46 protein-coding genes are annotated in these 47,868 nt (G+C 55.4%); 16 read left to right on the forward strand and 30 right to left on the reverse strand.

Annotated features, from left to right (window positions below; translation table 11 throughout):
* Positions 1–32 precede the first annotated feature (32 nt).
* Complete coding sequence (trmJ, locus tag ACTJJA_RS14860) at positions 33–761, reverse strand: tRNA (cytosine(32)/uridine(32)-2'-O)-methyltransferase TrmJ (RefSeq protein ID WP_440668547.1); 729 nt, start codon at positions 759–761, stop codon at positions 33–35.
* A 131-nt stretch (positions 762–892) separates the two neighbouring features.
* Between trmJ and suhB the strand changes: the two genes are divergently transcribed.
* A complete protein-coding gene (suhB, locus tag ACTJJA_RS14865; RefSeq protein WP_010434013.1) occupies positions 893–1,696 on the forward strand; it encodes an inositol-1-monophosphatase in 804 nt (267 codons plus the stop codon).
* A 40-nt stretch (positions 1,697–1,736) separates the two neighbouring features.
* On the opposite strand, the gene ACTJJA_RS14870 is transcribed toward suhB, so the two are convergent.
* Both ACTJJA_RS14870 and ACTJJA_RS14875 read right to left on the reverse strand, forming a co-directional pair.
* Positions 1,737–2,717 carry a nickel/cobalt transporter gene (locus ACTJJA_RS14870; RefSeq protein ID WP_440668548.1) on the reverse strand — a complete coding sequence of 327 codons (981 nt, stop codon included), beginning with the start codon at positions 2,715–2,717 and terminating at the stop codon, positions 1,737–1,739.
* Positions 2,708–3,346 carry a DUF1007 family protein gene (locus tag ACTJJA_RS14875; RefSeq protein WP_108416738.1) on the reverse strand — a complete coding sequence of 213 codons (639 nt, stop codon included), beginning with the start codon at positions 3,344–3,346 and terminating at the stop codon, positions 2,708–2,710. Before ACTJJA_RS14875 ends, ACTJJA_RS14870 begins: the two co-directional genes overlap by 10 nt.
* Positions 3,347–3,471: 125 nt before the next feature.
* On the opposite strand from ACTJJA_RS14875, the gene csiE reads away from it, so the two are divergent.
* Positions 3,472–4,749 (forward strand): stationary phase inducible protein CsiE, encoded by a 1,278-nt coding sequence (gene csiE, locus ACTJJA_RS14880; protein ID WP_174340920.1) that lies wholly within the window; start codon positions 3,472–3,474, stop codon positions 4,747–4,749.
* On the opposite strand, the gene ACTJJA_RS14885 is transcribed toward csiE, so the two are convergent.
* Positions 4,750–5,889 (reverse strand): 3-phenylpropionate MFS transporter, encoded by a 1,140-nt coding sequence (locus ACTJJA_RS14885; RefSeq protein WP_420984578.1) that lies wholly within the window; start codon positions 5,887–5,889, stop codon positions 4,750–4,752.
* Positions 5,890–6,061: 172 nt separating this feature from the next.
* Here ACTJJA_RS14885 and ACTJJA_RS14890 point away from each other — a divergent pair, with 172 nt between their 5' ends.
* Positions 6,062–6,484, forward strand: coding sequence for a DoxX family protein (locus tag ACTJJA_RS14890; protein ID WP_440668549.1), 423 nt, complete (start codon positions 6,062–6,064; stop codon positions 6,482–6,484).
* A 54-nt stretch (positions 6,485–6,538) separates the two neighbouring features.
* Here the strand turns inward: ACTJJA_RS14890 and glyA are convergent, their stop codons facing one another.
* On the reverse strand, positions 6,539–7,792 hold the full coding sequence (gene glyA / locus ACTJJA_RS14895; RefSeq protein ID WP_042714241.1) for a serine hydroxymethyltransferase: 1,254 nt from the start codon (positions 7,790–7,792) through the stop codon (positions 6,539–6,541).
* A 305-nt stretch (positions 7,793–8,097) separates the two neighbouring features.
* Here glyA and hmpA point away from each other — a divergent pair, with 305 nt between their 5' ends.
* Positions 8,098–9,288, forward strand: a complete 1,191-nt coding sequence (gene hmpA / locus ACTJJA_RS14900; protein WP_440668550.1) for an NO-inducible flavohemoprotein — start codon at positions 8,098–8,100, stop codon at positions 9,286–9,288.
* A gap of 81 nt (positions 9,289–9,369) precedes the next feature.
* On the opposite strand, the gene glnB is transcribed toward hmpA, so the two are convergent.
* The 5 genes from glnB to purL all read right to left on the reverse strand — a co-directional run bounded on the left by glnB (position 9,370) and on the right by purL (position 17,712).
* Entirely contained in the window at positions 9,370–9,708 is a 339-nt protein-coding gene (gene glnB, locus ACTJJA_RS14905) for a nitrogen regulatory protein P-II (protein ID WP_003860685.1), read from the reverse strand.
* A gap of 65 nt (positions 9,709–9,773) precedes the next feature.
* Positions 9,774–11,111, reverse strand: coding sequence for a two-component system response regulator GlrR (gene glrR / locus ACTJJA_RS14910; protein WP_100165739.1), 1,338 nt, complete (start codon positions 11,109–11,111; stop codon positions 9,774–9,776).
* Positions 11,108–11,860: a two-component system QseEF-associated lipoprotein QseG gene (gene qseG, locus ACTJJA_RS14915; protein ID WP_108416743.1), complete on the reverse strand. Its 753-nt coding sequence runs from the start codon at positions 11,858–11,860 to the stop codon at positions 11,108–11,110. The genes glrR and qseG overlap by 4 nt, the downstream gene beginning before the upstream one ends.
* A gap of 1 nt (position 11,861) precedes the next feature.
* On the reverse strand, positions 11,862–13,289 hold the full coding sequence (gene qseE, locus ACTJJA_RS14920) for a two component system sensor histidine kinase QseE/GlrK (RefSeq protein ID WP_108416744.1): 1,428 nt from the start codon (positions 13,287–13,289) through the stop codon (positions 11,862–11,864).
* Positions 13,290–13,824: 535 nt separating this feature from the next.
* Positions 13,825–17,712, reverse strand: coding sequence for a phosphoribosylformylglycinamidine synthase (purL, locus tag ACTJJA_RS14925; protein WP_440668551.1), 3,888 nt, complete (start codon positions 17,710–17,712; stop codon positions 13,825–13,827).
* 267 nt (positions 17,713–17,979) lie between these two features.
* Here purL and mltF point away from each other — a divergent pair, with 267 nt between their 5' ends.
* Positions 17,980–19,530, forward strand: coding sequence for a membrane-bound lytic murein transglycosylase MltF (gene mltF / locus ACTJJA_RS14930; RefSeq protein ID WP_440668552.1), 1,551 nt, complete (start codon positions 17,980–17,982; stop codon positions 19,528–19,530).
* Here the strand turns inward: mltF and tadA are convergent.
* Genes tadA through murQ form a run of 4 tightly spaced genes read right to left on the reverse strand, consistent with a single transcriptional unit; the run spans position 19,418 to position 22,890 of the window.
* Complete coding sequence (gene tadA / locus ACTJJA_RS14935; protein WP_440668553.1) at positions 19,418–19,957, reverse strand: tRNA adenosine(34) deaminase TadA; 540 nt, start codon at positions 19,955–19,957, stop codon at positions 19,418–19,420. The two genes, mltF and tadA, sit on opposite strands and share 113 nt — an antisense overlap.
* 24 nt (positions 19,958–19,981) lie before the next feature.
* Positions 19,982–20,617 carry a phosphatidylglycerophosphatase C gene (gene yfhb, locus ACTJJA_RS14940; protein ID WP_440668554.1) on the reverse strand — a complete coding sequence of 212 codons (636 nt, stop codon included), beginning with the start codon at positions 20,615–20,617 and terminating at the stop codon, positions 19,982–19,984.
* A 3-nt stretch (positions 20,618–20,620) separates the two neighbouring features.
* Positions 20,621–21,985: a PTS transporter subunit EIIC gene (locus tag ACTJJA_RS14945; protein WP_126816192.1), complete on the reverse strand. Its 1,365-nt coding sequence runs from the start codon at positions 21,983–21,985 to the stop codon at positions 20,621–20,623.
* A gap of 11 nt (positions 21,986–21,996) precedes the next feature.
* On the reverse strand, positions 21,997–22,890 hold the full coding sequence (gene murQ / locus ACTJJA_RS14950; protein ID WP_440668555.1) for an N-acetylmuramic acid 6-phosphate etherase: 894 nt from the start codon (positions 22,888–22,890) through the stop codon (positions 21,997–21,999).
* Positions 22,891–23,008: 118 nt separating this feature from the next.
* Between murQ and ACTJJA_RS14955 the strand changes: the two genes are divergently transcribed.
* Positions 23,009–23,857 (forward strand): MurR/RpiR family transcriptional regulator, encoded by an 849-nt coding sequence (locus ACTJJA_RS14955; protein ID WP_440668556.1) that lies wholly within the window; start codon positions 23,009–23,011, stop codon positions 23,855–23,857.
* A 46-nt stretch (positions 23,858–23,903) separates the two neighbouring features.
* Complete coding sequence (locus ACTJJA_RS14960) at positions 23,904–24,164, forward strand: YfhL family 4Fe-4S dicluster ferredoxin (protein ID WP_010434061.1); 261 nt, start codon at positions 23,904–23,906, stop codon at positions 24,162–24,164.
* On the opposite strand, the gene acpS is transcribed toward ACTJJA_RS14960, so the two are convergent.
* The 12 genes from acpS to rseD form a co-directional block, all read right to left on the reverse strand.
* Positions 24,161–24,541 (reverse strand): holo-ACP synthase, encoded by a 381-nt coding sequence (acpS, locus tag ACTJJA_RS14965; protein WP_440668557.1) that lies wholly within the window; start codon positions 24,539–24,541, stop codon positions 24,161–24,163. The two genes, ACTJJA_RS14960 and acpS, sit on opposite strands and share 4 nt — an antisense overlap.
* On the reverse strand, positions 24,541–25,272 hold the full coding sequence (pdxJ, locus tag ACTJJA_RS14970; RefSeq protein WP_440668558.1) for a pyridoxine 5'-phosphate synthase: 732 nt from the start codon (positions 25,270–25,272) through the stop codon (positions 24,541–24,543). Before pdxJ ends, acpS begins: the two co-directional genes overlap by 1 nt.
* A gap of 76 nt (positions 25,273–25,348) precedes the next feature.
* Positions 25,349–26,056, reverse strand: a complete 708-nt coding sequence (recO, locus tag ACTJJA_RS14975) for a DNA repair protein RecO (protein ID WP_089598411.1) — start codon at positions 26,054–26,056, stop codon at positions 25,349–25,351.
* An 18-nt stretch (positions 26,057–26,074) separates the two neighbouring features.
* Complete coding sequence (era, locus tag ACTJJA_RS14980) at positions 26,075–26,980, reverse strand: GTPase Era (protein WP_042715851.1); 906 nt, start codon at positions 26,978–26,980, stop codon at positions 26,075–26,077.
* Positions 26,977–27,657, reverse strand: a complete 681-nt coding sequence (gene rnc, locus ACTJJA_RS14985; RefSeq protein WP_010434072.1) for a ribonuclease III — start codon at positions 27,655–27,657, stop codon at positions 26,977–26,979. The genes era and rnc overlap by 4 nt, the downstream gene beginning before the upstream one ends.
* Positions 27,658–27,879: 222 nt before the next feature.
* Positions 27,880–28,854, reverse strand: coding sequence for a signal peptidase I (lepB, locus tag ACTJJA_RS14990; RefSeq protein WP_010434075.1), 975 nt, complete (start codon positions 28,852–28,854; stop codon positions 27,880–27,882).
* A gap of 16 nt (positions 28,855–28,870) precedes the next feature.
* On the reverse strand, positions 28,871–30,670 hold the full coding sequence (lepA, locus tag ACTJJA_RS14995; protein ID WP_089598413.1) for a translation elongation factor 4: 1,800 nt from the start codon (positions 30,668–30,670) through the stop codon (positions 28,871–28,873).
* Between the two features lie 185 nt (positions 30,671–30,855).
* A complete protein-coding gene (gene rseC, locus ACTJJA_RS15000; protein WP_174340927.1) occupies positions 30,856–31,332 on the reverse strand; it encodes a SoxR-reducing system protein RseC in 477 nt (158 codons plus the stop codon).
* Positions 31,329–32,282, reverse strand: a complete 954-nt coding sequence (gene rseB, locus ACTJJA_RS15005; RefSeq protein WP_440668559.1) for a sigma-E factor regulatory protein RseB — start codon at positions 32,280–32,282, stop codon at positions 31,329–31,331. Before rseB ends, rseC begins: the two co-directional genes overlap by 4 nt.
* Positions 32,282–32,932, reverse strand: coding sequence for an anti-sigma-E factor RseA (rseA, locus tag ACTJJA_RS15010; RefSeq protein ID WP_010434079.1), 651 nt, complete (start codon positions 32,930–32,932; stop codon positions 32,282–32,284). The genes rseB and rseA overlap by 1 nt, the downstream gene beginning before the upstream one ends.
* Positions 32,933–32,963: 31 nt before the next feature.
* The gene (rpoE, locus tag ACTJJA_RS15015; RefSeq protein ID WP_006176728.1) at positions 32,964–33,539 is read right to left on the reverse strand and encodes an RNA polymerase sigma factor RpoE; all 576 of its coding nucleotides are present in this window, start codon (positions 33,537–33,539) and stop codon (positions 32,964–32,966) included.
* The gene (gene rseD, locus ACTJJA_RS15020; protein ID WP_226348011.1) at positions 33,536–33,601 is read right to left on the reverse strand and encodes a rpoE leader peptide RseD; all 66 of its coding nucleotides are present in this window, start codon (positions 33,599–33,601) and stop codon (positions 33,536–33,538) included. The genes rpoE and rseD overlap by 4 nt, the downstream gene beginning before the upstream one ends.
* A gap of 363 nt (positions 33,602–33,964) precedes the next feature.
* On the opposite strand from rseD, the gene nadB reads away from it, so the two are divergent.
* Positions 33,965–35,584, forward strand: a complete 1,620-nt coding sequence (nadB, locus tag ACTJJA_RS15025; protein WP_440668560.1) for an L-aspartate oxidase — start codon at positions 33,965–33,967, stop codon at positions 35,582–35,584.
* Here the strand turns inward: nadB and trmN are convergent.
* On the reverse strand, positions 35,569–36,306 hold the full coding sequence (gene trmN, locus ACTJJA_RS15030; RefSeq protein ID WP_440668561.1) for a tRNA(1)(Val) (adenine(37)-N(6))-methyltransferase TrmN: 738 nt from the start codon (positions 36,304–36,306) through the stop codon (positions 35,569–35,571). The two genes, nadB and trmN, sit on opposite strands and share 16 nt — an antisense overlap.
* A 132-nt stretch (positions 36,307–36,438) precedes the next feature.
* Here trmN and srmB point away from each other — a divergent pair, with 132 nt between their 5' ends.
* Positions 36,439–37,767 carry an ATP-dependent RNA helicase SrmB gene (gene srmB / locus ACTJJA_RS15035; protein ID WP_042715662.1) on the forward strand — a complete coding sequence of 443 codons (1,329 nt, stop codon included), beginning with the start codon at positions 36,439–36,441 and terminating at the stop codon, positions 37,765–37,767.
* Between the two features lie 54 nt (positions 37,768–37,821).
* Here srmB and grcA read toward each other — a convergent pair whose 3' ends face one another.
* Positions 37,822–38,205, reverse strand: coding sequence for an autonomous glycyl radical cofactor GrcA (gene grcA, locus ACTJJA_RS15040; RefSeq protein WP_008502190.1), 384 nt, complete (start codon positions 38,203–38,205; stop codon positions 37,822–37,824).
* A gap of 313 nt (positions 38,206–38,518) precedes the next feature.
* Here grcA and ung point away from each other — a divergent pair, with 313 nt between their 5' ends.
* Positions 38,519–39,208, forward strand: a complete 690-nt coding sequence (gene ung, locus ACTJJA_RS15045) for a uracil-DNA glycosylase (RefSeq protein WP_089598417.1) — start codon at positions 38,519–38,521, stop codon at positions 39,206–39,208.
* Between the two features lie 39 nt (positions 39,209–39,247).
* Here ung and ACTJJA_RS15050 read toward each other — a convergent pair whose 3' ends face one another.
* Positions 39,248–40,378 carry a tRNA/rRNA methyltransferase gene (locus ACTJJA_RS15050; RefSeq protein ID WP_089598418.1) on the reverse strand — a complete coding sequence of 377 codons (1,131 nt, stop codon included), beginning with the start codon at positions 40,376–40,378 and terminating at the stop codon, positions 39,248–39,250.
* Positions 40,379–40,582: 204 nt separating this feature from the next.
* Between ACTJJA_RS15050 and trxC the strand changes: the two genes are divergently transcribed.
* From trxC to ACTJJA_RS15080, 6 genes are all read left to right on the forward strand, one after another.
* Entirely contained in the window at positions 40,583–41,002 is a 420-nt protein-coding gene (gene trxC / locus ACTJJA_RS15055; RefSeq protein ID WP_440668562.1) for a thioredoxin TrxC, read from the forward strand.
* Between the two features lie 69 nt (positions 41,003–41,071).
* Positions 41,072–41,770, forward strand: a complete 699-nt coding sequence (locus ACTJJA_RS15060) for a tRNA-uridine aminocarboxypropyltransferase (RefSeq protein WP_440668563.1) — start codon at positions 41,072–41,074, stop codon at positions 41,768–41,770.
* 35 nt (positions 41,771–41,805) lie between these two features.
* Positions 41,806–44,469, forward strand: a complete 2,664-nt coding sequence (locus tag ACTJJA_RS15065; protein ID WP_214605735.1) for a bifunctional acetate--CoA ligase family protein/GNAT family N-acetyltransferase — start codon at positions 41,806–41,808, stop codon at positions 44,467–44,469.
* An 84-nt stretch (positions 44,470–44,553) separates the two neighbouring features.
* The gene (locus tag ACTJJA_RS15070) at positions 44,554–44,601 is read left to right on the forward strand and encodes a hypothetical protein (protein WP_214594211.1); all 48 of its coding nucleotides are present in this window, start codon (positions 44,554–44,556) and stop codon (positions 44,599–44,601) included.
* A complete protein-coding gene (gene pssA, locus ACTJJA_RS15075; RefSeq protein ID WP_440668570.1) occupies positions 44,582–45,934 on the forward strand; it encodes a CDP-diacylglycerol--serine O-phosphatidyltransferase in 1,353 nt (450 codons plus the stop codon). The genes ACTJJA_RS15070 and pssA overlap by 20 nt, the downstream gene beginning before the upstream one ends.
* Positions 45,935–45,979: 45 nt before the next feature.
* Positions 45,980–46,303, forward strand: a complete 324-nt coding sequence (locus ACTJJA_RS15080; RefSeq protein ID WP_010434103.1) for a YfiM family lipoprotein — start codon at positions 45,980–45,982, stop codon at positions 46,301–46,303.
* Here ACTJJA_RS15080 and ACTJJA_RS15085 read toward each other — a convergent pair.
* Entirely contained in the window at positions 46,300–47,595 is a 1,296-nt protein-coding gene (locus tag ACTJJA_RS15085; protein WP_431138942.1) for an MFS transporter, read from the reverse strand. The genes ACTJJA_RS15080 and ACTJJA_RS15085 overlap by 4 nt on opposite strands.
* Positions 47,596–47,868: the final 273 nt, after the last annotated feature.

The raw sequence follows: 47,868 nt of genomic DNA on the forward strand, positions 1-47,868 counted from the left end.
TAAGCGCAGCGCCACCCGGCGAACAGACAACTCTATTCTTTATTCTTCTGCTCAATGGACGCCAGGATCCCGCGCAGGATGTTCAGCTCCTGGCTTTCCGGACGCGCGCGGGTAAACATACGGCGCAGCTTGTTCATCACCTGTCCCGGGTGACCTTCGCGGATAAAGCCGGTTGAGAGCAGCGTCTGCTCAAGGTGACCGTAGAAGCGCTCGAGGTCGTCCACCAGCGGGTAGGCGCTCTCTTCCTGAGGCTCGGTACGCTCTTTCTCCTGCGTCGCCAGCCATGCCATACGTACTTCATAGGCGATAACCTGCACCGCCATCGCCAGGTTCAGCGAGCTGTATTCCGGGTTGGCGGCAATCGCTACGTGGTAGTGGCACTTCTGCAGTTCGTCGTTGGTCAGGCCAACGCGCTCGCGGCCAAATACCAGCGCAACCGGTGCCTGTTCCGCTTCTGCGACACTTTTCAGGCCGCATTCGCGCGGGTCCAGCATCGGCCACGGCAGCGTGCGGGAGCGCGCGCTTGTGCCGACAACGAGGCTACAACCAGCCAGCGCTTCATCAAGGGTATCGACGATCTGGGCGTTGCCGATCACGTCGCTGGCACCGGCCGCCAGGGCGATGGCCTGCGAGTCTGGTTTTACCAGCGGGTTAACCAGCCACAGGTTCGTTAAGCCCATGGTTTTCATAGCGCGGGCAACGGAGCCCATGTTGCCGGTGTGCGATGTTTCGACCAGCACGATTCGAATGTTTTGCAGCATAATTTTAGATGTCTGGATTCTGTGTCTGAAGAATATTCGGGCATATTATCATAAACGGGAGACATAATCCGATCCCGCTGCTATACTCTGCGCCGATTTTCCTGTTCTTTAACATCCAGTGAGAGAGACCGATGCATCCGATGCTGACCATCGCCGTGCGCGCAGCGCGCAAGGCGGGTAATGTAATTGCCAAACACTACGAAACCCCAGACTCCGTAGAAACCAGCCAGAAAGGCAGCAATGATTTCGTGACTAACGTCGATAAAGCCGCAGAAGCGATTATTATCGAAACAATCCGCAAATCTTACCCACAGCACACCATCATCACCGAAGAAAGCGGTGAACATGAAGGTACCGATCAGGATGTTCAATGGGTTATCGATCCACTGGATGGCACCACCAACTTCGTCAAACGCCTGCCACATTTCTCTGTGTCTATCGCAGTACGCATTAAAGGCCGTACTGAAGTCGCCGTTGTTTACGATCCAATGCGTAACGAACTGTTCACCGCTACCCGCGGTCAGGGCGCACAGCTGAACGGCTACCGCCTGCGCTGCAGCAATGCACGCGATCTGGATGGCACCATTCTGGCGACCGGTTTCCCGTTCAAGGCGAAACAGCACGCGACGACCTATATGAATATCCTGGGCAAACTGTTCACCGAATGCGCAGATTTCCGTCGCACCGGTTCTGCAGCGCTGGATCTGGCCTACGTTGCGACCGGCCGCGTTGACGGTTACTTCGAGCTGTCACTGAAGCCGTGGGACTTTGCGGCGGGCGAGCTGATCGCACGTGAAGCAGGCGCGATTGTTTGCGATTTCACCGGCGGCCACAACTACATGACCACCGGCAACATCGTTGCAGGTAACCCACGCGTTGTTAAAGCCATGCTGGCAAACATGCGTGAAGAACTGAGCGATGCGCTGAAGCGCTAATGCCGAAAATCTCCTCTCCCTGTGGGAGAGGGGATCCCAACTAAAATGGCCGCAATCCCCTCCCCACCGGCACCGCACTCATCCACATCGTCACCGCCGCCACCAGCAGAATCACCCCGCCCGCCAGCGCGAGCGTAGTCCACCCTACCTGTCGCCACAGCACCGGCGTTTTATTGCCGCTGAGTTTAACCGCCAGCTGATGGAAGCTGTGTACCAGCAGCGCTAAAGACGAAATGGTGAGAGACGTTCCTGCCGCCATCGCCAGCGCGGACAGCATTCCCCAGCCAAACACGCCGATTACCTTACTGAACAGCAGCACCATGATCGCCCCCGAGCACGGGCGCATACCCATCGAGAGAACAATCATCAGCCGCGCGCGCCAGTCGTCGCCGTTCTGTAATTGTTCCTGCGTGGGCAGATGCTGATGCCCGCATCCGCAGTTTTCATTATGAACGTGGTGCGGCGTAAAGGTCTTGAATTTCGGCTTTTGCAGCAGCACGCGCAGCTTTTTGAGCGCCCGCAAGCAGAGGATCAGCCCCAGCACGCCCACCAGCGCATAGCTCCCTTTTTCAAGCCAGAAACTGCTCATGTGTAGCTGACGGGCAGGCAGCTGTAAGAGTGAAAGGACTATCACGACGAGCGCAATCGCCACGCCGCCCTGCAGCAGCGAGGAGGCCAGCGTCAGGCCAATGCTCGATCTCAACTTCGACGGATGGGTAGCAAGCCAGGTGGTGATGACAATTTTGCCGTGCCCCGGCCCCAGCGCGTGCAGAACACCATAGATAAAGCTAAACGCCAGCAGGGAACCGCCCGCTTTTGTCGGATTCTCCGCCACCGCCTTCAGCAGCCCGCTCATCTGTTGATTGACTTCACGCTGCCAGATGATGCTTTTCATCATCACCTGCGGCCAGGCCTGCCACAGCCAGAGCGAACCGCAAACGGCGAGCAGGAGAAAAAGCGCCAGCGGCCAGAGATGAAGCCAGCGGCGCGGTTTTTGGTGCGAAGAGGAGATCACTGACATTGTAACGTCACCTCCTGCGCAAACTGTTTACCCAGCTCCATGTCCTCCGGCGGCGCATCTTCTTTGTCGAGAGAGACCGCAAAGTTCAGCGTCTCTTCGCTGGGCTTTGGCGTGTGGACGGTAAGCTTACATTTCTTTTGTAGCGATGCCGGAAGCTGCACGTCGCTGTCCTCGGCGTAGCTCATATCGACATAGTAGGTGGGGTCAAAGGTGGAGAAACGATACTTTTGCCCTGCCAGCGGCTGAGGGTGTGCCAGCGGGAGAATAAATGTCAGCACCGCCTGATGCCCGTCTCGCGTCATACCGTATTCCGTGGGCCGGTTAAGAAATTTGACCTTTTGCCCGTTATGCCAGAACTCGGTGAAATAGTGCTGACCGAGCACGTTGGCCATCACTTCTGCCGCCAGCTTTTTCCAGATCTCATCGCCAGGCTTTGCGTTTCCCGCATCATAGAGCAGATCCGCCGAGGTGATTTCATCCATCGTCCAGCGCATTTTCAGGCCGCTGAGCTGCGTGCCGTCCGTCACAAGCTCGGTTTTCAGGCTGATAAAACTGTGAGGATGTGCGCTGACGGCAAAGGTGATAACCGCCAAAAATAACGCCATCGCGCTTTGTTTAACTATTTGCATCAATTCCTCACGTCAAAAATTCTGTGATGTTCCCCAGCAATCCTGAATGAAAGGCCTGCCGGCGCGCTTTTCAGCGCTCATCCTTTAGCTATTCTTATCAAACATTCACACTGGATACCCGACAGATGATGACGACGCTTGAAATTCCATCTGTGCTTTCCAGTTCGCAGCGCCGCTGCCAGGTGCTTTTGATGCTTTACCTGCCCGATGCTGCCGTCACCGCACAGAGCATAATCGCTGCCAATGGCGTGGACGACGCAATGGCACGGCAAGATATAGCCGAGACGCGCGATGAAATCCAGCGCTATCATCGGCTTGATATCGTCACGCACCTCGACGGCAGCTACCGAATTGAAGGTTCGGTCCTGAATCAGCGTTTATGCCTGCTGCACTGGCTGCGCAGGGCACTTCGGCTTTGCCCGCAGTTCGTCTCTCACCAGTTTACTCCCGCGCTTAAAACCGCACTTAAACAGCAGGGCATCGCTCGTCCACTCTATGATGACACCAACCTGCGAGCATTGATCAACTTCTGTTCGCGAAAGCTTCAGCGTCCGTTTGACTGCCGCGACGTACAGTTTTTACAGCTGTTTTTGCAATACTGTCTGATCCAGCATCATCTGGGCAATACGCCGCAGTTTTCCCACGTTCAGCGCAGCTGGACGCAATCGAGAGGGGAATATTTCACCGCGCAGGAAATCGTGCGCCACTGGAAACGGCGCGTTCCGCAGGGAACGCACAGCGATGAACAGCTGTTCCTCGCGCTGTTGTTTATGATGCTGCGCACCCCCGACCCGGTGCTTGACAGACATCAGCAGGATCAACGCCTGCGCCGCACCATAGTGCGGATGATCGCGCGCTTTCGGGCCCAAACCGGGATGAATTTTAGCGATGAACAGGGGCTGACCGATCAGCTTTATATCCATCTTGCTCAGGCGTTAGATCGCTCACTGTTTGAAATCGGCATCGATAACAGCCTGCCGGAAGAGATTCATCGGCTTTATCCGCGGCTGTTACGCACCACCAAAGAGGCGCTGTTTGAGCTGGAAGCAGAGTTCGGGCTGCGTTTCTCCGATGAAGAGATGAGCCTGGTGGCGGTGATTTTTGGTGCCTGGCTGATGCAGGAGACCGATCTGCATGAAAAACAGGTGGTGTTACTGACCGGGGAAGATAAAGCATGTGAAGCGTTGATTGAGCAGCAGCTGCGCGAGCTGACGCTGTTGCCGCTCAATATTCGTTATCTGACCCTGCACGCGTTTCAGAAGGGAGGAGCACCCCGTGAAGCTGCGCTGGTGATCACCCCTTACCCAACCGCCCTGCCGTTGTTCTCGCCGCCGCTGATCCATGCCGTTGAGACATTGAACGCGCAGCAGCAAGAACATATTCGCGCGATGCTGGAATCCTAGTTACGCGCGTGCCGTCACTTTGGGGCGAACGATCATTGCGGGTAGCGCAACGAGCGCCATCACCCAGAATACGCCGTGCCCAAGGTGCTGATACAGGAAGCCTGCAAAGACCGTCATCACGGCTATGCTGCCGCCCATTGCCACCGCAGAGTAGACCGCCTGCAGTCGAATCACATCCCCACCCTCACGCGCAGAGATGTAGCGCATCGCCGCCAGGTGGCACACGGTAAAGGTACCGCAGTGCAGAATTTGCGCCACAATCAGCCACGGTAGTTCGGTCGTCCAGCCCATAATCCCCCAGCGTGCCACGCCGCACACGGCAGAAAGCAGCAGCAAATCGCGCGCGCCGAAGCGACGGAACAGTTTTTTACTGAGCGCAAAGATGATCACTTCCGCCACGACGCCGAGCGACCACAGGTAGCCTACCGCAGAAGCAGAGTAGCCCGCCCCCTGCCAGTAGATGGCGCTGAACCCATAGTACGCCGCATGCGCCCCCTGAAGCAGGCAAACGCACGCCAGAAAACGCCAGCTTTGTGCCACCAGGCTCCGCCAGGCCGGCCAGCCTGCGCTCTCCTGGTGACGGCTTTCGCCCTGCGGCATTACCGACGGACGCAACAGCATCCCCAGCAGCATGGAGGCAATACCCACGCTCAGTAACGCAAGGATGGCGTGATAGTCGTACAGGCTGACCAGCTTACCCACCAGCGCCGAGCCGATCACGAACGCAATCGATCCCCAGAGACGCACGCGGCCATAGTCCATGGTGATCTGCTTTTGCCAGGTGTTCGCCAGGGCATCCGTCAGCGGCACCAGCGGTGAGAAGAACAGGTTGAAGCCAACCATGACCACCATCAGCCAGGCAAACTGCTGACTCACCCAGAAGCAGGCGACAAAGACCAGAGTGAGTAGCGCAAGTATGCGCACGGCCTTGATCAGTAAGGAGGGATCGCTGACGCGCGGCGCAATCAGCAGACTGCCCAGGAAACGCGCCACCAGTCCTGCGCCAAGCAGAACGCCGATGGACTCAGGGGTGAGACCGATTCCCTTGAGCCAGACGCTCCAGAAAGGCAGAAAAATACCGTAGCTAAAGAAGTAGGTGAAGTAGCTGAGCGCCAGCCAGCGCGTGGAATGCAAGACCATGAATCCCTCCCGAAATGGAGGCGATAGTCTGGCGTTTATCCTGCACTTTAGCAAGTCGTTAGCGCGCTATAAATTAACGATAAATTAACATCATGGACAGCTGGTCGGCGTATGGCGAGAGCGGCAAAATTGTATTACGTTTAAAGAACATCGCCTGAAGAGGTCGTTTGCCATGAACAGCTTACGTTATTTCGATTTCGGCTCCTCACGTTCTTTCCTGCTTTTGATTGCCCGTATTGCTATCGTTGTCCTGTTTATTATTTTTGGCTATCCCAAACTCACGGGGTTTAGCGGCACCGTTCAGTATATGACGTCACTCGGCGCCCCCATGCCTATGCTGGCCGCGATTATTGCGGTGGTGATGGAGGTCCCCGCGGCAATTCTGATCGTGCTGGGCTTTTTCACCCGCCCCATCGCGGTGCTCTTTGTCTTTTATACGCTGGTAACGGCGGTGATAGGCCACCATTACTGGGATATGACCGGTGATGCGGTTGTGCCGAACATGATTAACTTCTATAAGAATGTGAGTATTGCCGGTGCGTTTATTTTGCTGGCGATTGTGGGACCGGGGGCCATATCTCTTGACCGACGTTAGCCCATAAAAAAAGGCCGCAAGCGCGGCCTTTTTTATTTCTGCAAAGCAGAGGGATTATGCGTATACCGGGAAGCGTGCGCAGATATCCAGAACTTTACCTTTGACGCGCTCAATAACCGCTTCGTCATTGATGTTGTCCAGAACGTCACACATCCAGCCTGCCAGCTCTTTCACTTCCGCTTCTTTGAAGCCGCGGCGAGTCACTGCCGGAGAACCGATACGGATACCAGAGGTCACGAACGGGCTCTTCGGATCGTTTGGCACGCTGTTTTTGTTCACGGTGATGTTGGCGCGGCCCAGGGCTGCGTCAGCTTCTTTACCGGTCAGGTTCTTATCAACCAGATCCAGCAGGAACAGGTGGTTTTCAGTACCGCCAGACACCACTTTGTAGCCACGGCTCAGGAACACTTCCACCATCGCTTTAGCGTTCTTAGCAACCTGCTGCTGGTAAACTTTGAACTCTGGCTCCATCGCTTCTTTCAGCGCTACCGCTTTTGCGGCGATAACGTGCATCAGCGGGCCGCCCTGCGCGCTTGGGAACACGGCAGAGTTCAGTTTCTTATACAGATCTTCGTCACCGCCTTTCGCCAGGATCAGGCCACCGCGTGGACCCGCCAGGGTTTTGTGGGTGGTGGTGGTCACAACGTGAGCGTGTGGAACTGGGTTCGGGTAAACGCCTGCCGCGATCAGACCCGCAACGTGCGCCATATCAACGAACAGGTAAGCACCGATGCTGTCTGCGATTTCACGCATTTTTGCCCAGTCAACGATACCGGAGTAAGCAGAGAAGCCACCGATGATCATCTTCGGTTTGTGCTCTTTGGCCTGCTTAGCCATGTCTTCGTAGTCAATTTTACCGGACTCATCAATACCGTAAGGGATGATGTTGTACAGTTTGCCGGAGAAGTTAACCGGGGAGCCGTGAGTCAGGTGGCCGCCCTGCGCCAGGTTCATACCCAGAACGGTATCGCCCGGCTGCAGCAGCGCGGTGTAGACCGCGAAGTTAGCCTGAGAGCCTGAGTGCGGCTGCACGTTCGCGTAGTCTGCGCCAAAGAGTTCTTTCGCACGGTCAATCGCCAGCTGCTCAACGATATCAACGTACTCGCAACCGCCGTAGTAGCGCTTGCCCGGATAACCTTCAGCGTATTTGTTGGTCAGCTGAGAACCCTGCGCCTGCATCACGCGCGGGCTGGTGTAGTTTTCGGAGGCGATCAGTTCGATGTGCTCTTCCTGACGTACTTTTTCCTGCTCCATAGCCTGCCACAGTTCGGCATCATAATCGGCAATGTTCATTTCACGCTTTAACATCCGCATCTCCTGACTCAGCTAACAAGTAAATTTTGGCCTGAAAAGGCAGTCCTGTTGGACGACGGGCAACAGTATAACTGAATAGTTCTGCGATAACAGGTCTTGACAAACGATTTTACGCAAACGTTTCCCTCCACGCCACGCAAGGGTTTGAGGAATAAAGCTCTCATCATTTTCAACGGATTTCTTTTCAGGTTTGTGATGCATATTTTTCATCTTGCAAAGAACCATTTACAACGCAGGGTTATTTTTTATAAGATGCATTTAAAATACATCATTAAATGTGACATCAGAAGGACGCGCTCATGCTCGACGCTCAAACCATCGCTACCGTTAAGTCCACAATTCCCCTGCTCGTGGAAACTGGCCCTAAACTCACCGCGCATTTCTACGATCGTATGTTCTCGCACAACCCGGAGCTCAAAGAAATTTTCAACATGAGCAACCAGCGCAATGGCGACCAGCGTGAAGCGTTGTTTAACGCCATCGCAGCCTACGCCAGCAATATCGAAAACCTGGCGGCACTGCTGCCTGCGGTAGAAAAGATTGCGCAGAAACATACCAGCTTCCAGATCCAGCCTGAGCAGTACAACATCGTTGGCGGCCACCTGCTGGCGACGCTGGACGAAATGTTCAGCCCGGGCCAGGAAGTGCTGGACGCGTGGGGTAAAGCCTACGGCGTGCTGGCAAACGTGTTTATCAACCGTGAAGCGCAAATCTACAGCGAAAACGCCAGCAAGAACGGCGGCTGGGAAGGCACGCGCGCGTTCCGCATCGTCGAGAAAACCCCACGCAGTGCATTGATTACCAGCTTTGAATTTGAGCCGGTGGACGGTAAACCTGTGGCCGACTACCAGCCGGGCCAGTATCTGGGCGTGTGGCTGAAGCCTGAAGGTTTCCCGCATCAGGAAATTCGCCAGTATTCCCTCACCCGCAAGCCAAACGGTAAAGGCTATCGCATTGCGGTGAAACGCGAAGATGGCGGTCAGGTCTCAACCTGGCTGCACAACGAAGCCAGCGTAGGCGATGTAGTTCATCTGGCCGCGCCGGCGGGCGATTTCTTTATGGCCGTTGACGGCAATACGCCAGTGACGCTGATCTCTGCGGGTGTCGGTCAAACGCCAATGCTGGCGATGCTCGATACGCTGGCAAAAGCAAACCACGACGCGCAGGTAAACTGGTTCCACGCCGCAGAGAACGGCGACGTGCACGCTTTTGCGGATGAAGTGAAAACGCTCGGGGCGTCCCTGGCGCGCTTCACCGCGCATAACTGGTATCGCCTGCCGACGGAGGCTGACCGCGCAGCCGCACGCTTCGACAGCGAAGGTCTGATGAATTTAAGCCAGCATGAAGGGGCGTTTAGCGCACCGGACATGCAGTTTTACGTCTGTGGGCCGGTGGCGTTTATGCAGTATGCCGCGAAGCAGCTGGTTGAGTTGGGCGTGAACAAAAACAACATTCATTACGAATGTTTCGGGCCGCATAAGGTGCTGTAATGAAAAAGCCCCTCGTTCGAGGGGCTTTTTTTCGCCGGGTGGCGGCTGCGCCTTACCCGGCCAACAAAACCGTTGGCAATGTTAAATCGCAGCGTCGTCTTCTTCGCCGGTACGGATACGGATCACGCGCGCCACGTCAAAGACGAAGATTTTCCCGTCGCCAATTTTGCCCGTCTGCGCGGTACGAATGATGGTATCCACGCAGGTATCCACGATATCGTCGCTGACCACGATTTCAATTTTCACTTTCGGCAGAAAGTCGACCATGTACTCCGCGCCACGGTAAAGCTCGGTGTGGCCCTTCTGACGACCAAAACCTTTCACTTCCGTTACTGTCATCCCGGTGATGCCGACTTCCGCCAGCGCTTCACGTACATCATCCAGTTTGAAAGGTTTAATAATCGCATCAATCTTTTTCATGGTGGGTCCTTAAACTCATGCCTGTAAGCTGCCTCGTAATCGATTGCTCACAGTACCATACGGCATTACTCTTTAAAATCGTTTGCTTCCAGCTCGTGGCGCGACAGCAGCTTGTAGAACTCGGTGCGGTTGCGTCCGGCCATGCGCGCCGCGTGGGTCACGTTACCCTTCGTAATCTGCAGCAATTTGCGCAGGTAGTTCAGTTCGAACTGGTTACGCGCTTCGGCAAAGGTCGGCAACGCCGTGTTTTCTCCTTCCAGCGCCTGCTCCACCAGCGCGTCGCTGATAACGGGCGACGACGTCAGCGCCACGCACTGCTCAATCACGTTGACCAACTGGCGCACGTTGCCAGGCCACCCGGCGGTCATTAGCCTTTTCATTGCATCAGTGGAAAACGCGCGCACGAAGGGTTTATGGCGATCCGCGGACTGGCGCAGCAGATGGTTTGCCAGCAGTGGGATATCTTCCGCACGCTCGGCCAGCGCAGGAATTTTCAGGTTCACCACGTTCAGGCGGTAGTAGAGATCTTCACGAAACTCATTGCGCGCCATCACTTTTGGCAGATCCCGGTGGGTGGCGGAAATAATACGCACGTTGATGTCGATATCGCGGTTGCTGCCGAGCGGACGCACTTTTCTCTCCTGCAACACGCGCAGCAGTTTCACCTGCAACGGCGCGGGCATATCGCCAATCTCATCGAGGAACAGCGTGCCGCCTTCCGCCGCCTGGAAAAGCCCTTCACGGCTGCTCACCGCGCCGGTGAAGGCGCCGCGCGCGTGACCAAAGAGTTCGGATTCGAGCAGTTGCTCCGGAAGCGCACCGCAGTTAATGGCGATAAAGGCATTTTTAGCGCGCGGGCTGGCGTTGTGGATCGCCTGCGCCAGGATCTCTTTCCCGGTACCGCTCTGGCCGTTGATCAAAACGCTGACGTCAGATTGCGCCACCATTCGTGCCTGCTCAAGCAGACGCAGCATGACGGGGCTTCGCGTCACGATGGACTCACGCCAGGCATCATCACCAGAAGGCGCGGCATGCTCCAGCGCGCTGTCGATGGCTTTATAGAGCGCGTCTTTGTCCACCGGTTTGGTGAGGAAGCTGAACACCCCTTGCTGGGTTGCCGCGACCGCATCCGGGATCGAGCCGTGGGCAGTCAAGATGATAACCGGCATGCCGGGCTGCTGCTTTTGAATCTCTGCAAAAAGCTGCAGGCCATCCATTTCGTCCATCCGCAGATCGCTGATCACCAGATCAATCTTCTCGCGGCTGAGCACTTTCAGCCCCTCCTGCCCGCTTTCCGCCGTCACAACGCTGTAGCCTTCACTGACCAGGCGCATTCCCAGCAGCTTTAACAGCCCAGGATCGTCATCGACCAGTAAGAGATGGGCAGGTTTACGGCTTGTCATGGCTTCACATCCTCTTCTTTCTGCGCGTCACCGTCCGGCGACGCGGCAGAATTTCCTTTCGACGAATCTGGCAAATAGCTGCCTGCGGGTTTTCGCGTCGACAGTTGCCTTTCAATATCGGTCAGATTTTCAAGCTTGCGCGTGGTGGTCTCAAGCTGGGTGCGCAGATAATTCTGCTGCTGGCGAAGCGTATCAAGCTCGCCGTCCGTTGACTGCTGTAATTTGCTGTAGCGAGAACGCTCTTCAGACAGCTGAAGCTGTAATGCCTGACCGTCCCGCCAGAGTTGATATATCGGCCGCACCTGCGCAGGAATGTTGGCGCTGAACGCGTCCAGACGCGTGATATTCGTGCGGCGCTCCACGGGCGTGATTTTGGCATCGCCAAGCAGAATGGCACGTTTAAAGGTCGCCTGCCATGCGTTGTCGCCCCACATCGTGGCTTGCGCCCGTGCCTCTACGGGTTCCAGACGCTGCGCACAATCGATGCCACGTAGCCAAAACAACGGGTTGGTATCAACTTCATGTCCTGATAAGTGCCAGATGCCCTCGCAGGGGGTGGTCAGGAAATCCGCCAGCTGATTTTCAGGCCATTTTTCTTCCGGCTTTTCACTGATTGCGCTCTTCGGGGCATGGGTCACACACCCCGCCAGCAGTAAACACGGCAGACTTAGACGTACGGTATTGCGGGAAAACATCGCGCGTGCGGCGCGGAAAAAAACGTGTGACATACTCACCAGACTTAGATTCATTTTATTGATTTTCCGGCTTAAGAGGCAGTTCGATACGAAAGCACACATCCGACCGTTCATCACTGACGATATTAAGTTCGCCGTGCATGCGTCGTATGCCGTCGCGGGCAATACTGAGGCCCAGACCACTTCCTTTTACCGCACCTTTTCGCTGATGACTGCCCTGGAAAAAGGGTTCAAAAATCATCGTTTTTTCTTCATCCGGAATCGGGGTGCCCGTATTCGCTACATCGATAAACACCCGGGAACCCGCCCTGTAGCTTCGGATATAAATGTTACCGGATTCAGTACCATAGTGCACCGCATTGGAATAAAGATTATCCAGAACGCTCATAAACAGCATGGGCTCTGCAAGACAGGCGGGCTCGCTAAGATCGACCTGGGTATGCATCATTTTAGCTCTTGCTGGCAGGCTATGGGCGGAGATCACCATATCCACTATCGGTGCAATCTCCACATTTTCCAGTACCACTGCCCCGTCCGCCAGCTTACGGTTGTAGTCCAGCAGCTGCTCAATCAGCTTTTGCAGATTCCGGCTGCTGTCATCGAGGATCTCGACAATCTCTTTTTGCTCAGAGGTCAGCGGGCCAGCCACTTCGTCCGCCAGCAGCTCGGTGCCTTCTCGCATGCTGGCGAGAGGTGTTTTGAGTTCGTGGGAAATGTGACGGAGGAACTGATGACGCTGCGTTTCCAGCCACGCCAGACGTTCGGAAAGCCAGATGATCCGCTGACCCACTGAACGCAGCTCGCGCGGCCCGGTGAAAACAACCGTATCACCGAGAGACTTCCCCTCACCCAGACGGTTAATCATCCGCTGTATGCCCTTCACCGGACCGATAATCATGCGGGTGAACAGCAGAACCAGAGCAAGACTGACCAGAAACAGGACCAGCGCCTGCCAGCCGAAGAATTGACCGCGCTCGGCGATTTCCTGCTGCAGCTGCTGCCCGCGAGAGAAGATCACCGTGCGTGTAGACTGGACCATTTCCGTATTGGCATTAGCAAACGCTTCCAGCCGCGCGGCGGCGGCGGCATCCGGGCCGCTATTTTTACACTGTAGCTGAGCCAGATCGTTCAGGTCCTGACGTAATGCCTGGTAGAGTTTGTCGTCCGGCAGCACGCCCGCGTGGGCATCCAGCATTTCGCTGTAGCGTTTACGTTGATTCTGGTAAACCCGCTCCAGGGTGCGATCGTCCAGCACGCAATACTGGCGATAGCTACGCTCCATCTCCAGCGCGGCGTTAGTCATTGCTTCGCTTCGCCTTGCATCAATTAGCGTCGTGCGATTCGTCAATGCCGCCTGCGCGCTTAGCGCATTGAGACTTTGCCAGGCCTGCCACGCCAGTATCAGTAAAGGGAGCAGGATAAGCAGGAATGCCATCATGACGAGCTGTCGCAGGGAGCGAGGGAAAACAGACCAGCGTTTCAACGCATTACTCTCTTAATGGGGGTTTACGCAGAGCGTAACTGAGTCTGCCCTTCAGATACAACAAAGCCGGGTAAAAACCCGGCTTTGTTGTGGAATGAGGCGGTGCCTAACTCGACGTTTCGCCCTGTCCTGATAAAGCATCGCTATGATCAGTAGTTGGACGGCAGGCACCTTTTTGTGCGTCATTCTAAGTTTATGTAGCGCGTCCCGAAGGGGCTGACATAAGAAGGTGAATGAGCCACTGATTAATATTATGCAACACCCATGCCATTTTGCAAAACAATAAATTAACATGATGAATTTAAAGAATTTTATACATCCAAACTATTACTTGTTGGCAGAATGATTTCCAGGCTAAGTGTCGCTATTTAACAACACCTTTAGACCACGATTTTTCTACCAATATAAATCAACAAGTTAAGTGTCACCTTTTGGAGACATCGACGGAGCGGGATTGTCGCAATTTTGCGACACGCATAAAAAAGCCCGGTAGCGCTTACGCTTACCGGGCCTACAAGGGTCAGGGTGCTAAAACTTATCCCAGCTGCTTACGCGCGTTGCGGAAAATACGCATCCACGGGCTGTCCTCGCCCCAGTTTTCCGGGTGCCAGGAGTTGCTCACGGTGCGGAACACGCGCTCCGGGTGCGGCATCATGATGGTCGCACGACCGCTTTCACTGGTGACTGCCGTAATACCGTTGGCAGAGCCGTTCGGGTTAGCCGGGTAGGTTTCTGTCACCTTGCCGAAGTTATCGACAAAGCGCAGCGCCACCAGACCTTTGCTCTCCAGCTGAGCCAGATGGGCAGCATCACGCACTTCTACCTGACCTTCACCGTGGGAAACGGCGATTGGCATCTGTGAACCCACCATTCCCTGCAGCAGCAGAGACGGGCTTTGGGTCACTTCCACCAGGCTGAAGCGCGCTTCGAAGCGGTCAGACTGGTTACGCACAAAGCGCGGCCAGGCTTCGCTGCCCGGGATCAGTTCGCGCAGGTTAGACATCATCTGACAGCCGTTACACACGCCCAGCGCCAGGGTCTGCGGACGATGGAAGAAGGTTTCGAACTCGTCACGCACGCGGCTGTTGAACAGGATGGACTTCGCCCAACCTTCGCCCGCGCCCAGCACGTCGCCGTAGGAGAAACCGCCGCACGCCACCAGCGCCTGGAAATCATCCAGACCGGTACGTCCGGCCAGCAGGTCGCTCATGTGGACGTCGATGGCGTCAAAGCCCGCGCGGTGGAAGGCAGCCGCCATCTCAACGTGGGAGTTAACGCCCTGCTCGCGCAGCACGGCTACCTTTGGACGCGCGCCTGTCGCAATGTACGGCGCAGCGATATCTTCGTTGATATCAAAGGAGAGCTTCACGTTCAGGCCAGGATCCTGGTCATTCGCTTTCGCGTTATGCTCCTGATCGGCACATTCCGGGTTGTCTCGCAGGCGCTGCATCTGCCAGGTGGTTTCTGCCCACCACATGCGCAGCGTGGTGCGGCTTTCGCTGAATACCGCGTGGCCGTCTGCTTCAATGACGAAGCGGTCACCCTGAACGGCTTTGCCCAGATAGTGCACGCAGTCTGCCAGCCCGTGCTTCGCCAGAATCGCTTCAACCGCGTCGCGATCTGCGGCGCGTACCTGAATCACCGCACCCAGCTCTTCATTGAACAGCGCCGCCAGACGGTCTTCGCCAAGCGTTGCAATGTTCGCTTCAACGCCGCAGTGGCCAGTGAAGGCCATCTCTGCCAGCGTCACCAGCAGGCCACCGTCGGAACGGTCGTGATAGGCCAGCAGCTTACGCTCCGCCACCAGCGCCTGGATGGCGTCGTAGAAGCCTTTCAACTGCGCGACGTCGCGTACATCGGCTGGCTTGTCGCCGAGCTGGCGGTAAACCTGTGCCAGCGCGGTGGCACCCAGCGCGTTGTGGCCTTTACCCAGGTCAATCAGCAGCAGGGCGTTGTCTTCGGTCGCAAGCTGCGGCGTAACGGTGTGGCGCACGTCTTCCACGCGTGCAAACGCGGTGATCACCAGCGACAGCGGAGAGGTCATCTCGCGCTGCTCGCTGCCTTCCTGCCAGCGGGTTTTCATCGACATGGAGTCTTTACCCACCGGAATGGTCAGGCCGAGGGCAGGACACAGCTCCTCGCCCACCGCTTTCACGGCTTCATACAGGCCAGCATCTTCGCCAGGGTGACCGGCTGCGGCCATCCAGTTTGCGGAGAGTTTGATACGTTTGATGTCGCCAATCTGCGTCGCGGCGATGTTGGTCAGCGCTTCACCGACCGCCAGACGGGCGGAGGCGGCGAAGTCCAGCAGCGCCACCGGGGTGCGTTCGCCCAGGGCCATCGCTTCGCCGTAGTAGCTGTCGAGGCTCGCGGTAGTCACCGCGCAGTTTGCCACCGGGATCTGCCACGGGCCAACCATCTGGTCACGCGATACCATACCGGTCACGGTACGGTCGCCGATGGTCACCAGGAACGTTTTCTCCGCCACGGCTGGCAGGTGCAGCACGCGGTTAACCGCTTCTGCCACGGTGATGCCCTGGCGATCCAGCGCTTTGCCCGCCGCTTTGCGGGTTGTCACGTCGCGGGTCATCTTCGGCGTTTTACCGAGCAGGACGTCCAGCGGCAGATCGATCGGCTGGTTGTCAAAGTGGGTGTCGCTTAAGGAAAGGTGCTGCTCTTCGGTCGCTTCACCGATGACGGCATACGGCGCACGCTCGCGGCGGCACAGCTCGTCAAACAGCGGCAGCTGATCCGCGGCAACCGCCAGCACGTAGCGCTCCTGGGATTCGTTACACCAGATTTCCAGCGGGCTCATGCCCGGCTCATCGCTCAGGATATCGCGCAGGTTGAAACGGCCACCGCGGCCACCGTCGCTCACCAGCTCCGGCATGGCGTTGGACAGACCGCCCGCACCTACGTCGTGGATGAACAGAATCGGGTTGGCGTCGCCCAGCTGCCAGCAGCGGTCGATCACTTCCTGGCAGCGACGCTCCATTTCCGGGTTGTCACGCTGCACGGAAGCAAAATCGAGGTCCGCATCAGACTGGCCAGACGCCATAGAAGACGCTGCCCCGCCGCCCAGACCGATGTTCATCGCTGGACCACCGAGTACAATCAGCTTCGCGCCGACGACGATCTCGCCTTTCTGCACGTGATCGGCACGGATGTTGCCGATCCCGCCCGCCAGCATGATCGGTTTGTGGTAACCGCGCAGCTCTTCGCCGTTGTGGCTGTCCACTTTCTCTTCATAGGTACGGAAGTAACCATTCAGCGCCGGACGACCAAACTCGTTGTTAAACGCCGCGCCGCCCAGCGGGCCTTCGGTCATGATATCCAGCGCGGTGACAATGCGCTCTGGCTTGCCGAAATCTTCTTCCCACGGCTGTTCAAAGCCTGGGATACGCAGGTTGGACACGGAGAAACCGACCAGACCTGCTTTTGGTTTAGCGCCACGACCGGTCGCACCTTCGTCACGGATTTCACCGCCGGAGCCGGTCGCCGCACCCGGCCATGGAGAGATTGCCGTCGGGTGGTTGTGGGTTTCCACTTTCATCAGGATATGCGCGGGCTCCTGATGGAAGTCATAGCGCCCTGCTTCGCGATCGGCGAAGAAGCGGCCCACCTCGGAACCTTCCATCACCGCGGCGTTGTCTTTATAGGCAGACAGCACGTGGTCAGGGGTTTGTTCCATGGTGTTTTTGATCATTTTGAACAGCGACTTCGGCTGCTGTTCGCCGTCAATAATCCAGTCGGCGTTGAAAATCTTATGGCGGCAGTGCTCAGAGTTGGCCTGCGCGAACATGTAGAGTTCGATGTCGTTCGGGTTGCGGTTGAGCTTAACGAACGCGTCCTGCAGGTAATCAATTTCGTCTTCTGCCAGCGCCAGGCCGAGACGCAGGTTGGCGTCAATCAGCGCCTGACGGCCCTGCCCCAGCAGGTCTACGCTCTGTACCGGCGCAGGCTGATGGTGTGAGAACAGCTTCTGCGCGTCGTCGAGAGAGGCAAATACGCTCTCCATCATGCGGTCGTGCAGCTCAGCCGCAACCGCCTGCCACTGCGCGTCGCTCAGGGTGGAGGCTTCAACATAGTACGCCACGCCGCGTTCCAGACGGTTAATCTGGCTCAGACCACAGTTGTGGGCAATGTCGGTGGCTTTGGAAGACCAGGGGGAGATGGTGCCCGGACGCGGCGTCGCGAGGATCAGTTTGCCGGTTGGCGTATGGCTGCTCAGGCTTGGACCATACTTGAGCAGGCGTTCCAGCTGTACGCGCTCCTCTGCATTCAGGGGGGCATTCAGGTCAGCAAAATGGACATACTCAGCGTAAATATTGCTTACCGGAAGGTCGGCCGCCTGAAAACGTGCCAGCAGTTTGGTAATACGGAAGGCAGACAGTGCAGGCGAACCACGCAGAATTTCCATCATAAGTCTCTCGTCTTCGAAGCGCCGGGGCGCTTACAGTGTGCGCAAGGGGGGAAAACGGGCGTCATTATAGAGAATCCTGAGCGCCGACGAAACCGTTTGCGTCGAAATAAAATTTGCACGGCGGTTTAACAATAGGTGTGACCTGTCTCTCTAATTTGTTGCCAAGTGGCGTAACTTTGCGCAAAATGCCGCTCATTCAATGGCAAACCTTATTCTTAACATGGCTACAGCATACTGAGGCAACCGGCGTCGCAGAGAATTAACTAATTGAAAAAATTAAAGATTAATTATCTGCTCATCGGCATTGTTACGTTGCTGCTGGCAGTGGCCCTCTGGCCTTCTATCCCCTGGTTCGGTAAAGCCGAAAACCGTATCGCCGCCATTCAGGAGCGGGGGGAATTGCGCGTCAGTACCCTCTCCTCTCCGCTAATTTACGGCGACATCAACGGCAAAACCATTGGTCTGGATTATGAACTGGCCCAGCAGTTTGCCGACTATCTGGGTGTGAAGCTCAAAATTACCGTGCGTCAGAACATCAGCCAATTGTTCGATGACCTGGATAACGACGACGCCGATATCCTTGCAGCCGGGCTGGTCTACAACAGCGAGCGCAGCAAGAACTACCAGCCAGGCCCGACCTACTACTCTGTCTCCCAGCAGCTGGTTTACCGCGTGGGAAGCGTGCGCCCGCGCTCGCTCGCCACCATTAACGAGCAACAGCTGACGATTGCCCCCGGCCATGTCGTGATTGACGACCTGCGCGCGCTCAAAGAGAAAAAGTATCCTGACCTGAGCTGGACGATTGACCCAAAACTGGGCACGACAGAACTGCTCGATCGGGTTAAAGACAAAAAGCTGGCCTATACCATTGCGGATTCGGTGGCGATCAGTCTTTTCCAACGCGTGCACCCTGAAATCGCCGTGGCGCTGGATGTGACTGACGAACAGCCGGTGACCTGGTTTACCCAACTGAATAACGATCAGACCCTCTCTGCGGCCATGCTTGATTTCTATAACGCCATCAATGAAGACGGTACGCTGGCGCGCCTGGAAGAAAAATACCTCGGCCATGGTGATGACTTCGATTACGTCGACACCCGCAGCTTCCTGCGCGCAGTTGATAGCGTCCTGCCGGACCTGCAGCCGTTGTTCGAAAAATACGCCCAGGAGATTGACTGGAAGCTGCTGGCGGCGATCTCGTATCAGGAATCCCACTGGGATACTCAGGCGACCTCTCCGACCGGCGTGCGTGGTCTCATGATGCTGACGAAAAATACCGCGCTGAGTCTGGGTGTCAATGACCGTACCGATGCGGAGCAAAGCATCAGCGGCGGCGCGCAGTATTTACAGGATATGATGGCAAAAGTACCGGAGACCGTGCCGGAAGAAGAGCGGATTTGGTTTGCACTGGCCGCCTACAACATGGGTTATGCGCACATGCTGGACGCGCGCGCGCTGACGGCAAAAACCAAAGGTAACCCGGACAGCTGGTCTGATGTAAAACAGCGTCTGCCGCTGCTGAGCCAGAAACCGTGGTACAACAAGCTGACCTACGGGTATGCGCGCGGGCACGAAGCCTACGCTTACGTGGAAAATATTCGTAAGTATCAGATAAGCCTGGTGGGGTATCTGCTGGAGAAAGAGAAAGAAGCGGCAGAAGCTAAACAGCTGGCTCAGAGCTACCCGGTGGTCGCACCGGACGAACTTAATCGTCCACCTGCTTCAATTCTGCCTTTTGTTGCTTTTTCTGCTGCCGGCGCATTCGAAAGAAGTCACTCAGCAGACCCGAACACTCTGGTGCAAGTACCCCACCGATAGTCTGCACCTGGTGGTTCATCCCCGGATGGCCTAGCACGTCCATTAGCGAACCGGCCGCGCCTGTTTTTTCATCCCGCGCACCAAACACCAGCGTACCGATACGACTGTGCACCATCGCGCCGGAACACATGACGCAGGGTTCAAGGGTGACGTACAGAGTCGTATCGAGCAGACGATAGTTTTGCAGTACCAGCCCGCCCTGACGAAGCGCCATAATTTCGGCGTGCGCGGTAGGATCGTGACGGCCAATAGGGCGGTTCCACCCTTCGCCAATCACCTGATTATTATGGACCAGCACCGCGCCCACGGGCACTTCGCCCTCATCCCAGGCACGTTGAGCCAGCGTTAGCGCGTGGCGCATCCAGTATTCATGATTGTGTTCAGGGTTGGACAACGGTTGATACTCCAGTCGAAAAGCGGGCGGCATTATACACGCCCGTTTTAGAGAAGACTATTCGAGTTGCTGAAGTTCACCTGATGGCGTGACGCGCCAGCGGTGCTGGCAAAAATAGAGCAGCGGGTTGTCCTGCTTGCTGTCGCTGTAGCCGCTGTACAGGCGCAGCGGCGTGCCGATGCGCTTCTCCAGCTGAACCACTTTCTCGTGTCCCAGGCAGCGCATAGTTAGCACCCAGCCGCCGTAAGCGCGGGAAATTTGCGTGGCGATAAGATTTACGCGCGGCAGCCATGGCGTATCAAAATAGACCTGCTCCACCAGCGTCTGCGGGGAGCCGGTAATCAGCCAGATGTCGGCATCGTTCGCGTCGAGGTAGCTGGTGAGACGCGCCTGCACCACGGGAAACGCGGCGACATGGCCGCGAAACCAGTGCGCAAAATTCTGTTCGAGCTGTTTAAGCCGTGCTTCGCTGTGGCCAAAGGTGCATCCCCAGAGCAGCAGGCTCATCGGCCAGCGCGCTGCACGGCCTTTCACCAGCAGCGCGATGCCAATCACGGGTAAGAGCGGTAAGACGAGCAGCGCATTCAGAGGCTGACGCCGCAGCAGGTAGCGCATAAAGGTGCCAAACATATCCTGCTGGTGCAGCGTTCCATCCAGGTCGAAAAAGACAACGCGACGCGCGTGATTTGCCAAACCTTACTCCTCTGGGTCGTTGAATCCTAACAGCCAGGTAAACAGGAACCCGGCGATTACCGCTACTAAATAGCCTAACAGATAGAGCATCACTTTTCCGGTCACGATGGTTAATGCCAGCGGTAAACCGGAAAGTCCAAAGGTGATCACCGTCGCCACTTTCCAGTAGCTAATGAGCGCCCCGCCCACCGCGCCGCCCAGACAGGCTGCGAGGAAAGGTTTCCCCAGCGGCAGCGTAACGCCGAAAATCAGCGGCTCGCCGATGCCGAGCAGTCCGACCGGGAGCGCGCCTTTAATCACTTTTTTCAGTCGCGCGTTGCGGGTTTTCATCAGTACGGCAATCGCCGCGCCGACCTGCCCTACGCCCGCCATCGACAGGATAGGCAGCAGCGCGTTATAGCCGTGCGCCTGCACCAGCTCGACGTGGATCGGCACCAGCCCCTGATGCAGGCCGGTCAGCACCAGCGGCAGGAAGGTTCCCGACAGCACCGCCCCCACTAACAGGCCACCACGGTCAATAGCCAGAGATGCACCGTGGGCGATGGCTTCTGAGATCCAGCCGCCTAACGGCTGGAGTGCCACCACCGCGACGCTACCGGTAATGAGCGTGGTCAGCAGCGGGTTGAGGATAAGCTCAATCGAGCCAGGCAGGATCGCGCGCAGCCTTTTCTCGATCCAGCACATCAGGATGACCACCAGTAGCACGGCGATCACCCCGCCGCGGCCCGGCTGAAGCGCCTCACCAAACAGCGTGATCTGCGCCAGCTGCGGGCTGGACAAGATGCCCGCCATTACCCCGCCCATGGCCAGCGATCCGCCAAACACCTTCGCGGTATTCACCCCGACCAGAATGTTCATGATGGCGAAAACTGCGCTGCCGAAGATCCCGAGGATCCCCAGCAGGTTTGGATACTGCGTGGCAAAATCCCCGACGATATCCGGCCGCTTGAGGATATTGATAATCCCGGTGATCAGGCCCGAAGCAATAAAAGCCGGGATCAGCGGGATAAAGACGTTTGCCAGCTGTCGCAGCGCATCGCTCATTGGCGCCTTGTATTTGGCTTTTGCCTGCGCTTTGGTGCTTTCGGCATCGTCAAATGAGGCCGTCGCTTCACCGCCAACCATCAGCGCGCGCATGGCATCAACAACCTGCGCCGCTTTCCCCGGCCCGACAATAAGCTGGTGCTGCTGCCCCTGTTTGACGTATCCACTTACGCCGGGGAGCTGCTTCAGGCGCGGTAGATCAAGATCGTCGTCGTTATGCACCTCGACGCGCACGCGCGTCATGCAGTTTTCCAGACGCTGGATATTCTTTTCTCCGCCGATCCCCTGCAGGATGCCGCTGGCGAGCGCTGCTGTCTTTTCCATACACGCCTCTGTTAGTTTTCTAATGCAGCCCGTAAGAACCCGTTATGCGCATCGAGTTTGGCTCTCGCCGCCGCGGCGTCCAGCCCGCTTAAGATCATCAGAATGGCCGGTTTAACATCGTGATCGGTTTGTTTCAGGACCGCTTCCGCCTCTTCACGGCCTGCGCCTGTCGCCTCCATCACCATACGGCAGGCTCTGTCCACCAGCTTGACGTTGGTGGCCTGCATATCGACCATCAGGTTCTGATAAACCTTGCCGAACTTCACCATCGCGCCGGTGGAGATCATATTGAGCACCAGCTTTTGCGCGGTCCCGGATTTCAGGCGCGTGGAGCCGGTCAGCGCTTCCGGCCCGACAACCGGAGAGATGGCGATAGCGGCCACCTGCGCAATCGGCGAGCCCGGGTTGCAGGAGATGGCAACCGTTGTGCAACCTGTCTGGTTGGCGTATTCCAGGCCGCCAATGACGTACGGCGTGCGCCCTGATGCCGCCAGCCCAACCACCAGATCCTGCGCGGTCAGGTTCAGCGCTTTGAGATCATCTTCACCGAGCTGTTTGTTGTCTTCCGCGCCTTCAACGGCTTTCAGCAGCGCGCCTGGGCCACCGGCAATCAGCCCGATCACCAGGCCGTGCGGAACGCCAAAGGTTGGCGGACATTCGGAGGCATCCAGAACCCCCAAACGTCCGCTGGTGCCCGCGCCCATGTAAATAATGCGTCCACCGGCCTTAAGCGCAGTTGCGGCCGCATCAACCGCCTTCGCCACCTCAGGTAATGTCTCTTTCACTGCCTGCGCGACCAGCGTATCCTGTTGATTAAAGCGGTTAACCAGCTCCAGCGTGGGGAGTGCGTCAAGATCCATGGTTTGCGGGTTACGCGTTTCAGAAACAAGTGAGCCAAGATTCATTTTTTGTACCTCAAGAATTTTTAATTCATAATAATCACACTATAGTGGAATATAAAATTCATTCAGGCGAGCAAAATTCGTATTTGAGTAGATAATCACATTTTCGCCAGGAGACCGTATGAACTGTTTAATTCGCATTCGCCAGCGTTATGCAGGCTTTGCCCAAAGCGACAAGAAGCTGGCGGATTTTCTACTTTCTCAACCCGACCACGCGCGCCATCTTAGCTCGCAGCAGCTGGCGAGTGAGGCCGGTGTGAGCCAGTCCAGCGTGGTGAAGTTTGCCCAGAAGATTGGGTTTAAGGGCTTTCCGGCTCTCAAGCTTGCGATCAGCGAAGCGCTGGTGAGTAACCCCAATCCGCAGTCGATGCCGGTGCATAATCAGATCCGGGGCGATGACCCGATGCGTGTGGTGGGCGAAAAGCTGATCAAAGAGAACGTGGCGGCCATGCATGCGACGCTGGATGTGAATACCGAAGAGAAGCTGCTGGAAAGCGTGGCGATGCTGCGCGCGGCACGGCGCATTATTCTGACCGGGATAGGTGCATCCGGGCTAGTGGCGCGTAACTTTGGCTGGAAGCTGACGAAGATCGGTTACAACGCGATAGTGGAGCAGGACATGCACGCCCTGCTCGCCACCGTTCAGGCAATGGATCCCGACGATTTGCTGCTGGCGATCTCTTATTCCGGTGAACGTCGAGAGATCAATATGGCGACCGATGAAGCGCTGCGCGTCGGCGGTAAAATTCTGGCGATCACGGGTTTTACGCCAAACGCGCTCCAGCAGCGGGCAACGCGCTGTTTATATACCATTGCCGAGGAGCAGGCCACGCGCAGCGCGGCTATTTCGTCCACCAGTGCTCAAATGATGCTGACGGATCTGCTGTTTATGGCGCTGGTGCAGCAGGATCTTGAGCGCGCGCCCGAGCGCATTCGTCACAGCGAAGAACTGGTAAAGAAACTGGTTTGACGCGTATAATGCCCGCCCAGTTTGTGTTGTTTCTGAGAATTTCCTGATGGCGCTGTTAATTACCAAAAAATGCATTAATTGCGATATGTGCGAGCCCGAATGCCCTAACCAGGCCATTTCGATGGGCGACAGCATTTATGAGATTAACAGCGACCGCTGCACGGAATGCATCGGCCACTATGAAACGCCGACCTGTCAGAAAGTGTGCCCGATCCCGAATACTATCCTGAAGGATCCGGCCCACGTCGAGAACGAAGAGCAGTTATGGGATAAGTTTGTCCTGATGCATCATGCAGACAAACTCTAGCTTTCAATGATCACCGTTGCGCAGGCGTAGTGGCGTTCATCGGCGAGCGTCACGTGCATGTGATTCACCCCCAGCTTTTCCGCCAGCTTTTGCGCTTCCCCCCACAGACGCAGGCTCGGTTTGCCCAGCTCATTGTTAAACACTTCGAACTGGTTAAACGCCAGGCCGTTGCGAATGCCGGTTCCGAAGGCTTTAGCTGCCGCCTCTTTAACCGCAAAGCGCTTCGCCAGAAAACGCACCGGCTGCTGATGCGCTTCCCAGATGGCCCACTCGTTATCGCTCAGCACGCGTCTTGCGAGGCGATCGCCGCTCCGGGCGATCACCGCTTCAATGCGGGCTATTTCAACGATATCGGTGCCTAAGCCCAGAATGGCCATTACTGACGCGCTTCCAGCATCAGGCGTTTCATCTCTGAAACCGCCTCTTTCAGGCCGCTCATCACCGCACGGCCAATAATGGCGTGGCCGATGTTCAGCTCGTGCATTTCCGGCAGTGCGGCAATGGCTTTCACGTTGTGGTAGGTCAGGCCATGACCGGCGTTAACCTTCAGACCCAGGCTTGAAGCGTAGGTGGCCGCTTTGGCAATGCGATCCAGCTCTTTGGCCTGCTCGGCGTCGTTTTTGGCATCGGCATAGCAGCCGGTGTGAATTTCGATATACGGTGCGCCCACGTCGGCCGCCGCTTTAATCTGGGTGAAATCAGCGTCGATAAAAAGAGAAACCAGGATACCGGCATCCGCCAGGCGTTTGCAGGCATCGCGCATTTTGTCGAGCTGCCCGGCCACATCCAGACCGCCTTCGGTCGTCACTTCCTGACGCTTTTCCGGCACCAGGCAGCAGAAATGCGGTTGGGTCTCGCAGGCAATGGCGAGCATCTCTTCAGTGACCGCCATTTCCAGATTCATACGGGTGTCCAGCGTCTGGCGCAGAATGCGCACGTCGCGGTCAGTAATATGGCGGCGGTCTTCACGCAGATGAACGGTAATGCCGTCAGCGCCAGCCTGTTCAGCGATAAACGCCGCCTGAACCGGATCGGGATACGCCGTGCCGCGCGCATTACGCAGCGTGGCGATATGATCAATGTTGACGCCTAACAGTAATTCAGCCATGACAATCCTCGGTATTTTGGTTCATTTCTCTTCCCCCCTCTCCCGCCGGGAGAGGGCTGGGGTGAGGGGTAAAACGTTAACGTTTCGGCACAAACTGCCTGAATAATTCGCGGCTCTTTAAGGGCTTGCCGCCAAGATACGGCTTGAGGGCAATCCGGGTAAAGCGTTTTGCTGCGCGCAGAGTGTCCTGATCGGGGAACTCGCGCTCATACAGCGCCCGGAGCTGGCGCCCGGTAAAGGTACTGTTGTCGATCACGATACTGGCGATAAAGCCTTTTTCTTCGCGGTAGCGGTAGGTCATAGTATCTTCTACCTCGTCCCCGCTACCCGCACAGTGCAGAAAATCTACGCCGTACCCGAGATGGCCCAGCAGCGCCAGTTCGAAGCGGCGCAGCGCAGGCTCGGGTGTGCCGGTTGCGCCAGCAAGTGCCTGGATACAGTGCAGATAATCGAAGAAAAGTTCCGAGAAGCGAGTCTCATGTTCAAGGACGCGAGAAATGAGTTCGTTGACATACAGACCGCTGTAGAGCGTGATGCCAGAAAGAGGAAGCGCCAGAGAGACGGCTTCAGCGCTGCGCAGGGTTTTGACTTCCCCTCGCCCGCCAAAGCGTACCAGCAGCGGGGTGAAAGGCTGTAAGGCACCTTTCAGGTTAGAACGTTTGGAACGTGCGCCTTTGGCAACAAGGCGCACGCGGCCCGACTCTTCCGTGAAGACGTCCAGCATAAGGCTGGTTTCGCTCCAGGGACGACTATGGAGAACGAAGGCACGCTGCCAACCTTCCATTATACTCGTCGTCTTGCGTTACTGGTCTTCGCCGTAACCGAGGCTGCGCAGAGCACGCTCATCATCGGCCCAGCCAGATTTCACTTTCACCCACAGTTCGAGGTGAACCGGCGCTTCGAACATCTCCATCATGTCCTTACGGGCTTCGATACCGATGGTTTTTATCTTGGCCCCTTTGTTGCCGATCACCATCTTCTTCTGCCCTTCGCGCTCAACGAGGATCAGGCCGTTGATGTCGTAGCCACCGCGCTCGTTGGTCTGGAAACGCTCGATCTCCACCGTCACAGAGTACGGCAGTTCAGCGCCCAGGAAACGCATCAGCTTTTCACGGATGATTTCAGACGCCATAAAGCGCTGAGAGCGATCGGTGATGTAGTCTTCCGGGAAGTGATGAATCGCTTCCGGCAGATGCTTACGCACGATGCCCGCGATGGTATCAACGTTCAGGCCGGTCTCAGCAGACAGCGGAACGATGTCGAGGAAGTTCATCTGGCTTCCGAGCCACTGCAGATGCGGCAGCAGGTCGGCCTTTTCCTGCACGTTATCAACTTTGTTGACCGCGAGAATGACCGGCGTTTTGCCGTCACGCAGCTTGTTCAGCACCATCTCGTCGTCCGGCGTCCAGCGGGTGCCTTCAACAACGAAAATCACCAGCTCTACGTCGCCAATCGAGCTGCTCGCCGCCTTGTTCATCAGGCGGTTGATGGCACGCTTCTCTTCCATGTGCAGGCCCGGGGTATCGACGTAGATCGCCTGATACGCGCCTTCAGTATGAATGCCGACGATGCGGTGACGCGTGGTCTGCGCCTTACGAGAGGTGATGGAAATCTTCTGCCCAAGCAGATTATTCAGCAGGGTGGATTTACCAACGTTCGGACGTCCGACGATGGCAATAAATCCGCAATAGGTTTTGTCGATGCTCATTCCAGCTCCAGCATTTTTAACGCCTGTTCGGCGGCAGCCTGTTCAGCCTTACGACGGCTTGAACCTGTGCCTACCACCGGTTCACTCAGGCCACTGACCTGGCAATGGATGGTAAATTCCTGATCGTGCGCTTCGCCACGTACCTGCACCACCAGATAGGATGGCAGCGGCAGATGACGACCCTGCAAATATTCCTGCAGACGCGTTTTCGGATCTTTTTGTTTATCGCCCGGACTGATTTCGTCCAGACGGCTCTGATACCAGTTCAGGATCAGCTTTTCTACGGTCTGGATATCGCTGTCCAGGAACACACCACCAATTAATGCTTCGACCGTATCGGCAAGAATAGATTCACGACGGAAGCCGCCGCTTTTCAGTTCACCCGGTCCAAGACGCAGACATTCGCCCAGTTCAAATTCACGCGCGATTTCCGCAAGGGTATTACCCCGAACCAGCGTGGCACGCATGCGGCTCATATCACCCTCGTCCACACGCGGGAAACGATGATAAAGCGCATTCGCAATCACGAAACTTAAAATAGAGTCACCTAAAAACTCGAGGCGCTCATTATGTTTGCTGCTGGCACTGCGGTGGGTTAATGCCTGTTGCAACAACTCCTGATGATGAAAAGTGTAGCCCAGCTTCCGTTGAAGCCGATTAATTACGATGGGGTTCATGCGATACCAATAAATGAATGCGTCAAAAATGCAGCACACGAAACCGACCTGAGAAAACCAACGCGGTTTCGTGTGCCGTGGCTCCCTTGCAGGGCCAACCTTAAACTTCGGGGGAATATTCTATACACAACGACAAGGGATGTCGTTAGTTCGAAGAGATTTATCGTGGAAATAATTCACGTAGCCGCGAAATAATGCGGCTACGTGCTCTTTTCGTGAGAATTAATGGATCCCGCCAATACGATTCAGGCGTACCCCGGTCGGCCATTCGCCTTCCTGCTTCTCAAAACTCATCCAGATCGCCGTCGCTTTACCCACCAGATTCGCTTCCGGCACAAAGCCCCAGTAGCGGCTATCGGCAGAGTTATCGCGGTTATCGCCCATCATGAAGTAATGACCTGGCGGTACGATCCAGCTGGCAAGCTGCTGACCCGGCTGCTGGTAATACATACCCACTTGATCCTGCGCGATTGGTACCGTCAGGATACGATGGGTAACATCACCCAGCGTCTCTTTACGCTCAACCAGGCGGATGCCGTTCTCTTTGGTCTCGCCTTTCGGTACCTGGAAGAAGCCGCTGGTCGCTTCGCCGCCGTTACGACGGGCAAAGGTCTGCACAAAATCACTTGGCTCAACGTTTGAGTAGGTGATGGCCAGCGCGTTTTCACATGCGGTACCGGAACTGCAGCCCGGCTGAACGGTGACTTCCTTCGTGGCCGGATCGTAAGTGACTTTATCACCCGGCAGACCCACCGCGCGCTTGATGTAGTCCAGTCGCGGATCTTCCGGGTATTTAAACACCACGATATCGCCACGTTTCGGATGACCGGTTTCGATCAGCGTTTTCTGGTAGATCGGATCTTTAATGCCGTAGGCAAACTTCTCAACCAGAATAAAATCGCCAATCAGCAGTGTTGGCATCATGGAACCTGATGGGATTTGGAACGGCTCGTAAATGAACGAACGCACCACCAGCACAATGGCCAGCACCGGAAATACCGAGGCTCCCGTTTCCAGCCAGCCCGGCTTCGGGCCAACTTTCTTCAGGGTTTTCGCATCAAGCCCATCGCCAGTGGCTGCCTGCGCGGCAGCCTGACGTTCACGGCGTTTTGGGGCGAAGATAAACTTATCCAGACACCACAGCAGACCTGTCACCAGAGTTGCGATGACCAGGATCAGGGCAAACATGTTCGCCATGCCAACTCCTTAAGGGTTATTTGCCGTCTTTACCAACATGAAGAATGGCAAGGAATGCTTCCTGCGGCAGCTCAACGTTACCGACCTGCTTCATACGCTTCTTACCGTCTTTCTGCTTCTGCAGCAGCTTTTTCTTACGGCTGACGTCACCGCCGTAGCATTTCGCCAGGACGTTTTTACGCAGCTGTTTAACGGTAGAACGGGCGATGATGTGGTTACCAATGGCGGCCTGAATCGCGATGTCAAATTGCTGACGCGGGATCAGCTCTTTCATCTTCTCAACCAGCTCACGACCACGGTATGGCGCGTTGTCGTTGTGGGTGATCAGCGCCAGCGCATCGACGCGCTCGCTGTTGATCAGCACGTCCACACGCACCATGTTAGAGGCCTGGAAACGCTTGAAGTTGTAATCCAGTGACGCGTAGCCACGGGAGGTCGACTTCAGACGGTCGAAGAAGTCGAGGACCACTTCCGCCATCGGAATTTCGTAGGTCAGCGCCACCTGGTTACCGTGGTAAACCATGTTGGTCTGCACACCACGTTTCTCAATACACAGCGTGATGACGTTGCCCAGGAACTCCTGCGGCAGCAGCATGTGACACTCAGCAATAGGCTCACGCAGCTCGTGAATATTGTTCAGCGGCGGCAGCTTGGACGGGCTGTCAACGTAGATCACTTCTTTCGAGGTGGTTTCCACTTCATACACTACGGTCGGTGCGGTGGTGATCAGATCCAGATCGTATTCACGCTCCAGACGTTCCTGAATGATCTCCATGTGCAGCAGGCCGAGGAAGCCACAGCGGAAACCGAAGCCCAGCGCCGTTGAACTTTCTGGTTCGTAGAACAGGGAAGCATCGTTCAGGCTCAGCTTACCAAGCGCATCACGGAAGTTTTCGTAGTCGTCAGAGCTGACCGGGAACAGGCCCGCGTAAACCTGCGGCTTCACCTTTTTAAAGCCAGGCAGCGCTTTGTCCGCCGGGTTACGCGCCAGCGTCAGCGTATCGCCCACCGGAGCACCGAGGATGTCTTTAATGGCGCAGACCAGCCAGCCAACCTCGCCGCATTTCAGCTCGGTACGGTCAACCTGTTTTGGCGTGAAGATACCCAGACGGTCAGCGTTGTAGACCTGGCCGGTACTCATGACCTTAATTTTGTCGCCTTTACGCATGGTGCCGTTTTTGATACGCACCAGCGAAACAACGCCAAGGTAGTTATCGAACCAGGAGTCGATGATCAGCGCCTGCAGCGGCGCTTCCGGATCACCTTCCGGTGGCGGAATATCACGCACCAGACGTTCCAGCACATCGGGAACACCGACGCCGGTTTTCGCCGAGCAGCGTACCGCGTCGGTCGCATCAATGCCGACGATGTCTTCAATCTCTTCCGCTACGCGCTCAGGATCGGCGGCAGGCAGGTCAATTTTGTTCAGAACCGGCACGACCTCAAGATCCATTTCCATCGCGGTGTAGCAGTTCGCCAGGGTCTGGGCTTCTACGCCCTGCCCGGCATCGACCACCAGCAGCGCGCCTTCACAGGCCGCCAGCGAGCGTGAAACTTCATAGGAGAAGTCAACGTGGCCAGGGGTGTCGATAAAGTTCAGTTGGTAGGTTTCACCGTCGGTCGCTTTATAGTCGAGCGTCACGCTCTGCGCTTTAATGGTGATACCGCGTTCGCGTTCCAGGTCCATGGAGTCCAGTACCTGGGCTGCCATTTCACGATCAGACAGGCCACCGCAAATCTGGATAATACGGTCAGACAGCGTCGACTTACCGTGGTCAATGTGAGCAATGATCGAAAAGTTACGTATGTTCTTCATATAGTTAAATAATTATGCCTTACGAATTCCTGGAGGCCGCTGTTCTTAGCCTGACGTTTTTCAGTGCGAAAACGCAGCATTCTACACTACATCCCCGCAACCTGGAAATGCACTTAGAGCCAAGCATAGCGCGAAGAAACGGCGTTTTCTTTTTTGAGATGTAAATAATGATAAAGCCCGGTGGATCACCGGGCTTCAGAAGAGAGCGTCTCGACACGAAGCTGGTCAGGCGCAAGTGCAACATTGAGGATAACGGGTTGCCACTCTTCACGTGCAGCAAGCTTTGGCGACAGGCCTTTGGCAAGCCAAAATCCACCTACGCCACCCAGTGCAGCCCCACACATGGCAGCCACATCGGTGCCAAACAACATCTGGAAAATACCGCCCATCACAAACAAACCAACCAGTGGGGAGAGATAAACCAGCATCGCGGAGGTCAAAAGACTGCCTTCTGCGATGCCCAGTTCCACCTTCTGCCCTGCCACCAGCGGCTGTTCGCTCGGGACGGCAATCGTATGTGACGTCTGAGGCCCCAGCTTGTTGAGCACGCGACTGCCGCAACCCGCTCTGGACGCGCAGCTGTTACATGATGCTTTTACATCACAGCTCACCAGCGCTACGCCATCCTGCCACGATACGACCGTAGCCCACTCTTTAATCATTGTGCAGCCCTGAATTTAATGCTGTCGGAAATGCGCTTCGCCGTTTGCGGCGGCAATTCCCCGACGATGGTGATCTCGGCGTTATCACGTACCGTGGTACTCACCGTACGGCGCCCGGTACGAAGCATTTGTTCTGAACTGTTTGCCGATGCACGGTTGATGTTCACCGAGAAGCTGAACAACCCATCTGAATAAAGACGCGATTCGACCGGCGTTTCAATGGTCGGTAACTGGCGACGGCTACTGGAGACTTCACTAAATCCTTGCGGGATCCAGGAAGGAACCCAGTTGAAGTTCACAGAATCACCGGCAGGAACAGAAAGCAGCGGCGGCAGGCTGGCTTTGGCCAGATTCTGCATGCTATTGCCCACCTGATTATTCACGCTGAAGGAGATGACGCGGAACTGTTCCAGCGTTTCACCGTCACGGTCGAGCAGGTCAACGCGCATTGGCAGCTTGGTTTCTGCGTCAATCCAGACGATGTAGCTGTAACGCGTACCGTCTCTGGCAACAACGCGGATAACCTCGCAGAGTCTGTCGGCGATGCGGGTTTTGCCGACCGCGATAAAATCGTAGAAAGGCGCAAGACGCTTGAAATCGGTATAGATAAGCGATGGCAAGGAATCAACGATATAGTCGCCATTCAGAGTGAAAGGTTCCAGGCCAGGTTCAAAGTAGCTGATTTCATTGCCACGCTGAACCACTTCCCGACGTGGACCATCCATCTGTAAAAGCTGGGCGAGCGGCTGGTTATCAAGACGGGCATGGCGATAGCGTAACGATTCGACGCCCTGCTTATTAATGCTGATAAATGCCAACTCGTAATTGAGTGACTGGCTGGCCAGATTCATTTGCTGCAACAACGCCCCGGATGAAACATCAGCCGAGGCGTTGGCAGAGAAGAACAGGCTACCTGTCATCAGAGACATGGCGAACCAAAGTTGCTTCATTACTGCGATTGCGTTCCTAAAGTTTGGTTTCCGGGCACTTGCACAGCAGCCTGCTGGGTTTGTGCCTGCTCAAACTGAAGCTGTTCGGAGTGCAGACGACGCTGCAACTCATAATCCTGCAACATCGCATTGATGCGACGGCGCTGCTCTTGTACCTGCTGTTGCTGACCGCCGCTTGCGGAAGCATCTGCCGGTACGCCCAGGCTAACCGGGCTGGCTTTGCCCATCATCGGCAGTGTATTAAACACTGGCGCTTCAGGCTGCTGATTGGCTTCAGACTGAGTGTTATAGTGCTGGACGCCAACGATAACTGCAAGCGATACGCAAGCAGCCACACCCATTTGGGTAAGCTGGCTGGCCCACGGACGCACCTTTTGCCAGAACGGCATTTTCTGCCACTGGTGAGGCGCGGGCTGAGCTTCAGGAATCAGCGGAGTGGTCTGATGTACTGGCTCGTTCTCGATGGCCGCCATGACGCGAGCCGAGATATCGAAATGGAGAACCTCGCCGGTATCACCACGTAGGGTGTCACGGATGAGATGATAGCTCTCCCAGGTCTCTTGCATTTCGGGAGAATGAGACAGCTCATTGAGCAGCTCACTATCCAGCGTTTCACCATCCATTAAAGCGGAAAGTTGTTCTTTCTGCATGCCTAATACCTTTTCCAGTATCCCGCTATCGTCAACGCCTGATAAGCGGTTGAACTTTATTATCAATTGCTTCTCGCGCACGGAAAATTCGTGAACGAACCGTGCCGACCGGACAATCCATGATGGCCGCTATCTCTTCATAGCTTAGGCCATCCAGCTCCCGTAACGTAATTGCCATGCGTAAATCTTCCGGGAGCGACTCGATCGTGCGAAAAACAATTTGTCTCAGTTCTTCTGACAACATTAAGTTCTCAGGGTTCGAAATTTCTTTCAACGCGCCGCCACTTTCGAAGTTTTCGGCGTCGATTGCGTCCACATCACTAGAAGGCGGACGACGGCCCTGAGCGACCAGATAATTTTTTGCTGTATTCACGGCAATGCGATACAGCCAGGTATAAAAAGCACTATCTCCCCGGAATGAATCCAGCGCACGATAGGCCTTAATAAAAGACTCTTGTACCACATCAGGAACGTCTCCCGAGGGTACATAGCGAGAAACCAGACTCGCCACCTTATGCTGGTAGCGAACCACCAGTAGGTTAAAGGCTTTCTGATCTCCCTTTTGGACCCGTTCAACCAGGACCTGGTCCGTTAACTGCTCGCTCATCCGAGGTAATGTCTCCCCAAACCTAAATTCCACGCGCTATCGAAACGCCACTCTAACAGCATTGTACTTTGAGCAAGCACTGGCTTAGAGCGTCTATTCTTCAATAAGTTCCGTCACGCTTTTGTTTTTGTTCATCGCGCCGCAGACCGATCATTTTCTCTCATTATAAGTCTGATCACGATACGCACCCACTTTCTGACAAGAATCATCAACTTTATCGTCAGAAGAGTAACGCAACACCGGCTTTATTTCACCACAAAATCTGAAGCTAACGATCTGCTTCGCAAAATATTTTCGTTCATTTACCTGTTGTTTAGCTCTGACTTTACGTTTAGTCACCATAACAACATACAAAAAAAACGTGCGAAACGTCTCAGTCGGGTGCTATTCTGGCCAAACACTGTTTAGTAAATTAAACAAACATCATGAACACAACGCCAGAACTTCATTGTGATGTACTGATCATCGGCAGCGGTGCTGCTGGTCTCTCCCTTGCGCTGCGCCTTGCTGAGCACCAGAACGTGATCGTCTTGAGTAAAGGCCCGATGAGCGAGGGTTCAACTTTCTATGCACAAGGCGGGATTGCGGCCGTGTTTGACGAAACGGACAGCATTGCCTCACACGTAGAAGACACGCTCATTGCCGGGGCGGGGATTGTGGATGAACATGCCGCAGAGTTTGTCGCCAGCAACGCCCGACATTGCGTACAGTGGCTTATCGCTCAGGGGGTGCTGTTTGATACCCACGTCCAGCCTAACGGTGAAGAGAGCTACCACCTGACCCGTGAGGGCGGACATAGCCATCGTCGGATCCTTCATGCGGCAGACGCGACCGGAAAAGCGGTTGAAACCACGCTGGTCAGTAAAGCGCTTAGCCATCCTAATATTCGCGTCCTTGAGCGTAGCAATGCGGTTGACCTGATTATCTCCGATAAAATTGGTCTACCGGGCACGCGACGCGTCGTCGGCGCCTGGGTGTGGAATCGTAATAAAGAGAAGGTAGAAACCTGCCGGGCAAAAGCGGTCGTCCTGGCGACAGGCGGTGCCTCTAAGGTGTATCAGTACACAACTAACCCGGACATTGCCTCCGGGGACGGTATAGCCATGGCCTGGCGTGCCGGTTGTCGCGTGGCGAACCTTGAGTTCAATCAGTTCCATCCAACAGCCCTGTTCCATCCTCAGGCGCGTAATTTCCTGCTGACGGAAGCCCTGCGCGGAGAAGGCGCTTACCTGAAGCGTCCCGACGGCTCCCGCTTTATGCCTGACTTTGATGCCAGGGGCGAGTTGGCCCCGCGCGATATTGTCGCTCGCGCAATCGACCATGAAATGAAACGTCTTGGCGTGGATTGTATGTATCTGGATATCAGCCATAAGCCAGCTGAGTTCATTCGTCAGCACTTCCCGATGATTTATGAAAAACTGCTGGGCCTGGGGATCGATTTGACCCGCGATCCGGTGCCCATTGTGCCTGCAGCCCATTATACCTGTGGTGGCGTGATGGTTGACGATCACGGTCGCACCGACGTGGACGGCCTGTATGCCATTGGAGAAGTGAGTTATACCGGCCTGCACGGCGCGAACCGCATGGCCTCAAACTCGCTGCTGGAGTGTCTGGTATACGGATGGTCTGCAGCAGAGGATATTACCAGCCGTATGCCGTATGCCCGTGAAACAGAGCATTTGCCAGCCTGGGATGAAAGTCGTGTAGAAAATCCGGACGAACTGGTTGTTATCCAGCATAACTGGCACGAACTGCGGCTGTTTATGTGGGACTACGTTGGGATTGTACGGACGACAAAACGTCTTGAACGCGCCCTGCGCCGCATCACGATGCTACAGCAGGAGATTAATGAGTATTACGCCAATTTCCGCGTCTCCAATAACCTGCTGGAACTGCGCAACCTGGTACAGGTTGCGGAGCTTATCGTTCGCTGCGCAATGATGCGTAAAGAGAGTCGCGGGCTGCATTACACCCTGGACTATCCCGATCAGCTGGAAGTGTCCGGCCCGTCGGTCTTGTCTCCTCACGCTCACATAAACAGATAGAACGCCTGGGTCAGAGCTGTGTAATCTTCGGAGTAACGCTGGTCTGGCCCACGGATGACCATTCTGTCATTGAAACACTCCCCTTCTTTCGGTGAGAGTGCCAGCAACACACGATGCGGCAACCGCCCTTCAGTGTCCGAAATGTCGGTGCGTAAACGCAGATTCCAGCCAATCTCCCGGGCAATCTCAATAAAGTTATTGCCGGTACTTTCTGGCAGTACCACGCAGAAAAAACCTTCTTCAGAGATCAGCTCAGCCGCACTGGTTAACAGCGCCTTATGATCGAGTGAACCGGTATAACGAGCCCGTTCGCGCTCGGGCGTACCGCACTCCACGCCGGGTTCGTAGTAAGGAGGGTTACTGACAATGAGATCGTAACGTGAAGTTTGCTCAGGCGCCCAGGCAAGAATATCCGCACACTCAACGGAAAGGCGTGGCGCCCAGGGGGATTCCCCAGCATTTTCACTCGCCTGCCCTGCGGCCTGCGCATCCAGTTCGACGGCATCAATGGTGACATGTTCTTCCGTGCGCTGCGCCAGCATCAACGCCACCAGCCCGCTGCCCGTACCGATATCAAGAATACGCTTAACACCTGCGACAGGTGCCCAGGCACCCAGTAAAATACCGTCTGTACCGACTTTCATCGCACAGCGATCGTGCGCCACAAAAAACTGCTTAAACGTAAAACCATCGCGGCGCAGCTGCGCTTTGAGTTGAGACATGTCAGGGCAACCTTCTAAGTGAAACTGGAGTAGCATAGGGGAAAGCGAAGTGGTCGAAAAGCGATATCCATACAAACAGATGAAGATTACAGCCGTAACGTCTATAATCAGCGCCCCACACAGAGGTAGAACATGACTGTAACGACTTTTTCCGAACTTGAACTCGATGAAAGCCTGCTCAATGCACTTGAGAGCAAAGGCTTTACACGCCCGACCGCCATTCAGGCCGCGGCCATTCCGCCTGCGCTTGAGGGCCGCGATGTGCTCGGTTCTGCGCCAACCGGCACGGGGAAAACAGCAGCCTACTTGCTGCCTGTCTTGCAGCACCTGCTCGATTTCCCGCGTAAAAAATCAGGCCCACCGCGTATTTTAATTCTGACGCCTACGCGCGAACTGGCAATGCAGGTTGCCGATCACGCGCGTGAACTCGCGGCAAATACTCATCTTGATATCGCCACCATCACCGGCGGCGTTGCGTACATGAACCACGCCGAAGTGTTCAGCGAAAACCAGGACATCGTCGTTGCGACGACCGGCCGCCTGCTGCAGTACATCAAAGAAGAGAACTTCGACTGCCGCGCGGTTGAAACGCTGATCCTGGATGAAGCCGACCGCATGCTGGACATGGGCTTCGCGCAGGATATTGAACACATTGCGGGTGAAACGCGCTGGCGTAACCAGACAATGCTGTTCTCTGCCACGCTCGAAGGGGAAGCGATCAAAGACTTCGCAGAGCGTCTGCTGGAAGATCCGGCGGAAGTCTCGGCGACGCCGTCCACCCGTGAGCGTAAGAAGATCCACCAGTGGTACTACCGCGCGGATAACCTTGAGCACAAGGTCGAATTGCTGAAACACCTGCTGAAGCAGGAAGATGCTCTGCGCACAATCGTGTTTGTGCGCAAGCGCGAGCGCGTGCACGAGCTGGCGGAAATGCTGCGTAACGCCGGGATCAACAACTGCTATCTCGAAGGCGAGATGGCGCAGATCAAGCGAACTGAAGGCATTAAGCGTCTGACCGACGGTCGCGTGAACGTTCTGGTTGCGACTGACGTTGCCGCACGCGGGATCGACATCCCTGACGTGAGCCACGTCATTAACTTTGATATGCCGCGCAGCGGAGATACCTATCTGCACCGTATTGGCCGTACCGGCCGCGCGGGCCGCAAAGGGATTGCGATTTCACTGGTTGAAGCGCATGACTACCTGCTGCTGCAGAAGATTGGCCGCTATGTTGATGAGCCTCTGAAAGCGCGCGTCATTGATGAGCTTCGCCCGACCACCCGTGCACCGAGCGAAAAAATGACGGGCAAGCCGTCCAAAAAAGCGCTCGCGAAACGTGCTGAGAGAAAAGAGAAAGAAAAAGAGAAGCCGCGCGTTAAGCAACGCCACCGCGACACCAAAAATATTGGTAAACGTCGCAAGCCAAGCGCTGCCGCGCCAGAAACGAAAACTGAAGAGTAAAAAAAAGCCGGGAAATTTCCCGGCTTTTTTATTCCACCCCCGTGGCTGAAACCCTTACAGGCTTTCAGTAAAGGTACGGGCAATAACGTCGCGCTGCTGTTCTGGAGTCAGTGAGTTGAAGCGTACCGCATAGCCAGACACACGAATGGTCAGCTGTGGGTATTTTTCAGGGTGCTCAACGGCATCCATCAGCGTTTCGCGACGCAGCACGTTAACGTTCAGGTGCTGACCACCTTCAACGCGCACTTCAGGTTTCACTTCCATTGGGATTTCACGGTATTCGATTTCGCCCAGTTTGCTCACTGGCACGATTTCATCTTCTGCAAAACCCGCTTTCGCTACGACACAGCGCGCTTCGTTTTTCTCGCTGTCCAGCAGCCAGAAAGAGTTGAGCAGATCGTCATTTGCAGCTTTAGTAATCTGGATACCTGTAATCATGTGTTGCCTCCCTAGGCTACATTAACTGATGTCGGCCTCTCGCGGCCAATTGGTAAAACCATTGTTTCTTGTGTGTATATATATCATTCACACCTCGGTGATTTATTGATTTGAATCAATAAAAACACCAACCACATAAAGAGTGTGGTTTGAATTTATTGTTTTAGATCAATTTCAAGGCCTTACCAATTCAACTTGCCCTGCATCTTTTCAAAATAAATTTAGCCACTTAGCGCACATTTCAGCGTGTAATTTTGCTCACCGGGGTTAAACAGGTAAGCTAGTCACAGATTGAGATTCGCAGGAGAGCGAGATGACAACACCTTTAACCTGGCATGACGTGCTGGCAGAAGAAAAGCAGCAGCCTTATTTTATCAATACACTCAGCACCGTTGCTGCTGAGCGCCAGTCCGGACAGACGATTTACCCGCCGCAGAAAGATGTGTTCAACGCCTTTCGCTATACCGAACTGAGCGATGTAAAAGTGGTTATTTTGGGTCAGGATCCCTATCACGGCCCGGGGCAAGCGCATGGGCTGGCGTTTTCCGTACGTCCGGGCGTGGCTATCCCCCCTTCTCTGCTCAACATGTATAAAGAGCTTGAGGGAACCGTGCCCGGGTTTACCCGGCCAAACCACGGCTACCTGGAAAGCTGGGCGCATCAAGGTGTGCTGCTACTTAATACCGTCCTGACCGTGCGCGCGGGCCAGGCGCACTCGCACGCCAGCCTTGGATGGGAGACCTTTACCGATAAAGTCATCAGCCTGATCAACGAGCATCGCGAAGGGGTGGTGTTTTTACTCTGGGGTTCTCACGCGCAGAAGAAAGGGGCGATTATTGACCGTCAGCGTCATCACGTGTTGAAAGCACCGCACCCGTCACCGCTGTCTGCTCATCGCGGTTTCTTTGGCAGTAATCATTTTGTTCTGGCGAATGAATGGCTGGAAAAACGTGGCGAAACGCCAATTGACTGGATGCCTGTGTTACCGGCAGAGAGCGAGTAGGATTTGAATGTGCCGGGTCAGGCCCGGCATATAAGAGGCTTATGCCTTATTCTGACGCCACCATTCAGCCAGCAGCACGCCGGTTGCAACGGAAACGTTCAGACTTTCCACATTGCCTGTCCCGTCAATAGAAACGCTCAGATCCGCACTGGAGAGCGCCGCATCAGACAGACCATCGCGTTCCTGACCTAACACCAGCACCATCTTGCGTGGCAACGTCGCTTTAAACAGCGGCGTACCGGCGTGGCTCGAGGTGGTCACAATGGAATAACCCGCTTTACGGAACTGCTCAAGGGCATCCAGAACGCTGTCGCCGGTGATCGGCTGTACGTGCTCTGCTCCGCCTTCCGCAGTACGGATCGCGGCACCGGATTCCAGCAGCGCGGCATCCTGCAACAGTACGCCTTTCACGCCAAAGTGCGCGCAGCTACGCATCATCGCACCCAGGTTGTGCGGGTTGCCCACATCTTCCAGCGCCAGCACGCAGTCATCGGCATCCGCCTGGCTGACCCACTGCTGCACGGTCGTGCCGTTACGTTTTTTGATCAGGAAGCAAACGCCGCCGTGGTGTTCGGTACCGGACGCTTTGGTCAGCTCGGCATCATCCACCACGTGGTAGGCTTTGCGGTTCGCGGCCATCCAGCGCAGCGCTTCTTTGAAGCGCGGAGTCACGCTCTGGATAAACCAGGCGCGGACGATACACTCAGGACGGCTCTGGAACAGGGCCTGGCAGGCATTCTCGCCATACACGCGGGTCTCTTCCGCACGCTGACGGCGCAGCACTTCCGGGTCGATAAAGCTCTTACCGCTGATACCGCCGTGATCGGCTTTTTCTGGCGTCTCATCGCCAGGAGCGCGAGAAACGGTGCGCCACGGTGAGGCGTTATCGCGTGAGAAGTCATCACGCGGACGATCGTCGCGTGGACGGTCATTACGTGGGCGGTCGGAACGCGGACGGTCATCGCGTTTGCGATCGTCACGTTTGCGGTCATCACCACGGGTATTTTTGTCATCGCGGGCGGGGCGACGGCCACCGTCTGCACGAGAAGACGCCGGACGCCCGCCACCTTTTCCGGTACGCGGATTTTGGGTGCGTTTATCAGAGTCATCATCACTGCGGACATACATCACTTTGACCTTGCCGCTTTTGTTTTTCATTTCGTCGTTCATGCTTTTCTCCACCAGCGCTGCGCGAAGCGCGCAGATTACCCGATGTGCCAGCGCATAGCCATAATTTCGTACAAAAGCCTGTGACTATTGTTCTCATTGAATAAAACGCATTGTTGTTTCAAACAGGCTCATTGATAATATGTAACATATTAGAAACATTATCGGCGTTCTGCCGCTGTCCCACGGCTCTATCAGAGGTTAGTTATGAATACCGTATGTGCCAACTGTCAGGCTCTTAATCGCATTCCGGACGATCGGATGGACGATGGTGCGAAATGCGGACGTTGTGGCCATGAATTGTTTGATGGCGATGTCATTAACGCGACGGGTGCTACGCTGGACAAACTCCTCAAGGACGATCTTCCTGTGGTGGTCGATTTCTGGGCACCGTGGTGCGGCCCCTGCCGCAGCTTTGCGCCGATCTTCGAAGACGTGGCCGAAGAGCGTAGTGGAAAAATGCGTTTCGTTAAGGTGAACACCGAAGCCGAGCGCGAACTGAGCGCACGTTTTCGTATTCGCAGCATCCCGACCATTATGATTTTCAAAAATGGTGAAGTGATCGACATGCTCAACGGCGCAGTTCCGAAGGCACCGTTTGAAAGCTGGTTAAACGAGTCGCTGTAACAATCGCGGGGCACATCTTGTGCCCCGTTCTCGCCTCTGCGAAAATAGGGTTTTTCCTGCATTTCGCCCATGACTGATAACGCTGTCCTTAAATTACGCGCCGAACGCCTTGCGCGCGCAACTCGCCCCTTTCTTGCCCGCGGCAACCGTATCCGTCGCTGTCAGCGCTGCCTGCTACCGCTGAAGGTTTGCCTTTGCGAGACGCTGGTCCAGAGTACGGCAGAGAGCCGTTTTTGTCTGGTCATGTTCGATACCGAGCCGATGAAGCCCAGCAATACGGGGCGTCTTATCGCCGATATTTTACCGAATACCGCCGCGTTTCAATGGTCTCGTACAGAACCCCCTCAGGCACTGCTCGATTTAGTCACACACCCCGGCTATCAGCCAATGGTGGTTTTCCCGGCGTCCTACGCGGGAGAACAGCGCCAGGTTCTTTCTGCGCCGCCATCCGGTAAGCCGCCGCTGTTTATTATGCTGGACGGCACCTGGACCGAAGCGCGAAAAATGTTCCGCAAAAGCCCCTATCTGGATGCTTTACCGGTGATTTCGGTCGATTTGTCTCGCGTCTCGGCCTATCGCCTGCGTGAAGCCCATGCTGACGGGCAATATTGTACGGCGGAAGTGGCAATTGCGCTTCTGGATCTGGCCGGAGATACCCTGGCCGCCAGCGCGTTAGGCAGCCATTTTTCCTGTTTCCGCGAGCGTTACCTGGCAGGAAAAACCGTTCATAAGGGCAGCGTCACAGCAGCCGAGGCAGAAAGCGTTTAAAATCATCAGGCCGCTTGCATTCACAGGAGAGTTGCATGAGCCAGCGAGGGTTAGAAGCGCTACTACGACCTAAATCCATTGCCGTTATTGGCGCCTCCATGAAACCGGATCGTGCGGGTTACCTGATGATGCGTAACCTGCTGGCTGGCGGATTTAATGGCCCTGTTATGCCCGTCACCCCTGCTTATAAGGCCGTTCAGGGCGTGCTTGCGTGGCCAGATATTCAGAGCCTGCCCTTCGTTCCCGACCTCGCCATCATCTGTACGCATGCGAAACGGAATCTGGACTTACTGGAGTCGCTTGGCCAAAAAGGATGCAAAACCTGCATTATCCTCTCCTCACCTCCTGAACAGCAGCCAGAACTCCTGGCCTGTGCCGGTCGCTTTCAGATGCGTATTCTGGGGCCAAACAGTCTGGGACTGCTCGCACCATGGCAAGGGCTGAACGCCAGCTTCTCCCCGGTGCCTATCCGCAAAGGCAAACTGGCCTTTATCTCGCAGTCGGCAGCCGTATCGAACACCATTCTGGACTGGGCGCAGCAGCGTGAGATGGGATTCTCCTACTTCATTGCTCTGGGTGATAGCCTCGATATCGACGTAGATGAACTGCTGGATTTTCTGGCCAGAGACAGTAAAACCAGCGCGATTCTTCTCTACCTTGAGCACTTAAGCGATGCCCGTCGTTTTGTGTCAGCTTCGCGTAGCGCATCGCGCAATAAACCGATCCTGGTCATCAAAAGTGGGCGTAGCCCGGCGGCGCAGCGTCTGCTGAATTCGCATTCAGGTATGGATCCCGCGTGGGATGCCGCGATCCAGCGTGCCGGTTTACTTCGGGTGCAGGATACGCACGAGCTTTTTTCCGCCGTTGAGACGCTGAGCCATATGCGTCCGTTACGCGGCGAAAAGCTAATGATTGTCAGCAATGGGGCGGCACCTGCAGCGCTGGCACTGGATGAGCTCTGGCTACGCAACGGTAAGCTGGCTACGCTCGGCGAAGAGACGCTGCAACACCTGCGTGAGGCATTACCCGTCAGCGTCGCACCAGGCAACCCGCTGGATTTACGCGATGATGCCAGCAGCGAGCGCTATATAAAGGCCATTTCAATTTTGCTGGACAGCCAGGATTTCGACGCGCTCATGATCATCCACTCGCCCAGTGCGGTTGCGCCTGGTACTGAAAGCGCTCGGACGCTCATTGACGCTGTGCGTAATCATCCGCGCGGCAAATACGTTACCGTGCTCACCAACTGGTGCGGTGAATTTTCCTCTCAGGAGGCACGACGGCTGTTCAGTGAAGCCGGGTTGCCGACGTATCGCACACCAGAAGGCACTATCACCGCATTTATGCATATGGTGGAATACCGTCGTAACCAAAAGCAACTGCGTGAAACCCCGGCTTTACCAGGTAACCTGACTGCGAATGCCGTCGACGTCCACCGACTGCTGCAGCAGGCTATCGAAGAGGGGGCGACCTCGCTCGACACGCATGAGGTACAGCCCGTTCTCGGCAGTTACGGCATGCAAACGCTGCCGACATGGATCGCCAGCGACAGCGCGGAAGCCGTCCATATTGCTGAGCAAATTGGCTACCCGGTCGCCCTGAAGCTTCGCTCTCCGGATATCCCACATAAGTCGGATGTTCAGGGCGTAATGTTGTACTTACGCACGGCAGCGGAAGTGCAGCAAGCTGCAGATGCCATTTTCGACCGCGTCAAAATGGCCTGGCCGCAGGCCAGGATCCACGGCCTTCTCGTGCAAAGCATGGCTAACCGAGCAGGCGCCCAGGAGCTACGCGTGGTGGTTGAGCACGATCCGGTCTTTGGGCCGCTGATTATGCTGGGTGAAGGCGGCGTTGACTGGCGACCTGAAGAGCAGGCGGTGGTGGCATTGCCGCCATTGAATATGAATCTGGCGCGCTATCTGATAATACAGGCGATAAAGAGCAAAAAAATCCGTGGCCGGAGCGCCCTGCGCCCGCTTGATATTGCCGGATTAAGCCAGTTCCTGGTGCAGGTATCTAACTTGATTGTGGATTGTGCCGAGATTCAGCGGTTGGATATTCACCCGCTGCTCGCCTCCGGCAATGAGTTTATCGCGCTGGATGTCACGTTGGATATTGCGCCATTCACAGGCGACAGAGAGAGCCGTCTGGCGATCCGCCCTTATCCTTTACACCTCGAAGAGTGGGTGGAGATGAAAAACGGCGAACGCGCGCTCTTCCGCCCTATTCTGCCGGAAGATGAGCCGCAGCTACGCACGTTCATTTCTCAGGTGACCAAAGAAGATCTTTACTACCGCTACTTTAGCGAGATCAATGAATTCACTCATGATGATTTAGCCAATATGACGCAGATCGACTACGATCGAGAAATGGCGTTTGTGGCCGTACGGCGTTCCGGGCAGAGTGATGAGATCCTTGGCGTGACGCGTGCTATTTCGGATCCGGATAATATCGATGCGGAGTTTGCCGTGCTGGTACGCTCTGATTTGAAAGGTCTGGGCCTGGGGAGACGGCTGCTGGAAAAACTCATCAGTTATACGCGAGATCACGGATTGCTCCGCCTGAATGGCATTACTATGCCCAACAATCGCGGTATGGTCACTCTGGCGCGCAAACTGGGTTTTGACGTGGATATTCAGCTGGACGAAGGGATTGTGGCCTTGTCCCTCCCCCTGACATCAGCAGATAAACAAGAGTAACCTACTGGAAATGTTACCCACTTTTGATAGCACTGGGGTATCATTGTCCGCTTATGTTGTTTGCATGCTACAGACAACCCTTCAATGAACAGAGAAGAAACGCACTGTGATGTTGTCAAAATTCAAGCGTAATAAACATCAACAACACCTTGCTCAACTACCGAAGATTTCTCAGCCAGTTGATGATGTAGAGTTCTTTTACGCTCCCGCTCATTTTCGGGAGACGATCCTGGAAAAGATCGCCAGCGCTACGCGACGTATTTGTATTGTGGCGCTGTATCTTGAACAAGATGAAGGCGGGCGCGCGATCCTGAACGCGCTCTATGAAGCTAAGCGTCAACGTCCGGAGCTGGATGTTCGCGTTCTGGTTGACTGGCACCGTGCACAGCGCGGCCGCATTGGTGCGGCGGCGTCTAACACGAATGCTGACTGGTATTGCCGCACGGCGCAGGAGAACCCGGGCGTCGATGTGCCGGTTTATGGCGTACCCGTCAATACCCGTGAAGCACTCGGCGTTCTGCATTTCAAAGGCTTCATTATTGATGATAGCGTCCTCTACAGTGGCGCGAGTCTGAATGACGTTTACCTCCATCAGCTCGATAAATATCGATATGACCGCTACCATCTGATTCGCAATGCGCAGATGGCGGATATCATGTTTAACTGGGTTGATAGACACCTGGTCCATGGCCGTGGCGTGAACCGTCTCGACGATCCCCATCGACCTAAAAGCCCCGAAATCAAAAACGATGTTCGCACTTTCCGTCAGGAGCTGCGCGATGCGGTGTATCATTTTCAGGGCGATGCCAATAACGAAGAGCTTTCCGTTACGCCACTCGTTGGTTTAGGCAAATCGAGCCTGCTGAACAAGACCATTTTCCATTTGATGCCGTGTGCGGAACAGAAACTGACCATCTGCACGCCGTACTTTAACCTTCCTGCAGTGCTGGTTCGCAATATCATCCAGCTGCTGCGTGATGGTAAAAAAGTGGAAATCATTGTCGGGGATAAAACGGCAAACGACTTCTTCATTCCGGAAGATCAGCCGTTCAAGATTATCGGCGCGTTACCTTATCTCTATGAGATCAACCTGCGTCGATTCCTGAGCCGTTTGCAGTATTATGTGAATACCGACCAACTGGTTGTGCGTCTCTGGAAAGAGGAAGACAACAGCTATCACCTTAAAGGTATGTGGGTCGACGATGAGTGGATGCTGCTAACAGGCAATAACCTGAATCCACGCGCCTGGCGCCTGGATCTGGAAAATGCCATTTTGATCCACGATCCGCAGCATGAATTAGCCGCGAAACGCGAGCGCGAGCTGGAATTGATTCGTACTCATACTACCGTCGTTCGCCATTACCGCGATCTGCAGAGCATTGCCGATTATCCCGTGAAGGTCCGTAAACTTATTCGTCGTTTACGTCGGATCAGGATAGACCGCCTTATCAGCCGTATTCTGTAATGTTCAGGCCCTGTCATTAGCAGGGCTTTTTTATGGAGTTCGTTAATGCGCATCCCGCTCTTATTCGCCCTCTTGTGCCTGACAGGATGTAGCCACATGGCTAACGATAGCTGGTCGGGTCAGGATAAAGCACAACACTTTATCGCTTCTGCCATGTTGTCCGCTGCCGGTAATGAGTATGCGCAACATCAGGGATACAGCAGGGATCGGAGTGCGGCAATCGGCCTGATGTTCTCAGTAAGCCTTGGAGCATCAAAAGAGCTTTGGGACAGCCGCCCCGCAGGGAGCGGCTGGAGCTGGAAAGATTTTGCCTGGGATGTCGCCGGCGCAACGACCGGCTATGCCGTTTGGCAGATGGCGCATTATTAAAGTCGAATACCTTTGCCCTTGCGGTGCAGCATCAGGGACACGATGAAAGCCAGAGCCCCCATCACCGTCACATACCAGAAAAACGTTGTTTCACTGCCCCATGATTTTAGCGACAGGGCAACGTATTCCGCAGACCCGCCAAAAATCGCATTCGCCACTGCATACGAAAGCCCAACCCCCAGCGCACGAACCTGAGCCGGGAACATTTCCGCCTTGAGTATGCCGCTGATCGAGGTATAGAAACTAACGATCACCATCGCCACCATCACCAGCGCAAATGCCGCATACGGTGAGGAAACATGCTGAAGCGCGGTCAAAATGGGGACGGTACATAATGCAGATAATCCGCCAAAAATGAGCATCGACGTACGTCGACCCATCTTATCCGAGAGCGCTCCGATGAGCGGTTGTATGAGCATAAAAACAAATAAAGCCACCGTCATGACAACGCTGGCGACATTCGCATGCATACCTGTAGTGTTCACCAGATACTTCTGCATATAAGTGGTGAAAGTGTAAAAACTGAGAGAGCCGCCCGCAGTAAAGCCCAGAACCATCAGGAAAGCCTTGCGGTTACGCCATAACCCTTTGAATGTTCCCGCCTCCTTCAGCATTCTGACTTCCTTCTGAGAGGTCTCATCTAACTGACGACGCAGCCAAAGTGCGACGATAGCCAGTACAGCGCCCATGGCGAAAGGAATCCGCCATCCCCAGGTGTGAAGCTGTTCATCCGTCAAAATCTGCTGCAGGATCACCACGACAAGGATGGCCAACAGTTGACCACCAATTAGCGTGACGTACTGGAATGAGGCGTAAAAACCTTTACGACCTTCCAGTGCAACCTCACTCATGTAAGTCGCGCTGGTACCGTATTCGCCGCCGACAGATAGCCCCTGGAATAAGCGAGCCAGCAAAAGTAGCGCCGGTGCCCATGTACCAATCGTTTCATACCCTGGCAAGCAGGCGATCACCAGCGAGCCAAAGCACATCATACAAACCGAGATCAGCATGGATGCCTTACGACCACGACGATCCGCAATGCGACCGAACAGCCAGCCACCGATTGGTCGCATTAAGAATCCTGCAGCGAATACCCCTGCCGTTTGTAGCAACTGCGTTGTGGTGTTTCCCGAAGGAAAGAAGATATGTGCGAAATAGAGTGAACAGAATGAGTAGACGTAAAAGTCGAACCATTCAACAAGGTTCCCTGAAGAGGCACTGACGATTGCCCATACCCTTCTGCGGGTATCACTGTTAGCCAGCGTCCCGTTTGATGCAATGCTTTCTGTCATTGTGATTATGCTCCAGCCATAAACAGCGGCGTGTTGAGTCCAGAAGACTCGAACGCCTCGTAAATGAAATGTTATAATTTTGTTATAACAGACATTGCGATGAAGATCACACATTCCATTAGCAGGATAAGCGATTAGGAGAAAGGCTAATTAAGAGAAAATCCAAAAGCAAAAAACCCCGCACCTTTCGGTACGGGGTTCTTCTAATTGATGCCTGGCAGTTCCCTACTCTCACATGGGGAGACCCCACACTACCATCGGCGCTACGGCGTT

The organism is Enterobacter sp. 22452 (assembly GCF_052045065.1).
In the GTDB taxonomy this organism is placed as follows: domain Bacteria; phylum Pseudomonadota; class Gammaproteobacteria; order Enterobacterales; family Enterobacteriaceae; genus Enterobacter; species Enterobacter mori.

Excerpts from the sequence above, each read along its gene's own strand:
- trmJ (WP_440668547.1), bottom strand. The coding sequence starts at position 761 with ATGCTGCAAAACATTCGAATCGTGCTGGTCGAAACATCGCACACCGGC.
- suhB (WP_010434013.1), top strand. The coding sequence starts at position 893 with ATGCATCCGATGCTGACCATCGCCGTGCGCGCAGCGCGCAAGGCGGGT.
- ACTJJA_RS14870 (WP_440668548.1), bottom strand. The coding sequence starts at position 2,717 with ATGTCAGTGATCTCCTCTTCGCACCAAAAACCGCGCCGCTGGCTTCAT.
- ACTJJA_RS14875 (WP_108416738.1), bottom strand. The coding sequence starts at position 3,346 with ATGCAAATAGTTAAACAAAGCGCGATGGCGTTATTTTTGGCGGTTATC.
- csiE (WP_174340920.1), top strand. The coding sequence starts at position 3,472 with ATGATGACGACGCTTGAAATTCCATCTGTGCTTTCCAGTTCGCAGCGC.
- ACTJJA_RS14885 (WP_420984578.1), bottom strand. The coding sequence starts at position 5,889 with ATGGTCTTGCATTCCACGCGCTGGCTGGCGCTCAGCTACTTCACCTAC.
- ACTJJA_RS14890 (WP_440668549.1), top strand. The coding sequence starts at position 6,062 with ATGAACAGCTTACGTTATTTCGATTTCGGCTCCTCACGTTCTTTCCTG.
- glyA (WP_042714241.1), bottom strand. The coding sequence starts at position 7,792 with ATGTTAAAGCGTGAAATGAACATTGCCGATTATGATGCCGAACTGTGG.
- hmpA (WP_440668550.1), top strand. The coding sequence starts at position 8,098 with ATGCTCGACGCTCAAACCATCGCTACCGTTAAGTCCACAATTCCCCTG.
- glnB (WP_003860685.1), bottom strand. The coding sequence starts at position 9,708 with ATGAAAAAGATTGATGCGATTATTAAACCTTTCAAACTGGATGATGTA.
- glrR (WP_100165739.1), bottom strand. The coding sequence starts at position 11,111 with ATGACAAGCCGTAAACCTGCCCATCTCTTACTGGTCGATGACGATCCT.
- qseG (WP_108416743.1), bottom strand. The coding sequence starts at position 11,860 with ATGAATCTAAGTCTGGTGAGTATGTCACACGTTTTTTTCCGCGCCGCA.
- purL (WP_440668551.1), bottom strand. The coding sequence starts at position 17,712 with ATGATGGAAATTCTGCGTGGTTCGCCTGCACTGTCTGCCTTCCGTATT.
- tadA (WP_440668553.1), bottom strand. The coding sequence starts at position 19,957 with ATGCCGCCCGCTTTTCGACTGGAGTATCAACCGTTGTCCAACCCTGAA.
- ACTJJA_RS14945 (WP_126816192.1), bottom strand. The coding sequence starts at position 21,985 with ATGGAAAAGACAGCAGCGCTCGCCAGCGGCATCCTGCAGGGGATCGGC.
- murQ (WP_440668555.1), bottom strand. The coding sequence starts at position 22,890 with ATGAATCTTGGCTCACTTGTTTCTGAAACGCGTAACCCGCAAACCATG.
- ACTJJA_RS14955 (WP_440668556.1), top strand. The coding sequence starts at position 23,009 with ATGAACTGTTTAATTCGCATTCGCCAGCGTTATGCAGGCTTTGCCCAA.
- ACTJJA_RS14960 (WP_010434061.1), top strand. The coding sequence starts at position 23,904 with ATGGCGCTGTTAATTACCAAAAAATGCATTAATTGCGATATGTGCGAG.
- acpS (WP_440668557.1), bottom strand. The coding sequence starts at position 24,541 with ATGGCCATTCTGGGCTTAGGCACCGATATCGTTGAAATAGCCCGCATT.
- pdxJ (WP_440668558.1), bottom strand. The coding sequence starts at position 25,272 with ATGGCTGAATTACTGTTAGGCGTCAACATTGATCATATCGCCACGCTG.
- recO (WP_089598411.1), bottom strand. The coding sequence starts at position 26,056 with ATGGAAGGTTGGCAGCGTGCCTTCGTTCTCCATAGTCGTCCCTGGAGC.
- era (WP_042715851.1), bottom strand. The coding sequence starts at position 26,980 with ATGAGCATCGACAAAACCTATTGCGGATTTATTGCCATCGTCGGACGT.
- rnc (WP_010434072.1), bottom strand. The coding sequence starts at position 27,657 with ATGAACCCCATCGTAATTAATCGGCTTCAACGGAAGCTGGGCTACACT.
- lepB (WP_010434075.1), bottom strand. The coding sequence starts at position 28,854 with ATGGCGAACATGTTTGCCCTGATCCTGGTCATCGCAACTCTGGTGACA.
- lepA (WP_089598413.1), bottom strand. The coding sequence starts at position 30,670 with ATGAAGAACATACGTAACTTTTCGATCATTGCTCACATTGACCACGGT.
- rseC (WP_174340927.1), bottom strand. The coding sequence starts at position 31,332 with ATGATTAAAGAGTGGGCTACGGTCGTATCGTGGCAGGATGGCGTAGCG.
- rseB (WP_440668559.1), bottom strand. The coding sequence starts at position 32,282 with ATGAAGCAACTTTGGTTCGCCATGTCTCTGATGACAGGTAGCCTGTTC.
- rseA (WP_010434079.1), bottom strand. The coding sequence starts at position 32,932 with ATGCAGAAAGAACAACTTTCCGCTTTAATGGATGGTGAAACGCTGGAT.
- rpoE (WP_006176728.1), bottom strand. The coding sequence starts at position 33,539 with ATGAGCGAGCAGTTAACGGACCAGGTCCTGGTTGAACGGGTCCAAAAG.
- nadB (WP_440668560.1), top strand. The coding sequence starts at position 33,965 with ATGAACACAACGCCAGAACTTCATTGTGATGTACTGATCATCGGCAGC.
- trmN (WP_440668561.1), bottom strand. The coding sequence starts at position 36,306 with ATGTCTCAACTCAAAGCGCAGCTGCGCCGCGATGGTTTTACGTTTAAG.
- srmB (WP_042715662.1), top strand. The coding sequence starts at position 36,439 with ATGACTGTAACGACTTTTTCCGAACTTGAACTCGATGAAAGCCTGCTC.
- grcA (WP_008502190.1), bottom strand. The coding sequence starts at position 38,205 with ATGATTACAGGTATCCAGATTACTAAAGCTGCAAATGACGATCTGCTC.
- ung (WP_089598417.1), top strand. The coding sequence starts at position 38,519 with ATGACAACACCTTTAACCTGGCATGACGTGCTGGCAGAAGAAAAGCAG.
- ACTJJA_RS15050 (WP_089598418.1), bottom strand. The coding sequence starts at position 40,378 with ATGAACGACGAAATGAAAAACAAAAGCGGCAAGGTCAAAGTGATGTAT.
- trxC (WP_440668562.1), top strand. The coding sequence starts at position 40,583 with ATGAATACCGTATGTGCCAACTGTCAGGCTCTTAATCGCATTCCGGAC.
- ACTJJA_RS15060 (WP_440668563.1), top strand. The coding sequence starts at position 41,072 with ATGACTGATAACGCTGTCCTTAAATTACGCGCCGAACGCCTTGCGCGC.
- ACTJJA_RS15065 (WP_214605735.1), top strand. The coding sequence starts at position 41,806 with ATGAGCCAGCGAGGGTTAGAAGCGCTACTACGACCTAAATCCATTGCC.
- ACTJJA_RS15080 (WP_010434103.1), top strand. The coding sequence starts at position 45,980 with ATGCGCATCCCGCTCTTATTCGCCCTCTTGTGCCTGACAGGATGTAGC.
- ACTJJA_RS15085 (WP_431138942.1), bottom strand. The coding sequence starts at position 47,595 with ATGACAGAAAGCATTGCATCAAACGGGACGCTGGCTAACAGTGATACC.